The organism is Streptomyces marokkonensis, assembly GCF_039539045.1.
Lineage (GTDB): Bacteria > Actinomycetota > Actinomycetes > Streptomycetales > Streptomycetaceae > Streptomyces > Streptomyces marokkonensis.
In genome coordinates this window covers 1-54,478 of sequence record NZ_BAABCQ010000023.1, presented here as the reverse complement: position 1 = coordinate 54,478, position 54,478 = coordinate 1, and the positions used below count along the sequence as shown (strand labels likewise).

General features: G+C 71.9%; 56 protein-coding genes (1 of these 56 cut by a window edge). 20 read left to right on the top strand and 36 right to left on the bottom strand.

The window, feature by feature from the left end; all coding sequences use genetic code 11:
* Both ABEA26_RS08615 and ABEA26_RS08610 read right to left on the bottom strand, forming a co-directional pair.
* Nucleotides 1–368 carry the 5' portion of a DUF1349 domain-containing protein gene (locus ABEA26_RS08615; protein ID WP_345590708.1) on the bottom strand. The gene continues 241 nt to the left of window position 1, outside the view, so only the first 368 of its 609 coding nucleotides appear in the window; the start codon lies at nt 366–368; its stop codon lies off the left edge, out of view.
* A 4-nt stretch (nt 369–372) separates the two neighbouring features.
* The gene (locus ABEA26_RS08610) at nt 373–1,902 is read right to left on the bottom strand and encodes an aldehyde dehydrogenase (NADP(+)) (protein ID WP_345590707.1); all 1,530 of its coding nucleotides are present in this window, start codon (nt 1,900–1,902) and stop codon (nt 373–375) included.
* Between the two features lie 186 nt (nt 1,903–2,088).
* On the opposite strand from ABEA26_RS08610, the gene ABEA26_RS08605 reads away from it, so the two are divergent.
* The 9 genes from ABEA26_RS08605 to ABEA26_RS08570 all read left to right on the top strand — a co-directional run bounded on the left by ABEA26_RS08605 (nt 2,089) and on the right by ABEA26_RS08570 (nt 10,053).
* Entirely contained in the window at nt 2,089–2,862 is a 774-nt protein-coding gene (locus tag ABEA26_RS08605; protein ID WP_345590705.1) for an IclR family transcriptional regulator, read from the top strand.
* A gap of 101 nt (nt 2,863–2,963) precedes the next feature.
* Nucleotides 2,964–3,044 carry a helix-turn-helix domain-containing protein gene (locus tag ABEA26_RS36280; RefSeq protein WP_425587800.1) on the top strand — a complete coding sequence of 27 codons (81 nt, stop codon included), beginning with the start codon at nt 2,964–2,966 and terminating at the stop codon, nt 3,042–3,044.
* Nucleotides 3,045–3,165: 121 nt separating this feature from the next.
* Nucleotides 3,166–3,636, top strand: coding sequence for a GNAT family N-acetyltransferase (locus tag ABEA26_RS08600; RefSeq protein ID WP_345590704.1), 471 nt, complete (start codon nt 3,166–3,168; stop codon nt 3,634–3,636).
* Nucleotides 3,637–3,714: 78 nt separating this feature from the next.
* Nucleotides 3,715–4,725, top strand: coding sequence for a hypothetical protein (locus ABEA26_RS08595; protein ID WP_345590703.1), 1,011 nt, complete (start codon nt 3,715–3,717; stop codon nt 4,723–4,725).
* Entirely contained in the window at nt 4,722–5,990 is a 1,269-nt protein-coding gene (locus ABEA26_RS08590) for a sensor histidine kinase (RefSeq protein ID WP_345590701.1), read from the top strand. Before ABEA26_RS08595 ends, ABEA26_RS08590 begins: the two co-directional genes overlap by 4 nt.
* A 216-nt stretch (nt 5,991–6,206) precedes the next feature.
* Nucleotides 6,207–6,869, top strand: coding sequence for a response regulator transcription factor (locus ABEA26_RS08585; RefSeq protein ID WP_345590699.1), 663 nt, complete (start codon nt 6,207–6,209; stop codon nt 6,867–6,869).
* A gap of 156 nt (nt 6,870–7,025) precedes the next feature.
* Nucleotides 7,026–8,480 (top strand): peptidoglycan D,D-transpeptidase FtsI family protein, encoded by a 1,455-nt coding sequence (locus ABEA26_RS08580; protein WP_345590697.1) that lies wholly within the window; start codon nt 7,026–7,028, stop codon nt 8,478–8,480.
* Between the two features lie 140 nt (nt 8,481–8,620).
* A complete protein-coding gene (locus ABEA26_RS08575; protein WP_345590695.1) occupies nt 8,621–9,184 on the top strand; it encodes a SigE family RNA polymerase sigma factor in 564 nt (187 codons plus the stop codon).
* Entirely contained in the window at nt 9,181–10,053 is an 873-nt protein-coding gene (locus ABEA26_RS08570; protein ID WP_345590693.1) for a hypothetical protein, read from the top strand. Before ABEA26_RS08575 ends, ABEA26_RS08570 begins: the two co-directional genes overlap by 4 nt.
* Nucleotides 10,054–10,164: 111 nt before the next feature.
* Here the strand turns inward: ABEA26_RS08570 and ABEA26_RS08565 are convergent, their stop codons facing one another.
* From ABEA26_RS08565 to ABEA26_RS08500, 14 genes are all read right to left on the bottom strand, one after another.
* On the bottom strand, nt 10,165–11,277 hold the full coding sequence (locus ABEA26_RS08565; protein WP_345590691.1) for a dienelactone hydrolase family protein: 1,113 nt from the start codon (nt 11,275–11,277) through the stop codon (nt 10,165–10,167).
* Nucleotides 11,261–12,412 carry a pectinesterase family protein gene (locus tag ABEA26_RS08560; protein WP_345590690.1) on the bottom strand — a complete coding sequence of 384 codons (1,152 nt, stop codon included), beginning with the start codon at nt 12,410–12,412 and terminating at the stop codon, nt 11,261–11,263. Before ABEA26_RS08560 ends, ABEA26_RS08565 begins: the two co-directional genes overlap by 17 nt.
* A gap of 82 nt (nt 12,413–12,494) precedes the next feature.
* Entirely contained in the window at nt 12,495–13,829 is a 1,335-nt protein-coding gene (locus ABEA26_RS08555) for a pectate lyase family protein (RefSeq protein ID WP_345590689.1), read from the bottom strand.
* A gap of 37 nt (nt 13,830–13,866) precedes the next feature.
* Nucleotides 13,867–14,664, bottom strand: a complete 798-nt coding sequence (locus tag ABEA26_RS08550; protein ID WP_345590688.1) for a rhamnogalacturonan acetylesterase — start codon at nt 14,662–14,664, stop codon at nt 13,867–13,869.
* A 96-nt stretch (nt 14,665–14,760) separates the two neighbouring features.
* Nucleotides 14,761–16,125: an ABC transporter substrate-binding protein gene (locus tag ABEA26_RS08545; RefSeq protein WP_345590687.1), complete on the bottom strand. Its 1,365-nt coding sequence runs from the start codon at nt 16,123–16,125 to the stop codon at nt 14,761–14,763.
* A 110-nt stretch (nt 16,126–16,235) separates the two neighbouring features.
* Nucleotides 16,236–16,430, bottom strand: a complete 195-nt coding sequence (locus tag ABEA26_RS08540; protein WP_345590686.1) for a hypothetical protein — start codon at nt 16,428–16,430, stop codon at nt 16,236–16,238.
* Between the two features lie 32 nt (nt 16,431–16,462).
* Complete coding sequence (locus ABEA26_RS08535; RefSeq protein ID WP_345590685.1) at nt 16,463–17,980, bottom strand: glycoside hydrolase family 43 protein; 1,518 nt, start codon at nt 17,978–17,980, stop codon at nt 16,463–16,465.
* Entirely contained in the window at nt 17,977–18,879 is a 903-nt protein-coding gene (locus ABEA26_RS08530; RefSeq protein WP_345590683.1) for a DUF6807 domain-containing protein, read from the bottom strand. The genes ABEA26_RS08535 and ABEA26_RS08530 overlap by 4 nt, the downstream gene beginning before the upstream one ends.
* Nucleotides 18,876–20,033, bottom strand: a complete 1,158-nt coding sequence (locus ABEA26_RS08525) for a Gfo/Idh/MocA family protein (protein WP_345590681.1) — start codon at nt 20,031–20,033, stop codon at nt 18,876–18,878. Before ABEA26_RS08525 ends, ABEA26_RS08530 begins: the two co-directional genes overlap by 4 nt.
* Nucleotides 20,030–20,929 carry a carbohydrate ABC transporter permease gene (locus ABEA26_RS08520; RefSeq protein ID WP_425587799.1) on the bottom strand — a complete coding sequence of 300 codons (900 nt, stop codon included), beginning with the start codon at nt 20,927–20,929 and terminating at the stop codon, nt 20,030–20,032. Before ABEA26_RS08520 ends, ABEA26_RS08525 begins: the two co-directional genes overlap by 4 nt.
* On the bottom strand, nt 20,926–21,861 hold the full coding sequence (locus ABEA26_RS08515) for a carbohydrate ABC transporter permease (RefSeq protein WP_345590679.1): 936 nt from the start codon (nt 21,859–21,861) through the stop codon (nt 20,926–20,928). Before ABEA26_RS08515 ends, ABEA26_RS08520 begins: the two co-directional genes overlap by 4 nt.
* A gap of 163 nt (nt 21,862–22,024) precedes the next feature.
* Nucleotides 22,025–23,809 carry an L-arabinonate dehydratase gene (gene araD, locus ABEA26_RS08510; RefSeq protein ID WP_345590678.1) on the bottom strand — a complete coding sequence of 595 codons (1,785 nt, stop codon included), beginning with the start codon at nt 23,807–23,809 and terminating at the stop codon, nt 22,025–22,027.
* Entirely contained in the window at nt 23,806–24,714 is a 909-nt protein-coding gene (locus ABEA26_RS08505; RefSeq protein WP_345590676.1) for a dihydrodipicolinate synthase family protein, read from the bottom strand. The genes araD and ABEA26_RS08505 overlap by 4 nt, the downstream gene beginning before the upstream one ends.
* Nucleotides 24,711–25,379, bottom strand: a complete 669-nt coding sequence (locus tag ABEA26_RS08500; RefSeq protein ID WP_345590674.1) for a GntR family transcriptional regulator — start codon at nt 25,377–25,379, stop codon at nt 24,711–24,713. Before ABEA26_RS08500 ends, ABEA26_RS08505 begins: the two co-directional genes overlap by 4 nt.
* 512 nt (nt 25,380–25,891) lie before the next feature.
* On the opposite strand from ABEA26_RS08500, the gene ABEA26_RS08495 reads away from it, so the two are divergent.
* Nucleotides 25,892–26,158 (top strand): hypothetical protein, encoded by a 267-nt coding sequence (locus tag ABEA26_RS08495; RefSeq protein WP_345590672.1) that lies wholly within the window; start codon nt 25,892–25,894, stop codon nt 26,156–26,158.
* A 48-nt stretch (nt 26,159–26,206) separates the two neighbouring features.
* Here ABEA26_RS08495 and ABEA26_RS08490 read toward each other — a convergent pair whose 3' ends face one another.
* Nucleotides 26,207–27,376 (bottom strand): hypothetical protein, encoded by a 1,170-nt coding sequence (locus tag ABEA26_RS08490; RefSeq protein WP_345590670.1) that lies wholly within the window; start codon nt 27,374–27,376, stop codon nt 26,207–26,209.
* Nucleotides 27,373–28,344, bottom strand: a complete 972-nt coding sequence (locus ABEA26_RS08485; protein ID WP_345590668.1) for a 5-dehydro-4-deoxyglucarate dehydratase — start codon at nt 28,342–28,344, stop codon at nt 27,373–27,375. The genes ABEA26_RS08490 and ABEA26_RS08485 overlap by 4 nt, the downstream gene beginning before the upstream one ends.
* Nucleotides 28,345–28,548: 204 nt before the next feature.
* On the opposite strand from ABEA26_RS08485, the gene ABEA26_RS08480 reads away from it, so the two are divergent.
* From ABEA26_RS08480 to ABEA26_RS08450, 7 genes are all read left to right on the top strand, one after another.
* On the top strand, nt 28,549–29,358 hold the full coding sequence (locus ABEA26_RS08480; protein WP_345590666.1) for an NAD-dependent epimerase/dehydratase family protein: 810 nt from the start codon (nt 28,549–28,551) through the stop codon (nt 29,356–29,358).
* Between the two features lie 281 nt (nt 29,359–29,639).
* Entirely contained in the window at nt 29,640–30,410 is a 771-nt protein-coding gene (locus ABEA26_RS08475) for a DeoR/GlpR family DNA-binding transcription regulator (RefSeq protein WP_345590664.1), read from the top strand.
* A gap of 138 nt (nt 30,411–30,548) precedes the next feature.
* Entirely contained in the window at nt 30,549–31,919 is a 1,371-nt protein-coding gene (locus ABEA26_RS08470; protein ID WP_345590662.1) for an ABC transporter substrate-binding protein, read from the top strand.
* Nucleotides 31,916–32,860, top strand: a complete 945-nt coding sequence (locus tag ABEA26_RS08465) for a carbohydrate ABC transporter permease (protein ID WP_345590660.1) — start codon at nt 31,916–31,918, stop codon at nt 32,858–32,860. Before ABEA26_RS08470 ends, ABEA26_RS08465 begins: the two co-directional genes overlap by 4 nt.
* Nucleotides 32,857–33,741 carry a carbohydrate ABC transporter permease gene (locus ABEA26_RS08460; RefSeq protein ID WP_345590658.1) on the top strand — a complete coding sequence of 295 codons (885 nt, stop codon included), beginning with the start codon at nt 32,857–32,859 and terminating at the stop codon, nt 33,739–33,741. The genes ABEA26_RS08465 and ABEA26_RS08460 overlap by 4 nt, the downstream gene beginning before the upstream one ends.
* Complete coding sequence (locus ABEA26_RS08455) at nt 33,738–34,727, top strand: zinc-dependent alcohol dehydrogenase family protein (protein ID WP_345590656.1); 990 nt, start codon at nt 33,738–33,740, stop codon at nt 34,725–34,727. Before ABEA26_RS08460 ends, ABEA26_RS08455 begins: the two co-directional genes overlap by 4 nt.
* Before the next feature lie 121 nt (nt 34,728–34,848).
* Nucleotides 34,849–36,081, top strand: a complete 1,233-nt coding sequence (locus ABEA26_RS08450) for a TerD family protein (RefSeq protein ID WP_345590719.1) — start codon at nt 34,849–34,851, stop codon at nt 36,079–36,081.
* 46 nt (nt 36,082–36,127) lie between these two features.
* Here ABEA26_RS08450 and ABEA26_RS08445 read toward each other — a convergent pair whose 3' ends face one another.
* The 3 genes from ABEA26_RS08445 to ABEA26_RS08435 all read right to left on the bottom strand — a co-directional run bounded on the left by ABEA26_RS08445 (nt 36,128) and on the right by ABEA26_RS08435 (nt 39,999).
* On the bottom strand, nt 36,128–36,700 hold the full coding sequence (locus tag ABEA26_RS08445) for a TetR/AcrR family transcriptional regulator (RefSeq protein WP_345590654.1): 573 nt from the start codon (nt 36,698–36,700) through the stop codon (nt 36,128–36,130).
* A 148-nt stretch (nt 36,701–36,848) separates the two neighbouring features.
* Nucleotides 36,849–38,324, bottom strand: a complete 1,476-nt coding sequence (locus tag ABEA26_RS08440; protein WP_345590652.1) for an alkaline phosphatase PhoX — start codon at nt 38,322–38,324, stop codon at nt 36,849–36,851.
* Between the two features lie 247 nt (nt 38,325–38,571).
* The gene (locus ABEA26_RS08435) at nt 38,572–39,999 is read right to left on the bottom strand and encodes a hypothetical protein (protein WP_345590651.1); all 1,428 of its coding nucleotides are present in this window, start codon (nt 39,997–39,999) and stop codon (nt 38,572–38,574) included.
* A 322-nt stretch (nt 40,000–40,321) separates the two neighbouring features.
* Between ABEA26_RS08435 and ABEA26_RS08430 the strand changes: the two genes are divergently transcribed.
* Nucleotides 40,322–42,175 carry an endonuclease/exonuclease/phosphatase family protein gene (locus ABEA26_RS08430; RefSeq protein ID WP_345590649.1) on the top strand — a complete coding sequence of 618 codons (1,854 nt, stop codon included), beginning with the start codon at nt 40,322–40,324 and terminating at the stop codon, nt 42,173–42,175.
* A 22-nt stretch (nt 42,176–42,197) separates the two neighbouring features.
* On the opposite strand, the gene ABEA26_RS08425 is transcribed toward ABEA26_RS08430, so the two are convergent.
* The 3 genes from ABEA26_RS08425 to ABEA26_RS08415 form a co-directional block, all read right to left on the bottom strand.
* Nucleotides 42,198–42,914: an antibiotic biosynthesis monooxygenase gene (locus ABEA26_RS08425; RefSeq protein ID WP_345590648.1), complete on the bottom strand. Its 717-nt coding sequence runs from the start codon at nt 42,912–42,914 to the stop codon at nt 42,198–42,200.
* A gap of 163 nt (nt 42,915–43,077) precedes the next feature.
* A complete protein-coding gene (locus tag ABEA26_RS08420) occupies nt 43,078–43,683 on the bottom strand; it encodes a DUF3618 domain-containing protein (protein WP_345590646.1) in 606 nt (201 codons plus the stop codon).
* A complete protein-coding gene (locus ABEA26_RS08415) occupies nt 43,680–44,099 on the bottom strand; it encodes a phage holin family protein (RefSeq protein ID WP_345590644.1) in 420 nt (139 codons plus the stop codon). Before ABEA26_RS08415 ends, ABEA26_RS08420 begins: the two co-directional genes overlap by 4 nt.
* 166 nt (nt 44,100–44,265) lie before the next feature.
* On the opposite strand from ABEA26_RS08415, the gene dapA reads away from it, so the two are divergent.
* Entirely contained in the window at nt 44,266–45,192 is a 927-nt protein-coding gene (gene dapA, locus ABEA26_RS08410) for a 4-hydroxy-tetrahydrodipicolinate synthase (protein ID WP_345590642.1), read from the top strand.
* Here dapA and ABEA26_RS08405 read toward each other — a convergent pair.
* Nucleotides 45,177–45,407 (bottom strand): hypothetical protein, encoded by a 231-nt coding sequence (locus ABEA26_RS08405; RefSeq protein WP_345590640.1) that lies wholly within the window; start codon nt 45,405–45,407, stop codon nt 45,177–45,179. The two genes, dapA and ABEA26_RS08405, sit on opposite strands and share 16 nt — an antisense overlap.
* 172 nt (nt 45,408–45,579) lie before the next feature.
* Between ABEA26_RS08405 and ABEA26_RS08400 the strand changes: the two genes are divergently transcribed.
* Nucleotides 45,580–45,768 carry a hypothetical protein gene (locus tag ABEA26_RS08400; RefSeq protein ID WP_345590638.1) on the top strand — a complete coding sequence of 63 codons (189 nt, stop codon included), beginning with the start codon at nt 45,580–45,582 and terminating at the stop codon, nt 45,766–45,768.
* A 68-nt stretch (nt 45,769–45,836) separates the two neighbouring features.
* Here the strand turns inward: ABEA26_RS08400 and dapD are convergent, their stop codons facing one another.
* From dapD to ABEA26_RS08345, 11 genes are all read right to left on the bottom strand, one after another.
* Nucleotides 45,837–46,838 carry a 2,3,4,5-tetrahydropyridine-2,6-dicarboxylate N-succinyltransferase gene (gene dapD, locus ABEA26_RS08395; RefSeq protein ID WP_345590636.1) on the bottom strand — a complete coding sequence of 334 codons (1,002 nt, stop codon included), beginning with the start codon at nt 46,836–46,838 and terminating at the stop codon, nt 45,837–45,839.
* Nucleotides 46,839–46,936: 98 nt separating this feature from the next.
* The gene (locus ABEA26_RS08390; protein WP_345590634.1) at nt 46,937–47,482 is read right to left on the bottom strand and encodes a TetR/AcrR family transcriptional regulator; all 546 of its coding nucleotides are present in this window, start codon (nt 47,480–47,482) and stop codon (nt 46,937–46,939) included.
* A complete protein-coding gene (locus ABEA26_RS08385; RefSeq protein WP_345590632.1) occupies nt 47,482–47,802 on the bottom strand; it encodes a DMT family transporter in 321 nt (106 codons plus the stop codon). Before ABEA26_RS08385 ends, ABEA26_RS08390 begins: the two co-directional genes overlap by 1 nt.
* A gap of 103 nt (nt 47,803–47,905) precedes the next feature.
* Nucleotides 47,906–48,238 (bottom strand): metal-sulfur cluster assembly factor, encoded by a 333-nt coding sequence (locus ABEA26_RS08380; protein ID WP_345590630.1) that lies wholly within the window; start codon nt 48,236–48,238, stop codon nt 47,906–47,908.
* The gene (gene sufU / locus ABEA26_RS08375; protein WP_345590628.1) at nt 48,235–48,705 is read right to left on the bottom strand and encodes a Fe-S cluster assembly sulfur transfer protein SufU; all 471 of its coding nucleotides are present in this window, start codon (nt 48,703–48,705) and stop codon (nt 48,235–48,237) included. Before sufU ends, ABEA26_RS08380 begins: the two co-directional genes overlap by 4 nt.
* Before the next feature lie 17 nt (nt 48,706–48,722).
* A complete protein-coding gene (locus ABEA26_RS08370; protein WP_345590626.1) occupies nt 48,723–49,994 on the bottom strand; it encodes a cysteine desulfurase in 1,272 nt (423 codons plus the stop codon).
* Complete coding sequence (sufC, locus tag ABEA26_RS08365) at nt 49,991–50,755, bottom strand: Fe-S cluster assembly ATPase SufC (protein WP_279565805.1); 765 nt, start codon at nt 50,753–50,755, stop codon at nt 49,991–49,993. The genes ABEA26_RS08370 and sufC overlap by 4 nt, the downstream gene beginning before the upstream one ends.
* 7 nt (nt 50,756–50,762) lie before the next feature.
* Nucleotides 50,763–51,080 (bottom strand): non-heme iron oxygenase ferredoxin subunit, encoded by a 318-nt coding sequence (locus tag ABEA26_RS08360; protein WP_279565804.1) that lies wholly within the window; start codon nt 51,078–51,080, stop codon nt 50,763–50,765.
* Nucleotides 51,077–52,261: a Fe-S cluster assembly protein SufD gene (gene sufD, locus ABEA26_RS08355; RefSeq protein WP_345590621.1), complete on the bottom strand. Its 1,185-nt coding sequence runs from the start codon at nt 52,259–52,261 to the stop codon at nt 51,077–51,079. Before sufD ends, ABEA26_RS08360 begins: the two co-directional genes overlap by 4 nt.
* A gap of 61 nt (nt 52,262–52,322) precedes the next feature.
* Nucleotides 52,323–53,744, bottom strand: a complete 1,422-nt coding sequence (sufB, locus tag ABEA26_RS08350; protein ID WP_345590620.1) for a Fe-S cluster assembly protein SufB — start codon at nt 53,742–53,744, stop codon at nt 52,323–52,325.
* Nucleotides 53,741–54,478: helix-turn-helix transcriptional regulator (locus ABEA26_RS08345; protein ID WP_345590617.1), on the bottom strand; the 738-nt coding region annotated here is incomplete at its 5' end. The genes sufB and ABEA26_RS08345, both read right to left, overlap by 4 nt.

The following is a 54,478-nucleotide window of genomic DNA, read 5'->3' as shown; positions in this document are numbered from 1 at the left end:
ACGGTGAAGGAGTTGCAGTCGTCGGAGTGCCCCCGGGTGACCACCGTGCAGACGGTGGGCACGGCCGGGGAGTACTCCAGGCACAGCTTGGCCCAGGCCCGGTCGCCGACGTGGACGTAGAGGACCCCGGCGTCGAAGGCGCCGTTGAACCCGACCGTGACGCGGGCGATCAGCTGGAAGTCGCCGTCGGGAGCGCCCAGCAGCCGGGGCGCGTCGGAGGCGGGCTCCAGCTCCTCGCCGGTGGGCGGCACGAACCGGTCCTGCCGGGGTCCGGCCGTGCCCGTGAGCACTCCGTCCCCGTAGGTCCAGCCGCCGTCGGGGCCGTGGGGGCGGAGGGGGAAGGGCAGTTCGGGAATCTCGAGATCCATGGCCCTATCGCTCCAGAGCCCCGTTGAACCGGCGAGGCAGCCCCAGCGGGTTTCCGTCCCGCAGCTCCGCGGGAAGCAACGCCTCCGGCGTGTTCTGGTACGCGACCGGCCTCAGCCACCGCTCGATCGCGGTACCGCCCACCGACGTGGACGTCGAGGTCGTGGCCGGGTACGGCCCCCCGTGCTGCTGGGCCGCGGCCACGGCGACCCCCGTGGGCCAGCCGTTGACCAGCACCCGCCCCGCGAGCGGCGTCAGCTCCGCGAGGATCTCCGCCCCGCGCCCCTGGCCCGCCGTCTCCTCGGCGGAGAGCTGCACGGTCGCCGTGAGGTTGCCCGGCAGCCGGGACAGCACGCCCCGCACCTCGGACTCGTCCTCGTAGCGGGCCACCACGGTGACCGGCCCGAAGCACTCCTCCAAAAGCAGGTCGTGCTCGCCCTGGGCCGCCAGCCGCCCGGCCGGTACGGTGAGGAAGCCGGCGGCGACGGTGTGCTCGCCGCCCGAGCCCGGCGTCACCGGGGAGTCCACGTCGGGCAGCGCCGCGCGCTCGGCGACGCCGGCGACGAAGTTGTCCCGCATGCGGTGGTCGAGCAGTACGCCGGCGTCGGTGTCGCTGACCGCGTCCGTGAGGGACTTGACCAGGCCGTCACCGGCGGCGCCCGTCGGCACCAGGACCAGTCCGGGCTTCACGCAGAACTGGCCGACACCCAGGGTCATCGAACCGGCCAGCCCCGCGCCGATCGCCTCCGCCCGCTCGGTGGCCGCCGCCTCGGTGACGACGACCGGGTTCAGCGAGCCCAGCTCTCCGTGGAAGGGGATGGGGACGGCACGGGCCGCCGCGGCGTCGAACAGCGCGCGGCCACCACGTACGGACCCGGTGAAGCCGGCCGCCGCGACCAGCGGGTGCCTGATCAGTTCCACGCCCGCCTCGAAGCCGTGCACCAGGCCGAGGACGCCGTCGGGGAGGCCGTGCCGGTCGGCGGCCCGGCGCAGCACCTTGGCGACCAGCTCGGACAGGGCCGGGTGGTCGGGGTGCGCCTTGACCACTACCGGGCAGCCGGCCGCGAGGGCGCTCGCGGTGTCGCCGCCGGGGACGGAGAAGGCGAAGGGGAAGTTGGAGGCCGAGTAGACGGCGACGACACCGAGGGGCACCTTGTAGCGGCGCAGGTCCGGGATGGGCGGGGTGGCGGTGTCGTCGGGGTGGTTGACGACGACGCCGAGGAACTCGCCCTCGTCGACGATGTCGGCGGAGGCCCGCAACTGGTAGCTGGTGCGGGTGAGTTCGCCGGTGAGCCGGACCGGGCCGAGCGCGGTCTCCGCGTCGGCCACCTCGACGAGGGTGCTCTCGGCCGCCTTCAGCTCGTCGGCGGCGGTGCGCAGGAAGGCCGCGCGGACACTCCGGTCGGCGAGGGCGTCCCGGGCGGCGTGCGCGGCGCGGACCGCGGCGTCCACCTCCTGGGCCGAGGCTTCCACCGCGACCTGTTCACGCTGCTTCCCGGTACGGGGGTCGACACTCCAGACTGGTGCTGCTGCCACCGCGGGTCCCTCCACGTGCTCTGCGTCGGACGTGCTCTGCATCGGAGGCGTCCGGTACGGACTCGGTCGATCGCGACTCGTTCGTCGCGATCAACTCGTTCGATATACTGAACGCTGTCTCTGATGATGAATATGCTGTTGGAGACTATATCTTCAGCTTCCCGTCGAACGAAGGGGTCAAGGGCGATGTCTGCTGTCGAGACGGGGGGCGGAGCGCAGGTCAAGTCCGCGGTACGGACGGTCGAGCTGCTCGAGTACTTCGCCGGACGCCCCGGTATGCACTCCCTCGCGTCGGTCCAGGAGGCCGTCGGATACCCCAAGTCGAGTCTCTACATGCTGCTGCGCACGCTGGTGGAGCTGGGCTGGGTGGAGACGGACGCCACGGGCACGCGGTACGGCATCGGGGTGCGGGCGCTGCTGGTCGGCACGTCGTACATCGACGGCGACGAGGTGGTCGCGGCGGCGCGGCCGACGCTGGACCGACTCTCCGACGACACCACGGAGACCATCCACCTCGCGCGCCTGGACGGCACGAACGTCGTCTATCTGGCCACCCGTCAGTCGCAGCACTACCTGCGGCCCTTCACCCGGGTCGGCCGCCGGCTGCCCGCGCACTCGACGTCGCTGGGCAAGGCGCTGCTGAGCACGTACACCGACGAGCAGGTCCGCAAGATGCTGCCCGAGACGCTGCCCGCGCTGACCGAGCACACCATCACCGACCGGGAGCGGCTCATCGAGGAGCTGCGCCAGGTGCGGGAGCGGGGCTTCGCCGTGGACCGCGAGGAGAACACGCTGGGGCTGCGCTGCTTCGGCGTCGCGGTCCCCTACCGCACGCCCGCGCGGGACGCGATCAGCTGCTCGGTGCCGGTGGCGCGGCTGACGCCCGCGCACGAGCAGATGGTGAAGGACGCGCTGTTCGACGCGCGGGACCGGCTGACACTGGCCACGCGTAGGCTCTGATCAGGTTCTCAAGGCCGCGAACCTCGCCCTTCGGGGCGGGGACATGGCCGGAATCCAGCCGCACTTGAGCCTTGACACGATCATCCGCTATCGCGTTAGCCGTGTCCCAGATCGTGAAGCGGGCGTACAAGTACCGCTTCTACCCGACCAGCGAACAGACGGAGCTGCTGGCAGAGAGGTGAAAGGCCTGCGGAGGGCCGGTAAGACCACCCCCGGAGAACTCCGGGGAGGCGCAGCCCGATGAAACAGGAACATCATTCCCGCGAGGGAATGAAGCCCCGCCAGGGCGGGGAGAAGTCACCCATGCACATCGCTCTGCGCGAGGTACACGACAGCGACCTGCCCGTCTTCTTCCGGCAGATGAACGATCCGGAGGCCCTGAGCATGGCGGCCTTCACCCCCGAGGATCCGGCGGACCGGGACGCCTTCGAGGCCCACTGGAGGAAGATCCGGGCCTCGCTCGCCGTCGTACGGACGATCCTGGGCGACGGTGACGTCATCGGCAGCGCGGCGGTGTACGGGGAGCCGGGCGAGCGCGAGGTGACGTACTGGGTGGACCGCGCCCACTGGGGCCGGGGTGTGGCCACGGCGGCGCTGCGGGTGCTGCTGGCCGAGGTGCGCGACCGCCCGCTGTACGCGCGGGCGGCGGCGGACAACACCGGGTCGCGGCGGGTCCTGGAGAAGTGCGGCTTCGTGACGAGTGCCCGCGCCCGGGGGTTCGCCCCGGCCCGGGGCGAGGAGATCGACGAGGTCGTCCTCCACCTCGCGGGCTGACCCGCTCCGCCGCGCGGCGGAGGCGGATCGTCGGCGCGCAGGAGGTGCCGGGGGGCCTTGGCGCGGGAGCGTGGAGGCATGACGCCGACGCTCGCACCCACTTCCGCCACTTCGGCCGCCCCGTCCCCCGCGCCCACCCGGACCCGGGGGCTGCTGCGGGCGGTCGCCGTCGTCTCCTGCCTGCCGTATCTCACGCTCAAGGTCGCCTGGATCGCGGGGAGCCGGACCGGGATCCCGGACGGCAGCGTCCTGCTGGACCACCGGGTCGCCATGGCGGTGGGCAACGGGCTCACCGTCCTGCTGGACAGCTGTGTGATCGTACTGGCTCTGGTGCTGAGCCGGCCGTGGGGTCTGCGGGTGCCCGCGCGGCCGCTGGCCTTCCCGGTGTGGGTCGCCACGGGGCTGCTCGCGCCGATCATGGTTGGGTTCCCGCTGCAGCTCCTGACGCAGGCGCTCGGCGGTGGCACCGCGACGGCGTCCGGCCCGGGACACGAACCCTTCCTGCACTCATGGGTGTTCGCGGTCGTGTACACCGGGTTCATCGTGCAGGGACTCGCCCTCGGGACGCTGTTCGCGCTCTACGCGCGTGACCGCTGGGGGCATCTGTGGCGCGGACGGGTGTGGGAGCTGCCGGTCGCCGTCGTGGGGACGCGGTACAAGGCCGTCGCCGTCGCCGCGGCGGTCCTCGCCCCGTTCCCGCTCGCCGTCCGGCTGTACTGGGCGTGCGGCGGCACGGCGGGTCTCGGGGCGGCCGCGGAACGCACCGTTGACTTCCGGGTGCTGGACGGCATGCACGTCGCCCTCCTCCTGGTGGCCGTGGCCGGCACCCTGCTGCTCGCCTTCCGCCGTGCCCGGATCCTGCCGGTCACGGTGCCCCTCGCGACGAACTGGGTCTGTTCCGGCGCCGCGGCCTGCTGGGGCGGCTGGCTGCTGCTCGCCGCGCTGCTGCCGTCCGACGATCCCGCCGACCGCCCGGCACTGCTGATGACGCTCACCTACGCTGGCCAGATGACCGTCGGTCTCCTCCTCGCCTCAGTCGGCGCCCACTTCCTCGCCCGGCGGTCGGCCACTGCCCGCACGCGGCCGTGACCGCACTCGCCCGGCTCCTGTTCGGCCGGCGGGCACGTCTGCGGTGGATCCACCTGATCCTCGGCGGCGCGCTCGCCATGCCGTACGTGCTGGTCGGTTCGGTCGTCGTCGGCCCGGTCGCCGGGGACGCGGACGTCTTCCGGTCCCTCTCCCTGCAACTGGCCTCGTTCGCCTTCGGGTTGCCGCTCGCCGCCGTCACCTCGCTGTTCCCCCTGACCCGGCCCCTGGAGTCCGGCGTCGTGCGGTGGCTGTGCGGCGTGGCGGCCGACCGGCTCGCGTACGGGCCCGCCCGGACGAAGGGCGAGAAGGGGCGTACGGCGGCCTGGTTCACGCTGCACCTGGGGGTCGGCGGGATCATCGCGGGGATGTCGCTGGCGGTGCCGCCGTTCGCGGCCGCGCTGATCGCGCTGCCCTTCGTACCGGCGCTGCGGGACGAGGGGACGGGGCTGCCCGGTGTCCTCCACCATGCCTGGGCGCTCGCGCTCGCACCGGTCGCGGGGGCCGCGATGCTGGTCGCGCTCGCCGGATGCGCCGCCGGGTGCGGCGCGCTGCTGGCCCGTTGGGCGCCCGCGCTGCTCGGCCCGTCCCCCGAGGACCGGGTCGCGGCGGCCGAGGCACGCGCCGCCGACCTCGCCGTCCGCAACCGGCTCGCGCGCGAACTGCACGACTCGGTCGGCCACGCCCTGAGCGCGGTCACCCTCCAGGCGAGCGCGGCCCGCCGACTCCTCGACACCGACCCGGAGTTCGTCCGCGAGGCCCTCACCGCGATCGAGGACACCACCCGCCGTACGGTCGGCGAACTCGACGCCGTACTGGGCGTACTGCGGAACGGCGACGCGCCCGGCACCGCGCCGGCCCCGACGCTCGGCGCCGACCTCGACGGCCTGCTGCGCCGCACCCGTGCGGGCGGCCTGCGGGTGACGGCCACCGTCGCCACCGACCCGCAGGCGCTGCCGCCGCTGGTCTCCCGCGAGGCGTACCGCATCGTGCAGGAGGGGTTGAGCAACGCGCTCAGGCACGGGGGCGGGCAGGTCACGGTGGCCCTGCGCGTCGAGGTGCTGGACGATCAACTGCGGATCACCGTCGAGAACCCTCTCCGTGACGCCGGTGAGACCGGTGAGGCCCGCACCCCGCGCCCCGGCGGCGGCCATGGCCTGCGCGGCATCACCGACCGCGCCCGACTGCTGGGCGGCGCGGCCCAGGCGGGCGGCGCCGGGGGGACGTGGCGGCTCCACGTGCGACTGCCGCTGAGGGGCACGGCATGACCGGCCCGGAGAACACCGTACGATCCGCCGGGAGGTGGCCGTGCGCCCCGCCGCGAGGCGAGGGCCCAGAGCCCCGTCCTGAGGAGGCGGACTCGTGCCCGCCGCCGCGCCAAGGCCGGAAGCCCCGTCCCGAGGAGGCGGACTTGTGCCCCGCCGTAGGGAGGGGCCGTGCGACCCGCCGCGAGGAGACCGTGTGACCCGCTCACGGAGGACCCCATGACCCGACCGCCGATCCGGATCGTCCTCGCCGACGACGAGCGCATGGTGCGCACCGCCCTGCGCGCCATCCTCTCCGCCGAACCGGACCTGGAGATCGCCGGTGAGGCGGCCACGGGGACCGAGGCCGTCTCCGTCGTGCGGGAGACCCGGCCGGACGTGGTCCTGATGGACGTCCGCATGCCCGAGACCGACGGCATCCGCGCCACCGAGCAGATCCTCGCCACGCTCGCCGAGCCGCCCCGCATCGTGGTCGTGACCACCTTCGAGAACGACTCCTACGTCTACGACGCGCTACGTGCCGGGGCCGCCGGCTTCCTGCTCAAGCGCGTCGACGCCGACACCCTCGTCCAGTCCGTACGGCTGGTGGCGCACAGCGACACGCTGCTGTTCCCGTCGGCGGTACGGACGCTGGCGGCCGAGCACGCGCGCGCGAACCCCGACCCGCCCGCCTGGGTGGCGCGGCTCACGGAACGCGAGGGCGAGGTGCTGCGCCTGATGGCGACCGGGCTGGCCAACGCGGAGATCGCGGAGCGCATGCGGGTGGGGCCCGCCACGGTGAAGACCCATGTCGCGTCGGTACTGGCCAAGACCGGCACCCGGGACCGCACCCAGGCGGTCATCCGGGCCTACGAGGCGGGCTTCACGAAGCCGGTCTCGTGACTCCGGTCGTGACTCCGGTCTCGGACTCCGGTCTCGGACTCCGGTCTCGGACTCCGGTCTCGGACTCCGGTCTCGTGAGACCGGTTGTATGAACCGAAGATGAGAAAATGGGGCGATGGGAACGATTCGCTCCCGGCCGTTCGTCCTGCCAGTGGGATGAACAAGACGATCAGGCGTGCATCGGTCTTCACGCTGCTCCTGGTGTTCGCTCTGCTGGTCAGGGCGACCTGGGTGCAGTTCTACGACGGCCGGGCACTCGCGGACGACAAGGAAAACCGGCGCAACGCGATCGAGACGTACGCGGAGCCGCTGGGGAACATCATCGTGGCCGGCCGGTCGATCACCGGCTCGGCGCCCACGGAGGGGGGTGACCTCGCCCACAAGCGCACGTACGACAAGGGCAAGCTGTACGCGGCGGTGACGGGCTACGCCTCGCAGGCGTACGCGCCCACGCAGCTGGAGGGCATCTACCAGGATCTGCTCAACGGCACCGATCCCCGGTTGAAGACGGTGATGGACACGGTCACCGGCACCCGGGCCGAGCCGGGCAACGTGGTCACGACGATCGACCCGGACGTACAGAAGGCCGGGTTCGAGGCGCTGGGCGAGACCAAGGGCGCCGCGGTCGCGATCGACCCGAAGACGGGCAGGATCCTGTCGGTCGTGTCGACCCCGTCGTACGACCCGAGCTCGCTGACCGACGCCAACACCGCCGGCGAGGCGTGGGAGAGGCTCACCGGGGACCCGGACAAGCCGCTGACCAACCGGGCGCTGCGCCAGCCGCTGCCGCCGGGCTCGACGTTCAAGCTGGTCGTGGCGGCCGCCGCGCTGGAGGACGGGCTCTACGGATCGGTGGACGAGAAGACGGACAGCCCGGACCCGTACCGGCTGCCGGGCACCGTGACGGACCTGACGAACGAGAATCCGAACGCCCCCTGCGAGAACGCCACGATCCGCACCGCGCTGCAGTACTCGTGCAACAACGTCTTCGCGAAGATGGCCGTCGACCTGGGCCAGGACACGCTGCGGGCCACGGCCGAGAAGTTCGGGTTCAACGACGAGACGCAGGACGTTCCGGTGCGGGCCCACACCAGCGTGTACCCGAAGGACATGAACAAGTCGTCGACGGCCCTGACGGGCATCGGCCAGTTCGACGTGACGGCCACCCCGCTGCAGATGGCGATGGTCTCGGCGGCTCTCGCCAACGGCGGCGAGCTGGTCTCGCCGCACATGGTGTCGCAGATCACCGACAGCGGCGGTGACGTCCTGGAGGACCCCGGCGACGCCGGCTCGAAGCGGATCGTCAGCTCCTCCACCGCCGAGCAGTTGCAGTCGGCCATGGAGACCGTCGTGGACAAGGGCACGGGGTCGAACGCGCAGATCTCCGGCGCGACCGTGGGCGGCAAGACGGGAACGGCCCAGCACGGCGAGAACAACAGCAAGACCCCGTACGCCTGGTTCACCTCGTACGCCGAGTCCGACTCGTCGGACAGGGAGGTCGCCGTGGCGGTCATCATCGAGCAGTCCGACGCGGCCCGCTCCGAGGTCAGCGGCAACGGCCTGGCGGCCCCCGTGGCCAAGGCGATGATGGAGGCGGCGCTCAAGAGCTGACTCTCCCGGACGGGTTCGGTCTGTCACACGGCGTTCGACGCACCGCACGGGCGGTGTGTCGGACGCTGCTACAGTTCCGGATTCCGTCCCGGCGCACGGCTGTTCGACGCCGGGGAAGCCGCTGCGAGGAGAATCCGCCCGTGGGGACAGTCGTCGACGACGCCGCCTCGGCGGAGTTCCACGCCTTCTTCGAGCGCCACTACGCCGAACTCTCCCGGCTCGCCCACCTGCTGACCGGCGAGCCGGACGCCGCCGACGACCTCGCGGCGGACGCCCTGCTGGCCCTGTGGCACCGCTGGGACCGGGTCCGCGCGGCCGACCACCCGGCGGCGTACGCGCGCGGTGTCGTCGCCAACCTCGCCCGCACCCGTATCCGCACGGCCGTGCGCGAGCGCAGACGGATCGCCCTGTTCTGGTCGCAGCGCGAGGAGAAGACGGAGAACCCGGACGTCCCGGGTGTGGTGGACGTCCAGGAGGCGCTGCGCCGACTGCCGTTCCGCAAGCGGGCGTGCGTGGTGCTGCGGCACGCGTTCGACCTCTCCGAGAAGGACACGGCGCTCGCCCTGGGCGTCTCGGTGGGTACGGTCAAGAGCCAGACGTCGAAGGGAATGGCCGAACTGCAGCGGTTGCTCGGCACCCGGGCGGCCCCGAAGCAGATGCGCGCGGTGATCGCGCGCAGCGAGACCCCGGGAGGGAACCGATGACCGGGCAGCGGGACCGGGACGAGGAGCTGCGCGCCCGGCTGCGTGAGGCGGCCGGAGCACACGAGCCCGACCGGGCGCGCGTCCTGGCCAGGGTCGAGCGCGGTATGGCGGGCCGGGGCCAGGACCGCGCCGGGCACCACCGGGCGACCCGTCCGCCGCTGCTGGGCTGGGCCCGGGTGGCCGGTGCCACGGCCGCGGTGGCGGGAGTCCTGGCTGTCGGCGGCTACGCGGTCGCGTCCGCGGTCAAGGACGACGCTCCCCCGCAGCGCTCGGTCGCCACCTCGCCGACCCCCGCACCGTCCCCGGACGGCACCACGACCCGGGCGCCCGCCCCGCCGGCCGACCCGACGCCGAGCACCGCGCCCGAGTCGGAGAAGGCCCCGGACACCTCCGCGTCCTCCCGGCAACCGACCGCGCCCGGCACCGGGGCCGGGGCCGGCACCACCGAACCACCCGCCTGGGCCGTCGAGGACGGCCCGCTGTGGTCGGACGGCTCCGTGGACCCGCACAGCAACGACTTCTGGGCCCAGAGCAACATCACCCTCAAGACCGGCGAGCCGCTGACCGCGCTCACCGTGGAGCTCAGGGTGGCGCAGACCGGCGGGGTCGCCTCCACCGGCGCCTGGCGGTCTCTGCCGGAGGACGACTTCACGCTCACCGTCGAGGAGCGGGACGGTTTCCTCGTCCACCGGTGGAAGCTCAAGCAGGGCCGTACGGTCCCGGCGGGCGAGTGGATGTTCGCCGGCCAGTACGACCACGAGCGCGGCGGCCGGGACGCGGGCGGCGACCGCTACTCCGCGACGGCCACCGCCGGGTCCGGACGACTGACGGTGAAGGGCGACTTCGCGCCCCGCGACGGCGGTTCCTGAAAGAAGTCCGAACGCACAGGCCCCGCGACCCCGGCAAGGCCCGGACGACCTCCCCTGGCCCCCTCGGCCGGCCCGTCGAACGCCCCCGCCGGCGGGCCGGCCCGGAGTCGGTCAGGCCGGTGCCGGGGTGACCGACCCCAGCCATGCGAAGGCCTCGTCCTGCATGCGCGCCGGGAACGCGTGTCCGACGTCCGGCCAGGTCTCGGCGCGCAACCGGTCGGCGGCGCCTCGGGACCGCCAGACGGCGCGCAGCCTCGCGTGCGCGGCGCGGACGCCCTCGGCGGTGAACAGGCGGTCCCGCTCTCCGCCGAGGAACAGCATCGGCCTGGGCGCGGCGATGCTCGCCACGTCGGGGATGTCGAGGTACCGGGCGAGTCCGGGGTGCAGCATGTGGAACGCCGACTGCCCGCGCAGGGAGTTGTTGCCGGGCACCATCATCTCCTTCAGGCCGGTCATCCAGCACACGCTCACCGCGGCGGCGACGTGGTCGCTGAGGGCGGCGGTCTGCCAGGCGCGGTAGCCGCCCATGGAGAAGCCGACGGCCGCGATGCGCCGGGCGTCCACGCGGTCGAGGGAGGCGAGGAAGCCGGCGGCGCGCTCGTCCTCGCGGGCCAGCAGCCCGGCGAGGGAACTGCCGAGGTGGAAGAGGTTGCCGGCCAGGGCCTGTTGCCGGGTGTAGGTGAGCGGTTCGCGGTCGCCCCACCCCAGAGCGTCCGTACAGAACACCACGTACCCGCGCCGGGCCAGTTCGTCGCCGAGGAAGCGCCCGTCGAAGTGCCGGTCGGCCCACTCCTGGGCAGCGGCGAGCCGGGAGTCGTCGTACCAGGGCCGGACCACTTTCTCCTTGCCGATGTCGAACCGGGAGCCGTGGTCGTGCAGGAGCAGGACGGCCGGGAAGGGTCCGGACCCGTGCGGGGTGAGCAGGGCGCCGCGGACCCGCCCGTAGCGGGTGAGGGAGAGGGTGACCAGTTCGCGTGTGCAGCCGTCGCCGTCCGAGCGGGCGGTGGACCGCGGGGCGTACGGCGTGGCGTCCTGCCGGTCGACGAGCAGGTGTTCCTCGACCGTCGCGCGGGCCGTCCGCCGCCACGCCTCGAAGTCCCTGACCGGCGAGGTGCCCCAGGCCAGCGGGAAGGTCAGTTCGTCCTTGAGCGCCGGGTGGAAGCCGGGCAGGGCACGGGCCGGGCCGTCGGGCAGGTCACCGGAAACGTCACCGATGGCGGGCATACGGCCGCCAGTCGCCGAGGTATGCCTCCCGGGTGTGCGACGCGGCCTCGGCGCGGGTGAGCCGCGGCCGGTTCCCGGGGACGGTGATCGCGGCACCGGGGCCGGTGTTGCGGTACTCACGGAAGCGCTGCTCCTGCCAGGGGTGCGCGTCCCGCATGTTGGCGTAGGGCTGGACCGCGTCGATGCCCGCGCCGAGGTGGGTCTCGCGCACGGTGAGCATCGGCCGGGCGGTGGTGTCGGAGCTGGGCACCCAGGGGCGGGCGAGCTTGTAGTAGCGGTCGGGGGCCTCGCTGCTGATCCGGCCGCGGGTGACGAGGTAGCCGCGCGGGTTGGCGCCCGCCGTGGACGGGGCGAACACGAAGCCGTGGGGGGCGCCGGACAGGTCGGTGCGGACCAGGGTGCGGAAGTGGCAGCGTTCGTACACGGCCGTCGCCCGGCCGAAGACGAAGTCGACGTCGCCCTCGACGTAGCAGTGGGCGTAGTACTGGCGGGCGAAGAGGCCGAGGTCGCGGGTGTCGGCGTACAGGGTGTCCTGGTGGCCGAGGAAGCGGCAGTGGTGGAACGCCGAGCGGTCGCCCTGGACCTTGATGGCGACGGCCTGGGTGCCGGTGACCTCGGGGTGGTCAGCGCGCAGCCAGTCGTTGGCGAAGGTGATCCGGTGGGCGGTGAAGCCGTCGGCTCGCACGGTGGTGGTGGCGGAGCCGCTGGTGCCGTACGTGCCGGAGCCGTCCGGTCTGGGGGTGCCGGCCGCGTTGTCGTGGACGATGACGGTGTCGCGGGGGTCCGCGGAGGCGCCGATCCAGGTCGCCCCGGTGCGGTCGGCGTCGACGGAGACCGTCTCGCGGTAGGTGCCGGGGGCGAGGACGAGTGTCCAGCCGTTGCCCTCGGCGGCGGTCACGGCGGCCTGGACGGAGGTGAAGTCGCCGCGGCCGTGCGGGTCGACGTACAGGGTCTTCGGGGTGCGGCGGGCGTCCGGTGAGCCGTACCGGCCGAACGGACGCGGGTGGGGGCGCCGGTGCGGGTCCGGGCTCGGTCGGCTGCCGGCGACGGCGGGGCCCGCCGCGAGGCCGAGGGCGGCGCCCGCGCCGGCGGTCGTCAGGAGGAAGCCTCTGCGGGACAGGGCGGGTCGGTGCATGCCGGAGCTCCTTCACGGTGCGGGGCGAGGTGAGAGGGCCGGGGCGGTGCGGGCGCCCCGGCCCTCGGTTCGGGGGCGGGCTTCAGCGCAGGCGGCCGGCGCCCGCGCCGTGGTCGACGACGAAGGGGACCGCCCAGGCCGGGAGGACCTTGGTGCGCAGGGTGGGCGTCCAGCCCGCGCCGGAGCGCAGGGGCGTGTCCGGGTTCTCCGCGTTGTGCGCGGCGATCAGGTCGACGGAGCGGCCGTTGACGCGGTTGTGCGCGGCGGTGACCGGCGAGTCGTTCCAGCGCTTCAGCACCTTCGCGGGGCTGACACCGCGCGGCAGGGTGAAGGCGTTGTGCTCGGCGACGAGCTGGGACTCCTTGCCGACGCCGAAGCTGTAGGAGTAGCCCTCGCCCGCCACGAAGTGGTTGTTGTAGACGTCGACCTGTCCGAATCGCACCCGGGGCGCCCGCTCCACGAGGCCCTCGAACAGGTTGTGGTGGAAGGTCGCCCTCAGATGGCCGCGGTCACCGGCGGCGGTGGACTCGCTGTCGCTGTTGCCGATCAGGATCGTCTTGTCGTGCTCGGTGAAGACGTTCCAGGAGGCGGTGACGTGGTCGGCGCCCTTCACGATGTCGAGCTGGCCGTCGTGCTGCTGGTACAGCATGCCGAAGTGGGTGGGCGCCTCGCTGTCGGGGTGCTCGCCGTCGGTGAAGGTGTTGTGGTCGAGCCAGACGTGCGTCGACCCGTGGACGACGGCGCTGTCGTACTCGGAGTTCCAGTTGCCCTTGTCGCCGTCGGTGGGGTCCCACTGCGGGAAGCAGTCCACGGGGCTCTCGAGTGTCAGGTTGCGGACGATGACGTTGTCCACGCCCTTGATCTGCAGGCTGGCGCCCTTGATTCCGGCGTTCCGCCCGACGCCGATGATCGTGGTGTCGGCGGGGATGTCCGCCTTGATCGCCTGGTCCTGCCGGGCGGCGGAGGCGCGGCGCAGACCCTCGGGGCTGGCGTCGGGCTCGTCGCTCAGGTCGGTCTCCATGCCCCAGCTCTCGGGGGCGTACTTCTCCAGGTAGGCGTCGAAGTCGTAGCCGGGCGCGGCGAAGGCCTCGCAGCCCTCGGAGACGGCGTCGATCGTGCCCCTCACCTTGATGATCCGCGGGGCGTCGCCGTCGGCGTCGAGCGCGGCCCTGAACTCGGCCCAGGTGGAGACGGTGTACACGTGCTCCGCGTCGGCGGCGGACCCGCCGGTGGTGCCGGTTCCGTGGGCGGCCCAGCCGTCGTTCGCCGGCAGGGTCTGCCGGGCGGTGTCGCGGGGGTGGTGGTGGCCGGGGCGGGCCTGGGCGGTGGCGGCGGTCAGGGTCAGCACGAGGGCGGTGCAGCCGGCGAGCGCGGCAACTCTGCTCGTGGCGTGCCCATGCCATCTCTGTGTGCTCATGGTGCGGCTCTCCCTTTGGTCGGGGGTCGATGTGGTGTTACGCGGTGGCCGGTGCAGGCCAGCTGATCCAGGACTCGGGGATCTCCTCGTCCAGCCGGCGCACGTCCCGGCGCGCCAGTACCCGCGTGCGCAGCAGCTCCCGCGCGACGAGCCGGGCGACCGCGATCGCGCCGGACGGATTGAAGTGGGTGTTGTCCTGCTCGGTGGCGGTCCAGTTGAAGTACGCCTTGGTCCCCTCCACGCCGATCCGCTGCCACAGCGCGAGCGACAGCGCCTGTACGTCGAGCAGCGCCACGCCCTCCTGGCGGGCGAGCGCCCGCATGGCCGCCGGGTACTCCCCGTGGCTGGGCACCGCGTCGCCCTCGGCGTCGAACCGCCGCCGCTCGACGGGCGTGACCAGCACCGGCCGCGCCCCGCGGGCCCGCGCCCCGTCGACGTACAGCCGCAGATGGTCCTGGTACGTCGTCCAGGGCTCTGTGTAGCGGGTGGGGTCCGCTTCCTTCTCGTCGTTGTGCGCGAACTGGACGAGGAGGTGGTCCCCGGGCCGGATCGCGTCCAGGACGGCGTCGAGCCGTCCCTCGTCGACGAAGCTCTTGGAACTCCGCCCGTTCACGGCGTGGTTGGCGACGTCGAGGTCCTTGCGGAGGAAGAACGGCAGTGCCATGCCCCACCCCGTCTCGGGCGCGGCGTCGGCGTACTTCCGCGCGGCGGTGGAGTCGCCGGCGATGTAGAGGGTGCGGTGACGGCGCCCGCCGGCCCGGGCGGTGCCGGTGGCGGCGAACGCCAGGGGGGCGGCGGCGACGGCGACGGTGACCTGTCTTCGGGTGACGGACACGCCGGCACACCTTTCGTCAGAGGTGAGGGGCCGACCGGGGGCGGTCCGCGTCCCGCGGACCGCGGAGCGCCCCACGGCGGCTTCGGGAACGGACGACTAACCCATCTGCTCGGTCCACTCGGTCTGTGCCTCGTTGATCTTCTCGGCCAGGTCGTCCAGGAAGTCCTTCGCGCTCATCTCGCCGAGCAGCACCTTCTGGAACGCCGGCTCGCTCTCCGACTTGGACAGCGTGTTCCAGTCCGGCAGGTAGTACGGCAGCTGGACGATGGTCGTGGACCCGTCGTTCAGCGCCTCGGCCGCGAGCTTCGTGGGCTCGGCCTTCTGGATCCACTCGTCCTTCGCGGCCTCGGTGTTGGAGGGCACCTGTCCGGCCGACTCGTTGAACTTCGAGTTCTGCTCCTGCGCGGTGGCGAACTCGATGAACTTCCAGGCGGCCTCCTTGTTCTTCGAGCTCTTGAACACGCCGAGCCCGTCGACCGGGTTGGACACCTGCACGCGCTTGCCGGAGGAGCCGACCGGCTGCGGGATGCCGCGGAACTTCTCGACGCCGAGCGCCTTCACGTGGTCCTGGTAGGAGCCCAGGTTGTGGTTGAGCATGCCGATCGTGCCGGTGTCCCACTGGGCCGTCATCTTGGCGAAGTCGTTGTTGACGTCGGCGGCCGGCGTGACCTTCTTGTAGAGGGCCGCGTACTTCTCCAGCGCCTCGACGTTCTTCGGGTCGTTGACGGTGGTCTTCTTCTTGCCGGCGTCCCAGAAGGAGGTGATGCCGGACTGCCCGTACATCGCGTCGAGCGCCTGGGCGATGGAGCCGGAGCCGCCGCGGATGGTGTAGCCGAACTCGTTCTTGTCCTCGTTGGTGAGCTTCTCGGCGGCCTCGTAGAACTTGGCCCACGTCGTCGGCGCGTCCAGGCCGGCCTTCTCGAACAGGTCGGTGCGGTAGTAGAGGACGCCGTTGTTCGCGGAGGTCGGCACCGAGTACAGGGTGCCGTCGCCGCCGCCGGCCGCGCTCAGGGACTCGACCATGTCCTTGTTGAGCTTGCCGCTCAGGGAGGACTTGGCGAGCCGGTCGTCCAGCGGCTCCAGGGCGTTCTGCGCCGAGAACCCGGCGAGCATCGCCGCGCCGACGCCGCCGACGTCCGGCAGGCCGCCGCCCTGGATGGCGGTGTCGACCTTGGACTGGTACTCGGTGGCGGCGATCCCGACGTACTGCACGTCGATGTCCGGGTTCGCCTTCTCGAAGTCGGCGATGATCTCCTTCCAGACGGCCGTACGGATACCGCCGTTGTTGTCCCAGAAGGTGATCTTCCCCTTGCCGCTGCCCTCGGCGCCCTTGTCGCCGCCCGCCCCGCTGCCGTCGTCACCACAGGCGGTGGCGGTCAGCGCGAGCACCGCCCCCAGGGCGATGGCGGCGGAGGTCCGGCGCCCGCCTGCGCTTCTGCTGCTGCGATTGCTGATCTTCATTGGTCGGCTCTCTTCTTCTGGATCCAACGGGCGGTGGAGCGAATCGGAATAGAGTGGAACAAAGCGCTCGAACGAAGTGCTGCACGTGCCGCACACGTGGGGGCGGTGAGTCAGCGGACGCCGGGCTGCTCCTGCGGCCCGGAGCGCGGCACGACCGGCGCCGCAACGGCAGGCGCCGACGTGGTCCGGTCGGTGACGGTGGCGACCTCGCCGCCCGCGCCGCCGGTGGTGGTTGTGGCGGTACCGCCGGCCGGCGTCCCGCCGGCCCCGGATCCCGGCGGGCGCTTGCTACGGAGGTGCGTCATTGCGTCTCCAACAGGCGTACGGACAGGGTGGGTTACAGCGGTCCGATCCGGAACCGCGTGAAGATGGCCGCGCCGGCCTGTCCCTGACCGGCGGGCGCGAGCGCGAACAGGCCGAGTTGGGCGCCGATCCAGCCCCACGGGGTGGCGGCGAAGACCTGGCCGGTGGGGCGCGGGCCGTCACCGAGGTCGTAGGAGAAGCGGCAGCGTGCCCCGGGGCCGGCCTCGATCCGCAGCCGGACCCGTCCCTCGGGCGCGGGGCGGGGACGGTCGGCGTCCCGCTCGGCCTCGGCGACGGACTCGGCGAACCGGTTCACCAGCTCCACCGTCCCGTCGGCGCCACGCTCAAGACCGATCCACCGGTAGGCGTCGCCGAGCACAGCCAGCCCGGCCCGCGCGCCCGGCTCCTCGCCGTCCAGACGGAGCTCCACCTCGACGACCGCCGGATCGCCGGGCAGCCGCTGAGTGAGCACGTTCGGCTGCACGCGCAGGTCGTGCGCGTCGGCCGAGCGTACACAGGCGAGCCGCAGCCCGTCCCCGGAGTGCTGGGTGGCCCAGCCGTCGCGGGGGTTGGCCGCCCACGACCACTGGCGGCCGAATCGTCCGCCGGGGAAGTCGTCGTCGGTCGCGGGCCCGGCGGGCGGCTGCGGGGGCAGGGCGGGGCGGGTGTGCTCGGCGACCGGGGCGCCGTCGTCGCCCAGCACCGGCCAGCCGCCCGTGCCCCATGTCATCGGCTGGAGGTGGACCACCCTCCCGTACGCCCCGCGATCCTGGAAGTGCAGGAACCAGTCCTCGCCGGACGCCGTGCGCACCCAGCCCCCCTGGTGGGGGCCGTTGACGTCGGTGTCCCTCTGCTCGAGGACGACCTTCTCCTCGTACGGCCCGAAGAAGCCGCGGGAGCGGAAAGCGCCCTGCCAGCCGGTCTCCACGCTCCCGGCGGGTGCCAGGATCCAGAACCAGCCGTCGTGCCGGTAGAGCTTGGGTCCCTCCAGGGTGAACCAGCCGGGGAGGCGGTCGCCGTCGACGATCACCTTGCCCTCGTCGAGGAGTCCGGTGCCGTCGGGGCGCATGCGGTGGCCGGTGAGGCGGTTCTTGATCCCGGAGCGGGACCTGGCCCAGGCGTGCGCGAGGTAGGCCTCGCCGCTCTCCTCGTCCCACAGGGGGCAGGGGTCGATCAGGCCCTTGCCGGCCTTCACCAGGTGGGGCGCGGTCCACGGGCCCCGGATGTCGGGGGCGTTGACCTGGAAGATCCCGTGGTCGGGATCGCCCCAGAAGATCCAGAAGCGGCCCGCGTGGTGGCGCAGGGACGGGGCCCAGACGCCGCGGTCCTGGTGGGGCGCCGCGTACGCCTTGGCCGGTTCCAGCCGGGGCAGGGCGTGCCCGACCAGGCTCCAGTTGACCAGGTCGCGGGAGTGCAGGAGCGGCAGGCCCGGGGCGCGGCCGAAGCTGGAGGCGGTCAGGTAGAAGTCGTCGCCGACGCGGACGACGTCCGGGTCGGACCAGTCGGCGTTCAGGACGGGGTTGGTGTACGTCTCCGCGCTCTCGGGAGTCACGGGCTCACCGCCTTTCGTACGAGGGTGGTGGCGCCTTCGGCGTCGAGGCGGCCGTCGGCGACGACGGTGACGATCCGGCGGACGACGGTGTCGCCGGGGGCGATCGCCAGCCGCCCGTCGTGTGCCAGGGAGGAACCGACGCCCGGGTACTCCCCGGTGCGGACGAACCACGGGTCGCGCCGGGTCCGCTCCGTGGCCCCGGCGAACACCAGCGACCAGGTGTCGCCGGTCAGGGCGAGCCAGTCGGCGCGGGTGCCGTGGACCTCCCGCTCGCCCTCGCGGTCGGCGGTGAAGACCCGGGGCGCCGTGCTCTCCTTGCGGGCGCGCCAGAAGAAGCCGCCGTAGGCCGCGCCGGGGCGTCCGTTGGTGGCGGGGCTGCCGATGGTGAGCGGGTCCGGGGTGATGTTGGTGAGGGAGAAGGTGAAGTCCAGCGCCCAGGCGGCGACGGCGGGGCCCGTGGCGGAGGGCCGGGTGGCGGAGGCCTGGGTGACGGAGGGCCGGGTGGCGGTGAGTTCGGTGGCGGCGACGGTGCGGCGCTCGCGCAGCAGCTCGGTGCCGGCGGCGACCCAGCGCAGCTCCTCGACGAAGCCGTCGGGGTCGCGGAGCTGGAAGGCGATGTGCCGCTGGGCGCCGTGGTTGTCGAGCTCGGTCGGCCCCTGGTCGCGGACGTAGGTGCGCCCGCCCCAGAAGTTGTGACCCTCGACGTCGGGAACGGCGACACCGACGCCGAGGTGATGGAGGTGGTCGGCAGGGCTGAACTCGGTCACGGCCGTGCCGGCCAGGGTGGTGACGGGGTGCAGACAGGGGCGCGGGGAGAGCCGGGCCGGCAGTTCGGGCCGGGTGACGTACCGGCCGACGGGGCGGCCCGCCACGCGCAGCACCAGGTCGTCGCCGGTCATCGGGTGCTCACCTCGTTCAGCGGGTGCTCGGTGCGCGGCGCCCAGGGCGCGCCCAGTTCGGAGTAGAGGGACAGGGTGTCGGCGGCGGCGGCCACGAGGCCGTCGATGCCGGGGACCACGCGCCGCCTCTCGCCGGGGACGTGATGCCAGGCCGCGTCGGGCAGCCGGTCGGGGTCGGGGGCCAGGCGGATCGCCTCCACGACCCGCATGAAGGCGCCCGTCTCGTCCGGCGGGACCAGCAGCGCGGCGCCGGTGGTGAGGTGCGCGACCAGGTTCTCCAGCAGGTCGGTGCGGTCGTGGTGGTACTCCTCGGGTCCGTGGCCGCCGCGCTGGAGCAGGACGCGGTCCTGCTTGTACCAGAAGGTGATGCGGCCGCTGCTGCCGTGCAGCAGGACGTACGGCTCGTCGGCCCGCTCGGCGCACAGGGTCGCCGCGACGGTGACCCGGTGCCCGCGCGCGGTGGTGATCCGCACGCAGGACGTGTCGTCGGCCTCGATGTCGTTGGCGTGGCTCAGCTCGGTCTCGATGCCGACGACGTCCTCGGCGCGGGTGGAGCCGCCGAGAGCGAGGGCGGTGGCGACGGCGTGCGCGAGGGGGTTGGTCAGCGCCCCGTCGATCACGTCGGCGCCGTCCAGCCGCCGCCGGCCCGACCAGGGCGCCCGGCGGAAGTAGGCCTCGTCGCGCACCCAGGCGCCGGCCCCGCCGATGCCCGTCACCTCGCCGACCGCGCCCGAGGCGACCAGCTCTCGGATGGCGGGCACGGCATGCGAACCCATCGACTGGAACCCGACCTGGCAGGCGACGCCGGCCTCGGCGACCCCGTCGGCCATCCGGCGGAACTCGGCGTACGACGGTGCCGGAGGCTTCTCGAGGAGCAGATGGACACCCCGGCGGGCGGCGGTCAGCGCGAGGTCGGTGTGGGTGGGGATCGGCGTGCAGATCACGGCGATGCGGGCGCCGGTGGAGTCGAGCAGGGCGCCGAAGTCGGCGGACTGCGCGGGGATCTCCCCTCCGGCCTCCTGTTCGGTGAGCGGCGTCAGCTCGCAGATGCCGGCCAGCCGGACCAGTCCCGCCCGCTCCAGGCGGCGGATGTTGGCGACGTGCCAGCGGCCGTGGCCGCGGGCGCCGGCGAGGACGACGGGAATCCGGCTCATCCCTTGACCGCCCCCGCGCTGAAGCCGGTGATCAGCCACTTCTGGATGAAGGCGAAGACGATCACCACGGGCACGGCCGCGATGATGCCGCCGGCGGCGAGCGCGCCGAGGTCGACGCTGTCCGCGCTCATCAGGGTGTTGAGGCCGACCGGGATGGTCTGCATGTCCTGGTTGTTGAGGAACATCAGGGCGAACAGGAAGTGGTTCCAGGAGTGCACGAAGGCGAAGGAGCCGACGGCGATCAGGCCGGGCCGCAGCAGTGGCAGGACGACGACCAGGAAGGCCCGCATCCGTCCGCAGCCGTCGACCCAGGCTGCCTCCTCCAGGGTGTACGGCACGTTCTTGATGAAGTTGCTGATCAGGATGATCGACAGCGGCAGCTGGAAGACCGTCTCGGCGATGATGACGCTGCCGAGGGAGTTGATCAGCTGAAGCTCGGCGAAGATCTCGAAGAGCGGGACCAGCAGGAGTGCACCGGGCACGAACTGGGAACAGAGCAAGGCGAGCATGAAGACCCGCTTGATCTTGAAGTCGAACCGGGCGAGGGCGTAGCCGCCGGCCAGGGCGACGAGCGTGGTCATCACCAGGGTCGCGAGCCCGACGTACACGCTGTTCTCGAAGTAGGTGCCGAAGCTTCGGTCGGTCCACACCTTCTCGAAGTGGTCGAAGGTCATCGGCCAGGGCACGAGCGAGGTCGAGCCGGCCGGGCGCAGCGCGAAGAGCAGGATCCAGTAGAACGGGATCAGCGTGAAGACGAGGTAGATGCCGAGCGGCAGGTAGATCTGCCAGCGGGGGACCTCGTCCCAGGCGGGGCGGCGCTTCTTCGCCGGCCGCGGCGGTTCGTGGTCGGCCCGCGCGGGCACGGGGGCGGGCGCGGTGGCCTCCTTGGTGATCACTTGTTCTCGCCTCCGAACTTGCTCAGCCGCAGGTAGACGATCGAGCAGAAGAGCAGGATCACGAACGCGACCGTGGTGAGGGCCGACGCGTAACCGAAGTCGTGGGCGTCGACGCTGGTGTTGGCTATGTACAGCGGCAGTGTGGTGGTCGCTCCCGCCGGTCCGCCGCCGGTCAGGGTGTAGAGCAGGTCGACGTTGTTGAACTCCCACACCGCGCGCAGCAGCGTGGACAGGATGATGGCGTCCTTCAGGTGCGGCAGCGTGATGTGCCAGAACTGCTTGAAGCGGCTCGCCCCGTCGACCTCGGCGGCCTCGTACAGGTCCTTGGAGACGGACTGGAGGTCGGCGAGGATGAGGATCGCGAAGAAGGGCACGCCACGCCACAGGTCGGCGACGACCACCGCGGAGAACACGGTCGAGGTGTCCGACAGCCAACTGGTGCCGTAGTCGCCGATGCCCATGTCGGCGAGGTAGCGGGTGATGCCGGTCTGGGAGTTGTAGAGCAGCACCCAGATCGCGGAGGTCAGCACGCCGGAGACGGCCCACGGGGAGAAGACCAGGGCGCGCCCGATACCCCGGCCCACGAAGGTCTGGTTGACGATGAGCGCCAGTGCCAGGCCGAAGAGCAGTTGCAGTCCGACCTCGACGAAGACCCACTGGGCGCTGAAGACGAGCGTGTCCCAGAAGATGGGGTCGTCGGTGAAGATCTTGACGAAGTTGTCGAAGCCCGCGTAGCCGTTCCGCCACGGCTTGGTGGGGTTGTACTCCTGCAGGCTGTAGTAGAAGACGCTGATGACCGGGTAGGCGATGAAGCCCAGCATCAGCAGGGCGGCCGGTCCGATCAGCAGGTACGGGAGCCTGCGCGGCGTCGCGGAGGCACGGCGCCGCCGGGGTGGCGTGGGCGGTTTCGCCACGGCTGCGGCTTGGGCCATGACAGTTCTCCGTTCTGGTGCGTCGTGCATGGGTCTTGCGTGTGCTTGCTTCTGCTTGCTTCGATCTTGTGCGTCTCTTGCGACGATTGCGCGCGGGTCGTACGTGGATCTTTCGGGAAGCGCTTTCTCCACGGGCAGAGGTGTGCGCGGACCCGCCGGCGGTTCAGCCGGCGTACGGGTCGCTCACCTTGCCCGGACGGGCCAGGAACTCGAAGTCGCAGCCGGTGTCGGCCTGGGTGATCTGTTCGTTGTAGAGCGCGCCGTAGCCGCGCTCGTACCGCGCCGGCGGCGGTGTCCACCGCGCCCGGCGGCGCTCCAGCTCCTCGTCGTCCACGTTGAGCCGGAGGGAACGGGCCTCGACGTCGAGGGTGATCGAGTCGCCCGTGCGGACCAGGGCCAGCGGCCCGCCGACGTACGACTCGGGCGCCACGTGCAGCACGCACGCGCCGTAACTCGTGCCGCTCATCCGGGCGTCGGAGATCCGGACCATGTCCCGTACGCCCTGCTTGAGCAGGTGGTCGGGGATGGGCAGCATCCCGTACTCGGGCATGCCCGGCCCGCCCTTGGGTCCGGCGTTGCGCAGCACCAGCACGCTGTCGGCGGTGATGTCCAGGGCAGGGTCGTTGATGGTGCGCTGCATGGTCCGGTAGTCGTCGAAGACGACCGCGGGCCCGGTGTGCTTGAGCAGGTGCGGCTCGGCGGAGATGTGCTTGATGACGGCGCCGTCGGGGCAGAGGTTGCCGCGCAGGACGGCGACCCCGCCCTCGTTCGCGACCGGGTTGTCGCGGGGGCGGATGACGTCGTCGTGGTGGACGAGGGCGCCCTCGAGCTGTTCACGCATCGTGTCGTGCGACACCGTGGGCCGGTCCAGGTGGAGCAGGTCCGGGATGCGGGAGAGGAATCCGGGCAGGCCGCCGGCGAAGTGGAAGTCCTCCATCAGGTACGTCTGTCCGCCGGGGCGGACGTTGGCCAGCACCGGGACCGTGCGGGCGACGCGGTCGAAGTCGTCGAGGGTGAGGGTGACGCCCGCGCGCCCCGCCATGGCGATGAGGTGGATGACCGCGTTGGTGGAGCCGCCGAGGCCGAGGACCGTGGTGACGGCGTCCTCGAAGGCGTCCGCGGTGAGGATGTCGCTCAGCCTGCGGTCCTTGTGGACCAGTTCGACGATGCGCAGGCCCGCCGCCGCCGCCATCCGGTCGTGACCGGAGTCGACGGCCGGGATGCTGGAGGCGCCCGGGACCGTGACGCCGAGGGCCTCGGCGGCGGCGGTCAGCGTGGACGCCGTACCCATCGTCATGCAGTGGCCGGGCGAGCGGGCCAGGCCGCTCTCCAGCTCCTGCATCTCGCAGTCGCCGATGAGGCCGGCCCGCTTGTCGTCCCAGTACTTCCACATGTCGGTACCGGAGCCGAGGGTCTCGCCGCGCCAGTGGCCGGGGAGCATCGGCCCGGCGGGCACGAAGACGGCGGGCAGGTCGGCGCTGGCGGCGCCCATGAGCAGCGCGGGCGTGGACTTGTCGCAGCCGCCCATCAGCACGGCGCCGTCGACCGGGTAGGAGCGCAGCAGCTCCTCGGTCTCCATGGCGAGCAGGTTGCGGTAGAGCATCGGGGTCGGCTTCTGGAAGGTCTCGCTGAGCGTGGAGACCGGGAACTCCAGCGGGAAGCCACCCGCCTGCCAGACGCCCCGCTTGACCGCCTGGGCGCGGTCGCGCAGGTGAACGTGGCAGGGGTTGATGTCGGACCAGGTGTTGAGGATCGCGATGACCGGCTTGCCGAGATGCTCCTCGGGCAGGTAGCCGAGCTGGCGGGTGCGGGCGCGGTGGCTGAAGGAGCGCAGGCCGTCGGTGCCGTACCACTGGTGGCTGCGGAGTTCCTCGGGGCGCCTGTGGCCGGCCTCGCCGGGTGTGCCTGGCGTGCCTGTTGCGCCTGTTGCGCCTGTTGCGCCTGTCATATCGACCACCCCGCGGCGATGGCGGCGACCTCGGCGCGCTCGCTCTCGGGCAGCGGCTTGCTCGGCGGGCGGACCTCCCTGCGGCACAGGCCCAGCGAGGAGAGGGCCTCCTTGACCACGGTGACGTTGTTGGCCGAGCCGTTGGCGGCGCGCAGCTCCTCGAAGCGGCGGATCTGCTCCCAGACCTTCATGGCGGCCGTGTAGTCGCCGGCCCGGAGCGCCTCGATCATGTTCAGCGAGACGGCCGGGGCGACGTTCACCAGCCCCGAGGTGAAGCCGGTGGCGCCCGCGGAGAAGTACGAGGGGGCGTACGGCTCGGCCAGCCCCGCGACCCACACGAACCGGTCGAGGCCGGCGTCGCGGGCGAAGGCGGCGAACTTGGCCGCGTCCGGGACGGCGTACTTCACGCCGACGACGTTGGGGCAGGCGTCGGCGAGTTCGGCGAGGCGAGCGCCGCTGAGCTGGGGGTTGCGGATGTAGGGGACGACGCCCAGCGCGGGCACGGCCTCGGCGATGGCTCGGTGGTAGTCGACCCAGCCGCCCTGGGAGACGTAGGGGTGGACGGGCTGGTGGACCATCACCATGGAGGCGCCCAGGTCGCGGGCGTGCCGGGCGGAGGCGACCGCGGTCGGCACGTCGTGGCCGACGCCCACCAGGATGGCCGCGCGGTCGCCGGCCTCCTCGATCGTCAGCTCGGTGACGAGGCTGCGCTCGGCCGGGGTGAGGGCGTAGAACTCGCCGGTGTTGCCGTTGGGGGTGAGGGTCGTGATGCCACCGTCGAGGAGACGACGCAGCAGGGCCCGGTAGGTGGCGGGGTCGACGGAGCCGTCCTCGGCGAACGGGGTCACCGGGATCGCCACCACGTCGGCCAGGGCCGCCCGCTGGGACTCGAACGTCGCTGTCATGCCTGACCGTCCTCTTTCTGGGCCTGTGCTCCCGTTTCCGGGAAGGCCCGTTCGACGAACGACGCGATGTGCGCGTGCAGGGCGCGGGCCGCGCCGTCCGCGTCACCGGCGAGGGCGAGACGCAGGATCTCCTGGTGCTCGCCGGCCTCCCGTTCCCAGGAGGGGTCGGCGGCCCAGGCGACCGCGGAGACGAGCGCCGCCTGGTCGCGGACCTCGTCGAGCATCCGGCCGAGCAGCGGGTTGCCGCACGGCACGTACAGGGCGCGGTGGAACTCCCGGTTGGCCAGCGACCGTTCGGCCGTGTCCGTGGCCCGGTCGGCCCGGGTCAGCGCGTCCCGGGCGGCCTCCAGGGAGGCCTCGCGGCGCACCGCGCGCCTCAGCGCCTCGGGCTCCAGGAGCAGCCGCACGTCGTAGACCTCGCGCGCCATGTCCGCGTCCACCATGCGCACCGTGACGCCCTTGTACTGGCTCATCACGACCAGTCCGGTGCCGGCCAGGGTCTTGAGCGCCTCGCGCACCGGTGTCTTGGACACCCCGAACTGTGCGGCGAGGTCGGTCTCGACCAGGGCCTGGCCCGGCGTCAGCCGGCCGGTGAGGATGCGGCGTTTGATCTCCTCCAGCACGTACTGCGTGCGGGAGGGGATCGGCGTGGGCACAGAGGTCATGCGCGCCTCTCGAAATCTCGCGTCGGATGCGCGGACCCCGGACATCCGTCATCCGTCTCCGGACAGATCTCGGATATCCGATCTCGCGTATCGCGTCTCATATATGACGTACGGAGTACGACGCGTTGAAGGTAAGAGGGACGCGGGGCCACGTCAATGCTTTGGACAAAGGAAGTCCGGGCTTCTTGGCCGAGGAGGTCGGGCCTCTGCGCCGGACCCGTGGCCGGCTCCGTCGGGAGGTGTACCGATCGCGGCCGCGAAACCCGTCGGCGTCCGCGTTGACGAATAGAGCGCCTGCCCGACGCCGCCCCCGTACCTTGAGCCCACGATGACCAGGCATGACGGAAAGAACGACGGCTCCGGGGAAGGCGACGCGCCGGCCCTGACCCCTGGCCCGCGTCCTGCGCGACCGCAACGCCGGCCGGTATCCCGCCGGGGTGGTGGTGTCCGGCTTCGGTTCCTCGGCGCTGTGACCGGCGTCCGGCGCGGCGATCGGCGCGGGGCTGCCGGCGGTGCTGATCGCCTCCCTGACCACCGTCCGGCGAGCGGTGCCGGGTACGCGGCTGGGCCATGTCACGGCAACGGCCACCACCCTGGTCTTCACACCGGACGTGGCCGGACCGGCCCTGGGCGCGGCCCTGGTGGAACCGACCGACTTCCGGATACTGCTGCCCGCCCTGGGAGCCGTTCCGCCGGCGCCGGCGGTACCGCTCGCCCGACGGTCGGCGAACGCCGATGGCACCGCCTCCGGGCCGCCGCCGGCCGCCGCCCCGGCGTGAGCGGCCCGGTACGCGCGGTCACGAACCCCGGCCCGCCCCGCGGCGCGTTCACCGCCCCGCGAGTCCCGCCCGCACCGCCTCCAGATCCCCGTCCGACGCCAGCCCCGCGTGGTACAGCCGCAGTTCCGTGGCGCCCAGTTCACGCGCGCGTGCCGCGTCCTTCGCGAGGGTGTCCGGCCGGCCGCCCATGCCCGAGACCACGGTGAGGTTCGCGGCGAGGACGGCCCCGGGGCGGGCCCGCTCGGCGAACGGCGTCAGCAGGCCGGGACCTCCCGTGCAGGGCACGACCACGCCGTCCGCGACGGACAGGATGTGCGCGGGGTCGACGCCGGCGTTGGCGCCGCAGTGGTAGGACACCGGGTCGGCGTGCAGCAGGACCTGGAAGCCTTCGGGCGCGGCGGCGCGGACGGCCGCGACCGTTGCCTCCTGGAGGGTGCGGGCGGTGTCGTCCCGCCACGCGCGCGTGGCGTTCGCCGGCTCCTCGCCGAGCAGCTTCTCCACGCCCACCCAGCCGCCGTCCGACGGGGCCGACCCCCGCCACACCGGTTCCAGGGCGGCGCGTACGGCGGCGGCCAGTCGCTCGGGGTCGAGGCCCCGTCCGCCGTAGCCCGCCCGGCAGTCGGGGCAGAAGCACAGCGACATCAGGTACTGCCCGGCGTCCCCGAGGCCGACCCCGCCGGTCTTGTCGTGGGCGTGCAGGTGGGCGAGGCCGTACCAGCCGAGGGACTCCAGCTCGGTGCCGCGCGCTCCGGGCCGCACCGCGGCCTCCGCGGCCAGGTCGGTGAGGTACGCGCGCGTGGCGGGCTGTGCGACGCAGGGCGCCCAGGGGTAGCGGTCGCCGTAGGCGTTGACGACCGAGGTGTGCGGCTGTTCGGCGCCGAGGCGGGAGTTGTGGGCGAGGACGACCCAGGTGTGCACCTGAAGACCCGCGTCCGCGAGGGCTGCGGCGGCCTCGCCGTACGCGTCGCCGGGCGCCCAGTCACCGGCCTCGTACGGGCGCGGTTCACGGCCCTCCCAGCGGGTGGCGTCCGGCGGGTAGAGGACGGCGGCGTGCTCGGCGGTGACGACACGGTGGCGCGGGTGGCGGGGGGTGAGGGCGCGGGTGGAGTGGTAGGCGGCGGCGAGCGTCACCTGCTCGACGCCGAGCCCCGCGACGAACTCCGGGGCTCCCGGGTCGCCGTTGACGTCCCAGGGGTAGACGAACGCGGACGCCTTCACTCGCCGCCCTCCCCGTCGAGCAGCGCGTAGCCCCGTTCGATCAGCTGGGCGAGCTGCTTCACGTGGTCCTCGGTCGGCTCCTGCAGCGGCGGCCGCACCTCCCCCACGTCCAGCCCGCGCAACCGTACCCCCGCCTTGACCAGGGCGACGGCGTACCCCCGGCCCTGTGCGCGCAGTTCGACGAACGGCCGGTAGAAGCCGTCCAGCAGGCGGTGCACGGTGGCCCCGTCGTCCGAGCGGAGCGCCCGGTGGAAGGCGAGGGCGATCTCGGGGGCGAAGCAGAACGCTGCGGAGGAGTAGAGGGTGACCCCGAGCGCGCGGTAGGCGAGCTGGGTCTGTTCGGCGGTCGGCAGCCCGTTGAAGTAGAGGAAGCCGTCGCCTCCGGGCGCCTCACCGTCCCCGGGCACCTCGGTGCGCACGGCGCTGATGGTCCGCTGCATGAGGTCGAGGTCGCCGAGACCGTCCTTGAGGCCGATGATCCCGTCCGTGCGGGCCAGTTCGGCCACGCTGCCCGGAGTGAACACGGCGTTGTCCCGCTGGTAGACGATCACGGGCAGGGCGGTCGCGGCGGCCACCTCCCGGTAGTGCCTCAGCAGTCCCTCCTGCCCGGCGAGCACCAGGTACGGCGGCATGGCGAGCAGCCCGTCGGCCCCGGCCTCCTCGGCGAGGCGGGCGTAGCGCACGGCGAGGGCGGTGCCGTAGCCCGCGCCCGCCAGGACGGGCACCCGCCCGGCGGTCTCCTCGACGGCCGCCCGCACGCAGGCCTGGAACTCCTCGGGGGTCAGGGCGTGGAACTCGCCGGTGCCGCAGCAGGCGAACACCGCGGCGGCTCCGGCCTCGACGCCCCGGCGCACATGGGTGCGGTAGACGTCGAGGTCGACCTCGCCGCCGGGGCCGTACGGCGTGACGGGGAAGAACAGCGGACCGCTGGGTGCGGTGAGCCGGGCGGCGAGAGGGGCTGAGGTCACGGGCGCTCCCCATTCCATATGTATGATCGACGTCTATATTTCTGAACGCGACCACGCTAAGCCGCCCGGTCGGCACCGTCAAGAAGCCCGACTCTTGACGGCTGACCACCGGTTCCTTAGCGTGTCCACGCATATGAACGTCAGCCGCGCATACGTACGGTTGCCGATTCAGGAGACCCAACAGGAGACCTAGGAGTCCCGAGGATGCCCGCTCCCCGCACCGTCCTGCTCACCGGCGCCGCCGGCGGCCTCGGCACCCTGATGCGGGAGTTGCTGCCCGACCACGGCTACGAGCTGCGCCTGCTCGACCTGCGCCCGATCGAGGGCGAACCGGACGCGATCGTCGCCGACCTCGCCGACCGGGCGGCCGTGCGCGAGGCGGTCCGCGGCGTCGACGCGATCATCCACCTCGCGGGCATCTCTCTGGAAGCGTCCTTCGAGAAGATCCTGAAGGCCAACATCGAGGGGACCTACAACCTCTACGAGGCCGCCCGCGAGGAAGGCGTCCGACGCATCGTCTTCGCCTCCTCCAACCACGCCGTCGGCTACACCCCGCGCCCCCAGGGGGACGACCCCCTCATCCCGGTCGACGCCCCGCGCCGCCCGGACACCTTCTACGGCCTGTCCAAGTGCTTCGGCGAGGACCTCGCCCAGCTCTACTGGGACAAGCACGGCATGGAGACCGTGTCCGTCCGCATCGGCTCCTGCTTCCCCGAGCCGACCAGCGTGCGCATGCTCTCGGTGTGGATGAGCCCCGCCGACGGCGCCCGTCTCCTCCACGCCGCCCTGACCGCCGAGGACGTCGGGCACACCGTCGTCCACGGCTCGTCCGCCAACACCCGCCTGTGGTGGGATCTCACCTCCGCGCGGGCGCTCGGTTACGCGCCGCAGGACGACTCCGAGCCGTACGCCGACAAGCTCCTCGCCGAGCAGGGCGACCTCGACCCGGACAACCCGGCGCACGCCCGCCTGGGCGGCCACTTCGTGACCGACCCCCCGATCTGGCCGTACTGACCGGAACCGGTCGATCAAGTCGATCACGGAGGCGGGCGGGCACCGAACGGGCCCGCCCGTCTCCGCATGCGGGCATCCGCACTGCCCGTTCCCACCCTTCACACCGCTGCCTTCCTGGTCCGCGACGGACACCCGGCGACCTGAACGGGCACAAGCGGGCAGCATCGGGTCCGCGACAGGCCTGGTCAGCGCCGCACGGCCGCTGTAGAACTTCCCCCAAGGACCGAACGGGCCCGAACGGGCAAGGCACGGCGTGCAAGGCGGTGAGGCAGGTGTTCGACATGGGCACAAGGACGGCGGAGGAGCGCCGGCACGAGATCGTGCGGATCGCCCGCGCCACCGGCTCGGTCGCCGTCACCGCGCTCGCGGCCGGACTCGGCGTCGCCAAGGAGACCGTACGACGGGACCTGCGCGCCCTGGAGGACCACGGCCTGGTCCGCCGCACCCACGGGGGCGCCTACCCCGTGGAGAGCGCCGGGTTCGAGACCACGCTCGCCTTCCGCGCCACCAGCCACGTACCCGAGAAACGCCGGGTCGCCGCCGCGGCCGCCGACCTGCTCGGCGACGCCGAGACGGTCTTCGTCGACGAGGGCTTCACCCCGCAGCTCATCGCCGAGGCCCTGCCCCGGGACCGACCGCTGACCGTGGTCACCGCCTCCCTCCCGGTCGCCGGCGCGCTCGCCGAGGCCGGCGACACCTCCGTCCTGCTGCTCGGCGGCCGGGTCCGCCCGGGCACGCTGGCCACCGTCGACCACTGGACGACGAAGATGCTGGCCGGCTTCGTCATCGACCTGGCGTACATCGGCGCCAACGGCATCTCCCGCGAGCACGGTCTCACCACCCCCGACCCGGCGGTCAGCGAGGTCAAGACCCAGGCGATCCGCGCCGCCCGCCGCACCGTCTTCGCCGGCACGCACACCAAGTTCGGGGCGGTCACCTTCTGCCGGTTCGCGGAGGTCGGCGCCCTGGAGGCGATCGTCACCAGCACGCTGCTGCCCACGGCCGAGGCCCACCGCTACTCGCTGCTCGGCCCTCAGGTCATCCGCGTCTGAAGAACCCCCGTACACGTCCGGACCGCCGTCCGCGTCCGAAGAACCGTCAACCGCGCCCGACAGACCGACCCACGTCCCCAAAGGGCACCCTCACACCCTCCACTGCCCCATACCTCCCCATATGTTCAGGAGCGATCCATGCGAACCCAGAGCCGACGGAGGCCGCGAGCCACACTCGCCATGGCCGCCGCAGGGACGCTGCTCGCCCCGCTGCTCACCGGCTGCTGGGTCGGAGCGGGCGGGGCCGGATCCGGCGGCGACTCCATCAACGTCCTGATGGTCAACAACCCGCAGATGGTCCAGCTGCAGAAGCTCACCGCGGACCACTTCACCGAAGAGACCGGCATCAAGGTGAACTTCACCGTCCTGCCGGAGAACGACGTCCGCGACAAGATCAGCCAGGACTTCGCCAACCAGGCCGGCCAGTACGACGTCGCCACCCTCTCCAACTACGAGATACCGATCTACGCCCGCAACGAGTGGCTCCAGCCGATGGACACCTACGTCGCCGAGGACCCGGCGTACGACGAGAAGGACATCCTGGGGCCGATGCGCGAGTCCCTCACCGGCGACGACGGCAAGCTCTACGGCCAGCCCTTCTACGGCGAGTCGTCCTTCCTGATGTACCGCAAGGACGTGTTCGAGAAGGAGGGCCTGACGATGCCCGAGCACCCCACCTGGGCCCAGGTGGGCGAGCTCGCCGCCGAACTCGACGGGGCCGAGCCGGACATGAAGGGCATCTGCCTGCGCGGGCTGCCCGGCTGGGGCGAGCTGATGGCACCCCTGACGACGGTCGTGAACACCTTCGGCGGCACCTGGTTCGACACCGACTGGCAGGCGCGCCTCGACTCCCCCGAGTGGGAGAAGGCGACGAAGTTCTACGTCGGCCTCGTCCGCGAGCACGGGCAGTCCGGCGCCGCCCAGTCCGGCTTCGCCGAGTGCCTGAACAACATCACGCAGGGCAACGTCGCCATGTGGTACGACGCCACCTCCGCGGCCGGCTCACTGGAGTCGGCGAACTCCCCCGTCAAGGGCAGGATGGGCTACGCGCCCGCCCCCGTGGAGAAGACCGAGTCCGCCGGCTGGCTCTACACCTGGGCCTGGGGCATCCAGAAGGCCTCCCGCAACGCCGACAAGGCCTGGGAGTTCGTCTCCTGGGCGTCCAGCAAGGAGTACGAGCAGCTCGTCGGCGACCAGGTCGGCTGGTCCGACGTCCCGGCCGGCAAGCGCGCCTCGACGTACGAGAACCCGGACTACGTCGAGGAGGCCGCCGCCTTCCAGGAGATGACCCGGGAGGCCATCGAGGGCGCCAAGCCGAACGATCCCGGCGTGCAGCCGCGCCCCGCGCCCGGCATCCAGTTCGTCGGCATCCCCGAGTTCACCGACCTCGGCACCCAGGTCTCCCAGGAGATCAGCGCGGCCATCGCCGGACGCCAGTCCGTCGAGGAGGCCCTGGAGAAGTCCCAGCAGCTCGCCGAGAAGATCTCCGAGGAGTACGAGGGACGATGACCGCCACGACAACGGCCCCCTCGGCCGCACCCGACCACTCCCGCCCCACCGTCCGTCCGCCGTCCTCACGACTGCGGGCCTGGGCCACCCGGGCGCCCCTCCTCCCCGCCCTGATCTTCATGATCGTGGTCACCCAGCTGCCCTTCGTGGCGACCCTGGTGATCTCCTTCTTCGACTGGAACGCCCTCTACCCGGACGCCCGCGCCTTCACCGGCTTCGCCAACTACGGCGACGTCCTCAGCGATCCGGACATGCGCCGGTCGGTGTGGACGACGATCCTGCTGACGGTGGCCGTGGTCCTGGTCAGCCTGGTCCTCGGCCTGGCACTCGCCCTGCTGCTCGACCGCAGGTTCAAGGGCCGGGGCCTGGTCCGCACCCTGTTGATCGCCCCGTTCCTCGTCGTGCCGGTGGCGGCGGCGCTGCTCTGGAAGCACGTCCTGTACAACCCGGAGTACGGCCTGCTCAACGGCCTGCTGCACTACGTCGGCGGGCCGCAGCCGGACTGGATCTCGAACACCCCGCTGCTCGCCATCGAGGCCTCACTGGTGTGGCAGTGGACGCCCTTCATGATGCTCATCCTGCTGGCCGGCCTGCAGAGCAGGGACCAGCAGCAGATGGAGGCGGCCCGGGTGGACGGCGCGAGCGACTGGCAGATCTTCGTCCACCTCACCCTGCCCCACCTGCGCCGCTACCTGGAACTCGGCGCCCTGCTCGGCTCCATCTACATCGTCCAGAACTTCGACGCGGTCTTCACGATCACGTCCGGCGGCCTGGGCACGGCCAACCTGCCCTACACCGTCTACCAGACCTTCTACCAGGCCCACGAGAACGGCCTCGCCTCGGCCGCGGGCGTCCTGGTCGTCATCGGCTCGATCATCATCGCCACCTTCGCGCTGCGCGTGGTGTCGTCCCTGTTCCGCGAGGAGGTCGGCCGCGCATGAGCGCCACCGCCGTACGACCCGCCACCACCGGCACCACCGGTGCCGAGCCCGCGCGCGCCCGCCGCAAGGCGGGAGCCGGCCTGGGACTGGTGGCCTGGCTGGCCGGAATCGTCTTCTTCCTGCCCATCGCCTGGATGGCGCTCACCTCCTTCCACTCGGAGGAGGACGCGGCCACCAACCCGCCGTCCTTCGCGGCGTCGCTGACGCTGGACGGCTACCGCGAGTTCTTCGGCGCGGGCGGCGGCGCGAGCCCCTGGCCGTCGCTGATCAACTCGGCGGTGGCGTCGATCGCGTCGACCCTGTTCGTCCTGGTCCTGGCCCTGCCCGCCGCCTACGCGCTGTCCATCCGGCCGGTGAGGAAGTGGACGGACGTCCTGTTCTTCTTCCTCTCCACCAAGATGCTGCCGGTGGTGGCCGGCCTGCTGCCGATCTACCTGTTCGCCAAGAACACCGACATGCTGGACAACATCTGGCTGCTGGTCATCCTCTACACCTCCATGAACCTGCCGATCGCGGTCTGGATGATGCAGTCCTTCCTGGCCGAGGTCCCGGTCGCGATCATCGAGGCGGCCCGCGTGGACGGCGCGAGGCTGCCGACGATCCTGGCCCGGGTCGTCGCCCCGATCGCCCTGCCCGGCATCGCCGCGACCTCCCTCATCTGCTTCATCTTCAGCTGGAACGAACTGCTCTTCGCCCGGGTGCTGACGGGCGTGGTCGCCGAGACCGCCCCCGTCTTCCTGACCGGCTTCATCACCAGCCAGGGCCTCTTCCTGGCCAAGGTGTGCGCCGCGTCGCTCGTCATCTCCCTGCCGGTGCTCGCCGCGGGGTTCGCCGCCCAGGACAAACTGGTCCAGGGCCTGTCGCTTGGAGCCGTGAAATGAAGGCCGCCGTCATCGAGTCCGTGGGCCGCGCCGTCGTCACCGAGGTACCGGACCCGACGCCAGGACCGCGCGAGGTCGTCGTGGAGGTCGCCGCCTGCGGCCTGTGCGGCACCGACCTGCACATCCTTCAGGGCGAGTTCGCGCCCAAGCTCCCGATCGTGCCGGGCCACGAGTTCGCCGGCGAGGTGGTCGGCGTCGGCGACCGGGTCACCGAGGTGTCCGTCGGCGACCGGGTCGCGGTCGACCCGTCCCTGTACTGCTACGAGTGCCGCTACTGCCGCACCGGCCACAACAACCTCTGCGAACGCTGGGCGGCCATCGGCGTGACGACGGCCGGCGGCGCCGCGAAGTACGCGGTGGCACCCGTGGCGAACTGCGTGAAGCTCCCCGAGCACGTCCGCACCCAGGACGCGGCGCTGATCGAACCCCTGTCCTGCGCCGTCCGCGGCTACGACGTCCTCCGGTCCCGCCTCGGCTCCCACGTCCTGATCTACGGCTCCGGCACGATGGGCCTGATGATGCTGGAGCTGGCCAAGCGGACCGGCGCGGCCAGCGTGGACATGGTCGACCTCAACCCGGCCCGCCTGGAGACCGCCCGCGGCCTCGGCGTCTCCGCCTCCGCCGCGACCCCCGACGAACTGGACCGCCCCCAGGGCTGGGACCTCGTCATCGACGCGACGGGCAACGCGGCGGCCATCCAGGACGGCCTGGACCGGGTCGCCAAGGCCGGCACGTTCCTCCAGTTCGGCGTGGCCGACTACGCGACCCGCGTGCAGATCGACCCGTACCGCATCTACAACCAGGAGATCACCATCACCGGCTCGATGGCGGTCCTGCACAGCTACGAACGCGCGGCCGAACTCTTCGCGAACGGCGTCCTGGACCCGGACGTCTTCATCAGCGACCGCATCCCGCTGGACCGCTACCCCGAGGCGCTGGAGCAGTTCGCGGCGGGCGTGGGCCGGAAGATCGTGGTCGTGCCCTAGCTAGGAGCTGCCGGGCAGGGGATGGGGCGGCGGGACGGCCGCCCCACCCACCACTGACCCGATTGGCCCCCGAGTAAGGGAACGGTAAAACGGCCTCGCTCGTTCAACCGGCATGACAGCTATGACCCCCGGCTCGAACATCCCCCTCTCCGCCGCCCGCGTGACGGTGGACGTCGCCGCGCCCGTGCGGCTCGACGTATCGGGCCTGCTGCTCACCGCCGACGGCAAGGTGCGCTCCGACGACGACTTCATCTTCTACAACCAGCCCACCGGCCAGGGCGTGACCTACCGATCCGGCGGCGGTTCGGCCCCGGACGCGATCGTGGTCGACACCTCCACCGTCCCGCCGGGCATCGAGAAGATCGTCGTCACCGCCAGCCCGGACGCCGCCGGGCAGACCTTCCAGGGCATCGAACCGACAGCCACCATCCGCAACGCGGACGACAACTCCGTCCTCGCCTCCTTCACGCCCCCGCAACTCGGCGCCGAGACCGCACTGGTGATCGTGGAGGTCTACCTGCGCAACGGCGTCTGGAAGGCCCGCGCCGTCGGCCAGGGCTACTCCAACGGCCTGGCCGGCATCGCGACCGACTTCGGCGTCTCGGTGGAGGAGCCCGCCGCCCCGGCCGCCCAGCCGGCCGCCCCGCCGGCCGCCCCGCCGGCTCCGCAGCGGTCCCAGGCGGCCACCCAGCCGCCCCCGCCCGCCGCCGCGCCGACGATGCCCTCCGCTCCCCCCGCGGCGTCGGCCGCACCGGCCGCCCCGGTCCCGGGCGCCGGCAAGATCAACCTCGACAAGGGCCGGGTCAACCTCCAGAAGAACCAGACCGTCTCCCTGGTCAAGGGCGGCCGGCCGATGCTCTCCCAGGTCAAGATGGGCCTCGGCTGGGAGCCGGCGTACCGCGGCAAGGACATCGACCTGGACGCGTCGGTCATCGCCTACGGCCCGCAGCGCAACCACATCGACAGCTGCTACTTCGGCAAGCTCCAGATCGTGGGCGGCGCGATCAAGCACTCCGGTGACAACCTCACCGGCGAGGGCGGCGGCGACGACGAGGTGATCGCCGTCGACCTGGGCCGACTCCCGCAGGAGGTCAGCGGCCTGGTCTTCACGGTCAACTCGTTCACCGGCCAGAAGTTCACGGAGGTCGCCAAGGCGTACTGCCGCCTCCTGGACGCCGCGACCGGTGAGGAACTGGTCCGCTTCGACCTCACCAGCGCCGAGCCGCAGACCGGCGTGATGATGGCGAAACTGATCCGCCAGTACTCCGGCGAGTGGGAGATGACCGCCATCGGCGACTTCGTCAAGTCCCGCACGGTCAAGGGCATGGTGAAGCCGGCGGCCAAGGCCCTGTAGGCGGCCGGGCGTGAGGGCGTTCCCCGTGCCGGGAGCGCCCTCACCCTCACGCCCGCAGTCCGTGCCACACCAGCGACAGATACCGCCGGACCGACGTTCCCGGCTCCCCCCTCGTCGACTCGGCCGCCGTCACCACCCCGTGCACCAGCCGCAGCACCTCGATCGGCTCGACGTCCCGCCGCAGCGTCCCCGCGTCCTGCGCGGCCCGGACCAGCCGGGTCACCGCGCCCCGCACGCAGTCGCCGCACGACGCCCGGTCCGCCGCCGGGCCACCGTCCGTGACGGCCGTGTCCAGCAGCGCCCTGAGCCCCCGCACCCGGAGCATTCCGGCGGCGAGCTCGTCGAGCCACGCGACCAGGGCCTCGCCAGGCGCCAGCTCCCCCGCGATGACGTCCGCACGCGCCGCGATCGACTCGATCCGCTCCAGGTAGGCGGCCTCCAGCAGCGCCCGCCGTGTCGGGAAATGCCGGTACAGCGTGCCGACGCCGACCCCCGCACGCTTGGCGATGTCCTCCAGCGAGGCGCTCTCACCGTGCTCGGCGAAGGCCTGTCCCGCCACCACGAGCAACCGCTCACGATTACGCCGGGCATCCGCACGCATGCGCCTGACCTGCGCCATCCCGTCACTCCCTGCCCACCAGGCAACCTTGCGCGCACCCTACCGCGCGGGCTGCGAGACCCGGCCCGCACTCCCTGCGCGGGGGTGCGGGCCGGGCCGTCGGCTCAGGGCGCCCAGGGCCGGTCGGCGTCCCGGGCGGGACTCACGGTCAGTGACGCTTCTGCCGCTTCCAGGGCCCGGTGATCGCGAGCATGATGCCGGGGTCCTGGATGTTGGCGTAGAGGGTCTTCCCGTCGGGCGAGAAGGTGACGCCGGTGAACTCGCTGTACTCGGGGTCGCCCTCGCTGCCGACGTTCAGTTCGTTGCGGGCGATGGGGTAGGTACGTCCGCTGTCGGTGGCGCCGAACAGGTGCTGGACGCCGTCGCCGTCCTCGGCGATGACCAGGCCGCCGTACGGGGAGACGGTGATGTTGTCGGGGCCGTCGAAGGCGCCGTCGGCGTTCGGGTCGGGGTTGACGCCGAGGAGGACCTTCAGGGTGAGGGTGCGCCGCTTGGGGTCGTAGAACCAGACCTGGCCGTCGTGCGGCCGGCCGGGGCTCTCGTCACGGGCGAAGGAGGAGACGATGTACGCGCCGCCGTCGGCCCACCACATGCCCTCCAGCTTGCGGGCGCGAGTGACCTGTCCGTCGGTGAACTGCTTGCGTACGGAGGTGGTCCGCGCGTCGCGGTCGGGGACGTCGATCCAGTCGACGCCGTAGACGGTGCCGGTCCTCGTCGCGCGGGAGAGGTCGTCGACGAACTTGCCGCCGGAGTCGAAGCACTTGGCGGCCTGGAGGGTCCCGGCGTCGTCGGCGAGGGTGCGCAGCCGACCGCGTCCGTGCCGGAAGCCCTCCGGCGGGGCCCAGCGGTAGAGGAGGCCGTTGGGGCCGGAGGCGTCCTCGGTGAGGTAGGCGTGGCCGCGCCTGGGGTCGATGACGACGGCCTCGTGGGCGTAGCGGCCCAGTGCCTTGATCGGCTTGGGGTCGCGGTTGGCGCGCCGGTCCGCGGGGTCGACCTCGAAGACGTAGCCGTGGTCCTTGGTCATCCCCTCCTCGCCGGCCTTGTCCTCGGTCTCCTCGCAGGTCAGCCAGGTGCCCCACGAGGTGCTGCCGCCCGCGCAGTTGGTGGCGGTGCCGGCGATGCCGACCCACTCGGCGACGTGCCCGCCGCGGCGTACCTCGACGACGGTGCAGCCGCCGGCGGCGGCCGGGTCGTAGACGAGGCCCTCGGTGAGCGGGACGGGGTGGGGCCAGTCGTCGCGGTGGCCGCCGAGTTCGTGGTTGTTGACCAGGAGGGTGGTGCCGCGCGGGCCGTCGAAGGTGGCGGTGCCGTCGTGGTTGGACGGGGTGTACTCGCCCGACTCCAGCCTGGTCCGGCCGCAGTAGGTGATGATCTCGTACCGGAAGCCGGCGGGCAGAGCGAGGATGCCGTCCGGGTCGGGGAGCAGAGGTCCGTAACCGACCCCGCCGTGGTCGTGGCCGTGCCCGTGTCCATGGCCACGGCCGTGCTCCTCTCCCGCGCTCTCGGTGTCCGTGGACGCGAGGGCGTGGGGAGCGGTGGCGAGGGCGCCGACACTGCCCGCCAGTACGACTCCGGCACCGGTGAGCGCAGATCGACTGGCGAAGTCCCTGCGGGTGAGCGACATGGTGTCTCCTGTGACGGTGGGCGTGCCGTGGAAGGTGGCGGACCTCGGTCCGGCGCCACGGTTGCGCCCGTGCCTGAACGGCGGTTGAACTGGGCGCGACCTCTCGCTGCCCGCTTGAGTGAATCCGCGCACCGCGCCGGGGCCGGGCCGCGCGCCCGCTCCCGGCCGACGGACCGGGGCCGGGCCGCGCCCACCCCGGCCGACGAACCGGGGCCGGGCCACGCCCACCCCGGCCGACGAACCGGCGTCAGCCGCTCTGCTGCGACCGCGCCTTGAAGGCCGCCTTGCGCGCCTCCTTGGCGATCTTCTTGTCGGGGTGCAGCCGCCCCATCGCCTCCAGGACGTCCGGCGTCGCCGGGTGGTCGACCCGCCACACGGTGTCGAAGAACCCGCTGTGCTGCCGGGCCAGGCCCTCCACCAGGGCGCGCAGTTCCTCGGAGTTGCCCTCGGCCGCGAGCTGTGCGGCCACCGTGTCGATGGTCAGCCAGAAGACCATCTCCTGCGGCGGGGCCGGCACGTCCCGGGCGCCGTGCTCGGTCAGCCAGACCCGGGCCAGGCCGCCCAGCTCGCCGTCGTCGAGGACCTCCCGCAGCGCGGGCTCCGCCTCGGTGCCGACCAGGGACAGCGCCTGCTGGCAGCGCAGCCGGCGCAGGGGCGCGCCGGTGTCCGAGCCGCGCGCCGCCGCCAGCAGCTCACGGGCCGCGGCGAGGGGGCTCCGGCCGGCCAGCCACAGCTCGGTCTCGGCGTGGGCCGCGGCCGGCGGGAAGGGGGCGGTGCCGTCGAGCAGGACGTCGGCGCCCTTGTCGGCGAGGTCGCCGACGGCGGGGGCCTCGAAACCGGCCTCCAGCAGCCGGGCGCGCAGGCCGTACAGGCCGAGCGGGGTGAGCCGCACCATGCCGTAGCGGGCGACGTCGGCCTCGTCGACGGGCGCGGCGGGCTCCTCGTCCGCGTCGGCCATCAGGGCCTCGTCGACCGGCTGGTACTCGACGAGGCCGATGGGCTCCAGCAGCCGGAACTGGTCGTCCAGCCGCATCATCGCGTCGGACACCTGTTCCAGCACGTCGTTGGTGGGCTCGCCCATGTCGCTGGGCACGATCACGGACGCGGCGAGCGCGGGCAGCGGCACCGAGGCGTCACCGGGGTGGTCCTCGCCGACGGTGAGCAGGTAGAGGTTGCCGAGCACGCCGTCGAGGAACTCCGCCTCGGCCTCCGGGTCCCAGTCGAGGGACGACAGGTCGACCTCGCCGCCCTCGGCCATGGCGTCGACCAGGTCGTCGAGGTCGGGCACGCTCGCGTCGGCGAGCACCGCCTCCAGGGCGGTGAGCCACAGTCCGAGCACGTCCTGCGGGGAGCCGCCGGTGAGCGTGGCGAGGTCCTCGCCCGTCTCGACGGTGCCCGCCTCCTCGTCGGTGATCTCGACGAGCCCGATGTCCACGGCGATCCGCCACGCCTCGCTCGCGTACGCCGCGGCGTCGTCCCCGCTCAGCCCGAGCTCCTCGGCCGCCGCCGGCAACTGCTCCTCGACGAGCCCGCCCCCGGCGTCGACGCGGGTGTCCGGGCCGGCCCAGCGGGCCAGCCGGGCGGCCCGGGAGAGCACCGGCGCCGACAGCGCGTCGCGGGCCAGTTCCGCTTCGGGGCGCAGTCGTGCGGGCGGCAGGGTGGAGCTGTCTGACATCGGCTGTTCTCTCCTCGCGCGCCGTGACCGCCGTACGGCCATTTGGACGCCGTACGGCTCAGCAGCTCAGCCTAGACGGGTTTCCACCCATGCCGCCCGGTTCATCTCCCCGACGGGTGGAGTACATGGCCGAAACCTTGACAACTGATGTGACCAGGCAGGAGATTGACGCGCGTAGAAAGCGGGGGGGGGACAGGTGTTCACCCAGGCCCGACGGCGGCCCGCGGCCCCTCGCGTTCCGCCCTCGTCCCGTCGCGCCCACCCCCGCGCCACCTGCTTCACCCTCGTCCCGGCGCTCTGTCACGTCCCCGGAGGGATCACGTTGGCCAGCAAGTCCTCCGCGCGCCTCGCCGCGCTCACCGTCGCCGCCGTCTGCTCGGCGGCGTCCACGGTCGTCCTCACCTCGCCCGCGCACGCCGACCCGGCGCGCGCCGGCTCCGTGTACGCCGGTGCCGTGCGCGTCCACGACATCCAGGGCAGCACCCGGCTGTCACCGTACGCCGGCAAGCAGGTCACGGACGTGGCCGGAATCGTCACCGGCGTCCGCGGCTACGGCGCCAAGGGCTTCTGGATACAGGACCCGCGGCCGGACGCCGACCCGGCCACCAGCGAGGGCGTCTTCGTCTTCACCAGCTCCGCCCCGAAGGTCGCCGTCGGTGACGCGGTCACCGTCTCCGGCACGGTCTCGGAGTACGTCCCGGGCGGCACGTCCTCCGGCAACCAGTCGCTGACCGAGATCACCCGCCCGACGGTCACCGTCGTCTCCGGCGGCAACGCGCTCCCGGCCGCCACGGCCGTCTCCGCCCGCTCCGTGCCCCGCGCGTACGCCCCCGAGGGCGACGAGGCGGCGAACGGCTCCGTCAACGGCCTGACACTCCGGCCGGACAAGTACGCCCTGGACCACTACGAGTCCCTGGAGGGCATGAACGTACGCGTCGCCGACGCCCGCGTGGTCGGCGCCTCCGACCGGTACACGCAGCTGTGGGTCACGGTGAAGCCCTGGGAGAACGCCAACCGCAGCGGCGGCACGGTGTACGGCTCCTACGACTCCCAGAACACCGGCCGGCTGCAGATCCAGTCCCTGGGCAAGCCGGCCGACTTCCCCGACGCCAACGTGGGCGACACCCTCGCCGGGACCACCGCGGGCCCGCTGGACTACAACCAGTACGGCGGCTACACGCTGGTCGCGAGCGAGCTCGGCACCCTGGAGAGCGGGGGCCTGGAGCGCGAGTCGACCCGCCGGCAGGGCAGCCGCGAGCTGGCGGTGGCGACGTACAACGTCGAGAACCTCGACCCGTCCGACGACACCTTCGCCGCGCACGCCGAAACGATCGTGCACAACCTCAGGGCGCCCGACATCGTGTCCCTGGAGGAGATCCAGGACAACAACGGCGCCACGGACGACGGCACGGTGGCCGCCGACGCGACGGTCGGCAGGCTGATCGACGCGATCGAAGCGGCCGGCGGCCCCCGCTACGACTGGCGCGGCATCGACCCGGCCGACGGCGAGGACGGCGGCCAGCCCGGCGGCAACATCCGCCAGGCGTTCCTCTTCAACCCGGAGCGGGTCTCCTTCACCGACCGCGGGGCCGGCGACGCGACCACCGCGACCGGGGTGACGAAGGTGCGCGGCAGGGCCGCCCTCACCCACTCCCCCGGCCGCGTGGACCCGGCGAACCCCGCGTGGGAGGACAGCCGCAAGCCGCTGGCCGGCGAGTTCGTCTTCCGCGGCCGCACCGTCCTCGTCATCGCCAACCACTTCAACTCCAAGGGCGGCGACCAGAGCCTGACGGCCCGGTACCAGCCGCCGTCGCGCGGCTCGGAGACGCAGCGCCATCTCCAGGCGAAGTCCGTGAACACCTTCGTCAAGGACGTCCTGGCCACCCAGAAGAACGCGGACGTCGTCACCCTCGGCGACATCAACGACTTCGAGTTCTCGAGGACCACCCGCATCCTGGAGGACGACGGCGCCCTGTGGTCGGCGGTCAGGTCGCTGCCGCGGAGCGAGCGTTACTCGTACGTCTACCAGGGCAACAGCCAGGTCCTCGACCAGATCCTGGTCAGCCCGTCGATCCGGTGGGGCGGGCGCCTGTCGTACGACAGCGTGCACGTCAACGCCGAGTTCCACGACCAGATCAGCGACCACGACCCGCAGGTGCTGCGGTTCCGTCCGTAACCGGCCGTCCGCGGGAGCGGGTTCAGCGGGGGACGAGGCCGAGGACGTGGTCGTAGCGGTTGACCCCGCCGCCGGTCATGCCCGGCCAGTTCTGCACCCGCTCCCACAGGGCCGATCCCGAACCGATGCCGTCGCCCGGTGCGGCCAGGACGTCGATGTGGGCCTGCGCGCTCTCCCACTCCGCGTAGTTGAGGACGCGGGTGCCGTCGGTGCTGAGGTGGAAGTGGGCGGAGATACCGCCGGGGTGCGGCTCCGGCTCACTCTCCAGTGCCTCGAGGACGGCGTCGACCCAGGCGCGCTGCCGCTCGGGGTCGGGCCCCTCGAACTCGACGTCGACGACCACGACGCACCCCGGGACGGGCGCCGTCCCGCCGGTCTCGCGAGTGCGGCTGCGGTAGCGCCGGTACCTGTCGAGCCGCACCCGCTCGATGCCCGGCACGGCGGTGTCGATCTCGTCGACGCGCTCCTGCCGGTGCGCCTTCACGAAGGACTCGTACGCCGGCTCGCTCGCCCACTGGGAGTGGTGCAGCAGTGTGCTGCCGTCGTGGCCGGTGTAGACGTGGTAGCCCAGCAGGTCGTCGGCCGGCCAGGGACGGCGCTCCCAGGTACGGGCGATGGCGTCGACGGTCTGCCGCTGCCGCTCGGGGGTGCCCACTCGCCAGGTGCTGAAGAAGGGGGCCTGGACGTCGGGGCGGACGAGTTCGGGGTGCGCGTCGGTACGGCGGGTGCGGCGGGTCATGCCGGCCTCCAGTGATCGGTGGTCGTCAGGTGCACGCACCACTCTCCGACCTCGACCAAGGTTGAGGTCAAGTGCCCGCCGGAAGGTGTTCCGGTACCGCTACGGCGTGCGTGACGAGGGGCCCCGCTCGGGGCCCCTCGTCACGCACGCCGCGTCCTCCGCTTCAGCAGTACCCGTGAGGGTGGCGGCGGCGCAGCACACCCGCCGCGACCACGGCGCCCGCCGCCGCTCCGGCGATCAGCACCGCGCGCGGGTGCCCGAGCGCCCCCCGGACCGCCCCGCGTGCCCGTCCCGGCACGCCCCGCTCCGTGGCGGGCCCGGCCTCGCCTCCCGCCCCGTCGTGCCTGGCGTGGCCGGCCCTGCTCGCCTTGTCCTGCACGGTGCGACCGGCCCTGCCCGCCTTGTCCTGCACGGCGTGACCGGCCCTGCCCGCCTTGTCCTGCACGGTGTGACCGGCCCCGCCCGCCTTGTCCTGCACGGTGCGACCGGCCCTGCCCGCCTTGTCCTGCACGGTGTGACCGGCCTGTGCGGCGGAACTGCGCAACTGGACGGTCATGGCGCCGGCCTTGTCCCGGAGATCGGCGGCGCGGGCCTTGGCACGGCCCTTGACGTCCGCCTTCCCGGCCAGCTCCTCCACGGTGTCGCCGAGCTGGCCGCGGGTCTGTTCGATCTGCTGCCGCAGCTCGTCGGGCCCCTTGGCCCCGCCGGCCGGCTGTGCGGTGGAGCCGGTCCCGGCCCTCGTGCCGTCCCCGCTCGTCACGTCGGTCATCGATGCGCCCTTTCCCTGATCTGGTCCACGTCGGCCCTGACACTGCCGAGGGTCTCCTCGGGTTTCGGGGGCACGGCGCGACGGAGCTGGGCGCGGCCCATCATGGCCAGTACACCCGCGATCACGAAGAGCGCCGCCGTCACGATGAGCGCCGCGGCCCAGACGGGCAGCACCAGTGAAAGCGCGGCGGTGGCCGTGCCGGCCAGGGCGAACAGACCGACGTAAGCGATGGCGCCCGCGGCGCCGAGCATCCCGCCGCCGCGCCCGGCACGCCTGCCCTTCTCCGCCAGCTCCATCTTGGCGAGGGTCACTTCCTGGCGCACGAGCCGGGAGAGCTGTTCGGTGGCCTGACCGACCAGTTCACCCACGGAGTGCTGCTCGTCGTGCACCGGCCTGGTGTGCATGGTCCCGGTCACGTTCCGCCTCCTCTCGGTTCGGAGCGCTCCGGGTACCCCCGGCGGACCGGCGCTATCCCTGCCCTCGTCCGACGCTCACCCGCCCCCCGATCCGTAAGCATCTCTTACTGATACTTCGTAGAAGAATTAAGTGGAGCTACGCGACCGGTCTGCCGACACTACTCCCATGACGACAGACGGCCATCGCCCCTCCCCTCCGCCCTTCGGCCGCGCACTGTGCGCCATGGTCACGCCGTTCACCGAGGCCGGTGCGCTCGACCTCGACGGGGCCCAGCAGCTCGCCGGCCGGCTGGTGGCGGGAGGCTGCGACGGCCTGGTGCTGTCCGGCACCACGGGCGAGTCGCCGACCACCACGGACGCCGAGAAGGCGGCGCTGGTCACGGCGGTGCGGGAGGCGGTCGGGGAGCGGGTCTCACTCGTCGCCGGGGTGGGCACCGCCGACACCCGGCACACGGTGGAACTGGCACTGGCCGCGGAGAAGGCCGGCGCGGACGGGCTGCTGGTGGTCGCGCCGTACTACAGCAGGCCCCCGCAGGACGCCCTGGAGGCCCACTTCCTGGAGGTCGCGGACGCCTGCGGGCTGCCACTGACCCTCTACGACATCCCGGGCCGCACCGGCACCCGCATCGAGCCGGACACGTTGGTCCGTCTCGCCGAGCACCCGCGGATCATCGCCGTCAAGGACTGCGCCAACGACCTCCTCGGCACCCAGAAGGTGCTGTCCCGCACCGGCCTGGCGTACTACGCGGGCTGCGACGAGCAGGTCCTCGCCCTGTACGCGATCGGCGCGGCGGGGTACGTCAGTACCGTCGCCAACGCCGTACCGGACCTGTTCCGGGCCGTCCTCGACGCCTTCGACGCGGGTGACACCCGGCGGGCCGCCCTGCTCCAGCGCAGGGCGCTCCCGCTCATCGAGCCGATGATGGCGGCGGGCCTGCCCGGCACGGTCACCGCGAAGGCGCTCCTGGGCGCGCTCGGCCTGCCCGCCGGGCCGGTCCGCGCACCGCTGCGGGGCGCGGACCGGGCGACGACCGAGGCGTTGCTGGGGGCGTACGAGCGGCTGGTCGCCGACGCGGGTCAGTCCCAGGCGTAGCCGTCGCCGAACAGCAGGGTGTGCTCCAGTACGTCCTCCGCCGGGTCGTCGATCTGCCCCACGTGGAGGTTGAGGAGACCGACCCGGGGACCGTTGTGCGACTCGGTGGTGGTCTCGTCGGCGTGCGCGGTCCCCGCCGGGGCCCAGCACACCAGCGCCGCGGCGCCCGCCCCGGCCAGCCAACGCGCCACGGTCCTCGCCCGCTCGTTCGTCATACCAGGCTCCTCGTTTCGTCGGATCGGCGTCTGATCGGACTCTGCGTCCACCCGTTCATCCGCCAAGACCACCGGCAGGTCACGGGGCGTCATCCGTACGTGCGGGGGGCGCGCGAGGCATGCACCTCTATTGCGTTGGCGCGGCACGCCCCCTGCGCATACGGTCACGGCGATGAGCAGAAGACGCTACGTGGCCAGGGGCGTGCCCGGCGGCTACCGGATCTGGGACAACCGGGGGCGCCGCTGGTGGGGCGACCTCTACGAGCTGTGCCCCGACGACCTCCTGACCGAGCTCAACGGCCCGGCCGACCTGGCGCGGATCACGGCCCTGCTGAAGCGGTACCGGGCCCTGAAACGGTGAGCGCCCTCCGCGGGCGGCCGGTGTGCGCGGTGGCCGGGGCGAAGAGGGCGCTCAGCGGGCGGGGGTGGTCAGTTGTGGCTGTGCAGGACCTCGTTCAGGCCGCCCCACACCGCGTTGTTCGGGCGGGCCTCGACCGTGCCCGTGACCGAGTTGCGGCGGAAGAGGATGTTGGAGGCGCCGGAGAGTTCGCGGGCCTTGACGATCTGGCCGTCGGGCATCGTCACGCGGGTGCCGGCGGTGACGTAGAGGCCGGCCTCTACCACGCACTCGTCGCCGAGCGCGATGCCCACGCCCGCCTCGGCGCCGACCAGGCAGCGCTCGCCGATGGTGATGCGCACGTTGCCGCCGCCGGAGAGGGTGCCCATGGTGGAGGCGCCGCCGCCGATGTCGGAGCCGTCGCCGACGACGACGCCCGCGGAGACGCGGCCCTCGACCATCGAGGTGCCGAGCGTGCCGGCGTTGAAGTTGACGAAGCCCTCGTGCATGACGGTGGTGCCCTCGGCCAGGTGCGCGCCCAGCCGGACGCGGTCGGCGTCGGCGAGGCGGACGCCCTTGGGGGCGACGTAGTCCGTCATGCGCGGGAACTTGTCGATCGAGGTCACCTGGAGGTGCAGGCCCTCGGCGCGGGCGTTGAGGCGGACCTTCTCGACGTCGTCGACGGCGACCGGGCCGAGCGAGGTCCAGGCGACGTTGGCGAGGTGGGCGAAGATGCCGTCGAGGTTCTGGCCGTGCGGCTTGACCAGGCGGTGGGAGAGCAGGTGCAGGCGCAGGTAGACGTCGTACGTGTCGACCGGCTTCTCGTCCAGCGAGGCGATGACCGTGCGGACCGCGACCACCTCGACGCCGCGCCGGGCGTCCGGACCGACCGCCGCGGTCGCGCCGCCGCCGAGGAGTTCGGCGGCCTGTTCGGCGGTGAGGCGCTCGGTGCCGGAGGGGCCAGGACCCTCGGCACCCGCAGCGGAGAGTTCGGGGGCCGGGAACCAGGTGTCGAGGACGGTGCCGTCGGCGGCGATCGTGGCAAGCCCGGCGGCCACGGCGCCGGTGGTGCGGGGAGCAGTCGTGTCGGTCATGAGGGCAACCTAACCGGCCGTCGCCCGCGGAAGCGAGCCGGCCCCGCGGCCGTCTCGCGTGCCGGGCGGTACGGGGGACGCGCCGCCGCCCGGCGCGGTCACGGACTTGGGGGGACCACCCTCGCCAGCGCCTTTCGCGCGTACTCCTCGTCGTACGGCGTGTCCGTCAGCAGGACCTGGAGGCAGATCCCGTCCATCAGCGCCACCAGCGCCCGCACCGTCATCGGGTCCGTGCGGTCGGCGAGGACGGCGCCGACGCCCTCGGCCCATTCCGCGGCGACCGGGCGCAGGGCGGGGCGGCGCAGGGCGGCCAGGTACAGCTCGTACTCCAACTCGACGCCGGTGCGGTCGCCGCCCAGCCACTCGCCGAGGACACGGGCGAGTTCGGCGGGCAGGTCGGTACGGGGGTCCGAGAGGGCGGGGTGGGCGGCGAGCACCTTCGCGAAGCCCTCGTTGGCCTGGCGCAGGGCGGCGACCAGGAGTTCGTCGAGGGACGCGAAGTGGTACGTCGTCGAGCCGAGGGGCACGTCCGCCTCGGCGGCGACGGTGCGGTGACTGAGGCCGGCGATCCCCTTCTGCCCGACGACCCGGATCGCCGCGTCGATGATGCGCCGGCGTCGTTCCGGGTCGTGGCGCCGGGCCATCAGTGCGCGCCGCCCAGGTTCAGCACGACCACGCCGATGATGATCAGCGCGATACCGGCGGCCTTGGTCACGGTCATCCCCTCCCCCATGAACGCCACCCCGATCGCGGCGATGGCGGCGGTGCCCACGCCGGCCCAGATGGCGTACGCGGTACCGACGGCGAGGGTCTTGAGGGTCTGGGCGAGCAGCGTGAAGGAGAGCACGTAGGCGGCGGCCGTCAGCAGCGAGGGCACCAGCCTGCTGAAGCCCTCGCTGTACTTCATGGCGGTGGTCCCGGCGACCTCGGCGGCGATGGCTCCGACCAGGAGCAGATATCCCATGTGTACGAGCGTACATAACGCAGGCGGGCGCGCACACGGAAACGGCGACGCCCGGTGGGCGTCGCCGTTTCATGAAGCGGTGCGGGTGCGTCTCAGACGCGTCTCAGACGTTGAACCCGAGCGCGCGCAGCTGCTCGCGGCCGTCGTCCGTGATCTTGTCCGGGCCCCACGGCGGCATCCAGACCCAGTTGATGCGCAGCTCGTTGACGATGCCGTCCGTGGCGGACTTGGCCTGGTCCTCGATCACGTCCGTCAGTGGACAGGCCGCCGACGTCAGGGTCATGTCGATGGTCGCGATGTTCGCGTCGTCGACGTGGACGCCGTAGATCAGTCCCAGGTTGACGACGTCGATGCCCAGCTCGGGGTCCACGACGTCCAGCAGGGCCTCGCGCACCTCCTCCTCCGAGGCGGGCTTCATTTCCACGGTCTCGCTCATGCCGTCGTCTCCTTCTCGGCGTCGGCGCCGTCCAGTGCCTGGGCCGTCGCGTCCTTCCAGGCCATCCAGCTCAGCAGGGCGCACTTGACCCGGGCCGGGTACTTCGAGACCCCGGCGAACGCGACCGCGTCCTCCAGGACCTCCTCCATCGCGTCGTCCGGCTCGATCCTGCCCTTGGACTGCATCAGCTCCAGGAAGGTCTCCTGGATCCGCCGCGCCTGGGCGAGGTCCTTGCCGACCAGCAGGTCGTTCAGCACGGAGGCGCTGGCCTGGCTGATCGAGCAGCCCTGGCCGTCGTAACTGACGTCGCTGATCGTCGTGCCGTCGTACTTCACGCGCATCGTGATCTCGTCGCCGCACGTCGGGTTGACGTGGTGCACCTCGGCGTCGCCGTCCCTCAGACCACGCCCGTGCGGGTTCTTGTAGTGGTCCAGGATGACTTCCTGGTACATGGAGTCCAGCTTCATGCTTTTCGCTCGTCCCGTCAGCCGAAGAAGTTCCGTACGTGCTCCAGGCCGTCGACCAGTGTGTCGATCTCGGCCGGCGTGGAGTACAGATAGAACGACGCTCGCGTGGTCGCAGGAATTCCGTAGCGGAGGCAGACGGGGCGGGCGCAGTGGTGGCCGACCCGGACCGCGATGCCCTGCTCGTCGAGGACCTGGCCCACGTCGTGCGGGTGGATGTCGCCGAGCGCGAAGCTGATCGCCGCGCCACGGTCCTCGGCCGTCGCCGGACCGATGATGCGCAGGTCCGGGACGTCCAGCAGCCGCTTCACCGCGTACTCGGTCAGCGCCTGCTCATGGGCGTGGATCTTGTCCATGCCGATCGAGTTGAGGTAGTCGATCGCCGCGCCCAGGCCCACCGCCTGCGCGATCGGGGGCGTACCCGCCTCGAACTTGTGGGGAGCCGGGGCGTACGTGGAGGAGTGCATCGAGACCGTCTCGATCATCTCGCCGCCGCCGAGGAAGGGCGGGAGGTCCTCCAGCAGTTCCTGGCGGCCCCACAGGACGCCGATGCCCGTCGGGCCGCACATCTTGTGGCCGGTGAAGGCCACGAAGTCGGCCTGGAGGGCCTGTACGTCCATCGGCATGTGCGGCGCGGCCTGGGAGGCGTCGATGCACACGAGTGCGCCGACCTCCTGGGCGCGGCGCACTATCGCCTCGACCGGGTTCTGGGTGCCCAGGATGTTGGAGACCAGCACGAAGGAGACGATCTTCGTCTTCTCCGTGATGACCTCGTCGATGTTGGACAGGTCCAGGCGGCCGTCGTCGGTGAGGCCGAACCAGCGGAGCTTCGCGCCGGTGCGCTGCGCCAGCAGCTGCCACGGCACGATGTTGGAGTGGTGCTCCATCTCCGTGATGACGATCTCGGTCTCGTGGTCCACGCGGTAGGGCTCGTCGGCCCAGCCCAGCATGTTGGCCACGAGGTTGAGCGACTCCGAGGCGTTCTTGGTGAAGATCACCTCGTCGCGGGAGGGCGCGTTGATGAACTCCGCGACCTTGTCCCGCGCGCCCTCGTACAGCTCCGTGGCCTCCTCGGCGAGGACGTGCACGCCACGGTGGACGTTGGCGTTGTGCTGCTCGTAGTACTCGGTGAGCACGTCGATGACCTGGCGGGGGGTCTGCGAGGTCGCGGCGTTGTCGAGGTAGACGAGCTTCTGTCCGTCATGGACCTCGCGGTCCAGGATGGGGAAGTCCTTGCGGATCGCCTCACCCAGAAGACTGGGCGCGGTGAGGAGGCCCGGCAGCTGTGTCACTCGGATGCGCCGCCCTTCGTGTATGCCTCGTAGCCCTCGGCCTCCAGCTTGTCGGCCAGCTCGGCGCCGCCCGACTCGGCGATGCGGCCGTTCGCGAAGACGTGGACGTGGTCGGGCTTGATGTAGCGCAGGATGCGCGTGTAGTGGGTGATCAGCAGGGTGCCGACCTCGCCCGACTCGTGCACGCGGTTGACGCCCTCGGAGACGACACGCAGGGCGTCGACGTCGAGGCCGGAGTCGGTCTCGTCGAGGATCGCGATCTTCGGCTTGAGCAGCTCCAGCTGGAGGATCTCGTGGCGCTTCTTCTCACCGCCGGAGAAGCCCTCGTTGACGTTGCGCTCGGCGAAGGCGGGGTCCATGTTGAGGCGCTGCATGGCCTCCTTGACCTCCTTCACCCAGGTGCGCAGCTTGGGGGCCTCGCCGCGGACGGCGGTGGCGGAGGTGCGCAGGAAGTTGGAGACCGAGACGCCGGGGACCTCGACCGGGTACTGCATGGCGAGGAAGAGGCCGGCGCGGGCGCGCTCGTCGACGGACATCTCCAGGACGTCCTCGCCGTCGAGGGTGACGGTGCCGCCGGTGATCGTGTACTTGGGGTGACCCGCGAGGGAGTAGGCGAGGGTCGACTTGCCGGAGCCGTTCGGGCCCATGATGGCGTGCGTCTCGCCCTGCTTCACGGTGAGGTCGACGCCCTTGAGGATCTCCTTCGTGGCGTTGTCGGCCTCGACGGTGACGTGCAGGTCTCGGATTTCAAGCGTTGCCATGGGTGCCTCAGGACTCCTGGGTGAGGGAGACGAGTACGTCGTCCCCTTCGATCTTTACGGGATATACGGGGACGGGGCGTGTCGCCGGAAGACTGTCGGGCTTGCCCGAGCGGAGGTCGAAGCGCGAGCCGTGCAGCCAGCACTCGATGTGGCAGTCGTCGACCTCGCCCTCGGCGAGGGAGACGTTCGCGTGCGAGCAGATGTCGTGGATCGCGAACAGCTCGCCCTCGGTGCGCACGACGGAGATCGGCGTGCCGTCGAGTTCCACCCGCTTGGGGGTGTCCTCCTCCAGCTCGCCTGCTCCACAGACGCGTACGAAGGTCATGCGACCGACGCCTCCAGCTCCTCGTCGATCTTGGCGAGCAGACGCTCCTCGATGTCCGGGACACCGATCTGCTGGACGAGTTCGGCGAAGAAGCCGCGGACCACCAGACGGCGGGCGTCGATCTCGGGGATACCGCGCGCCATCAGGTAGAAGAGCTGCTCGTCGTCGAAGCGGCCGGTGGCCGAGGCGTGACCGGCACCGACGATCTCGCCGGTCTCGATCTCGAGGTTCGGCACCGAGTCGACCCGCGCGCCGTCCGTGAGGACGAGGTTGCGGTTCATCTCGTAGGTGTCGGTGCCCTCGGCCGCGGCCTCGATGAGCACGTCGCCGATCCAGACGGCGTGCGCGTCCTCGCCCTGCAGCGCGCCCTTGTAGACGACGTTGGACTTGCAGTGCGGGACGTTGTGGTCGACCAGGAGGCGGTGCTCCTGGTGCTGGCCGGCGTCGGTGAAGTACAGGCCGAACAGCTCGGCCTCGCCGCCGGGGCCGGCGTAGGCGACACGCGGGTGCAGCCGGACCAGGTCGCCGCCGAAGGTGACCACGAACGACTTGAAGGTGGCGTCCCGGCCGATCAGAGCGTTGTGCTGGCCGACGTGCACCGCCTTGTCGTCCCAGTCCTGGACGGAGACGACGGTCAGCTTCGCGCCGTCGCCCAGCACGTAGTCGACGTTCGCGGCGAGCACCGCGTCACCGGTGTGGTCGATGACGACCACGGCCTCGGCGAAGGCGCCCAGCTCGACGACCTGGTGGGCGTAGGCGGTGCCGCCCTCGCCGTGGACGGCGATGCGGATCGGCTCGGTGAGGACCGTCTCCTTGGAGACGGTGATCACGCCGGCCTTCTCGAACGACGAGTAGGCCTGGGCGGCGACCCGGTCCACGGGGGTGCCCGCCCTACCGATGCGCGCGTCACCGCGGTCGACGGTCTCGACGACGACGCCCTCGGGCGCGTCGATGTCGACCTTCACACCGTCGCCGGTGGCGGCCGCGGTGCCGTCGTGCAGCCCGCGCAGCCGCTCCAGCGGGGTGAACCGCCACTCCTCCTCTCGGCCGTGGGGGACCGCGAAGTCCGCCACGTCGAAGGACGCGGGTGCGCTCATGCGCGTGGCGACGGTCGACTCGGCGGCCACCGCGATCTGACCGGCGGTGGTGGAGCCCACCGGGATGTTCTGAGCCTCAGCCATGGCTGTCGGTCTGCTCTCTTCCTGCGTCAAGAAATCTGGGACTGCTGCGAAGGGGCGGGCGTCAGCCGACCGCGCCTTCCATCTGCAGCTCGATCAGCCGGTTGAGCTCGAGGGCGTACTCCATGGGCAGCTCCTTCGCGATGGGCTCGACGAAGCCGCGCACGATCATCGCCATCGCCTCGAACTCGCTCAGACCGCGGCTCATCAGGTAGAAGAGCTGGTCCTCGGAGACCTTGGAGACGGTCGCCTCGTGACCCATGGACACGTCGTCCTCGCGGACGTCCACGTAGGGGTACGTGTCGGAGCGGGAGATGGTGTCGACGAGCAGCGCGTCGCACAGCACGTTCGACTTGGAGCCGGGGGCGCCCTCACCGATCTCGACGAGACCGCGGTAGGACGTACGGCCACCGCCGCGCGCCACGGACTTCGAGACGATGTTGGAGGACGTGTTCGGCGCCATGTGGACCATCTTGGAGCCGGCGTCCTGGTGCTGGCCCTCGCCCGCGAAGGCGATGGACAGGGTCTCGCCCTTGGCGTGCTCGCCCATCAGGTAGACGGCCGGGTACTTCATCGTCACCTTGGAGCCGATGTTGCCGTCGATCCACTCCATGGTCGCGCCCTCGTACGCCACGGCGCGCTTGGTGACCAGGTTGTAGACGTTGTTCGACCAGTTCTGGATGGTCGTGTAGCGGCAGCGGGCGTTCTTCTTGACGATGATCTCGACCACGGCGGAGTGCAGCGAGTCCGACTTGTAGATCGGAGCCGTGCAGCCCTCGACGTAGTGCACGTAGGCGCCCTCGTCGACGATGATCAGGGTCCGCTCGAACTGGCCCATGTTCTCCGTGTTGATACGGAAGTAGGCCTGGAGCGGGATCTCGACGTGCACGCCCTTCGGCACGTAGATGAAGGAGCCGCCGGACCACACCGCGCTGTTCAGCGAGGCGAACTTGTTGTCGCCGACGGGGATGACGGTCCCGAAGTACTCCTTGAAGAGCTCCGGGTGCTCCTTCAGGGCCGTGTCGGTGTCCAGGAAGATGACGCCCTGCTCCTCCAGGTCCTCACGGATCTGGTGGTAGACGACCTCGGACTCGTACTGGGCCGCGACACCGGCGACGAGGCGCTGCTTCTCCGCCTCGGGGATGCCGAGCTTGTCGTACGTGTTCTTGATGTCCTCGGGCAGGTCCTCCCAGGACTCCGCCTGCTTCTCCGTGGAGCGCACGAAGTACTTGATGTTGTCGAAGTCGATGCCCGACAGGTCCGAGCCCCAGTTCGGCATGGGCTTCTTCTCGAAGAGGCGCAGGCCCTTGAGGCGGAGCTTGGTCATCCACTCCGGCTCGTTCTTCTTCGAGGAGATGTCGCGGACGACGTCCTCGTTGATGCCGCGCTTGGCAGAGGCGCCGGCCGTGTCGGAGTCGGCCCAGCCGTATTCGTACTTGCCCAGGCCCTCGAGCTCGGGGTGAGCAGTCTCCGTGGGGAGCGTCATGCGGGGTTCCTCCCGGCCGTGCTTGCAGATGCGTTAGCGGTGTTCTTGGGCGCCCGCGCCGTGGGCGGCGCGTGCGAAGTCTTCGGAATGAACGTGGTGCAGACCCCGTCGCCGTGCGCGATGGTCGCGAGCCGCTGTACATGAGTACCGAGCAGCTCGGCGAAAAATTCCGTCTCCGCCTCGCACAGCTGCGGAAACTGCTCCGCGACGTGGGCGACCGGGCAGTGGTGCTGGCACAGCTGCTCACCCTGCTGGGGGTGGGGTGCGCTCCGCGCGGTAGCAGCGTACCCGTCCGCGCTGAGGGCCTTGGCCAGGGCTTCCGTGCGCTTCTCGGCCGGGACGGACTCGACCGCCTTGCGGTACGCGCCCGCCTGGGCGGCGATCCGGGCACGGGCGAAGGCGGCGATCGCCTGCTCCCCGCCCTCCTGGCGGCCGATCCAGCGCAGGGCGTCCGCGGCCAGCTTGTCGTACGACTGGTCGAAGGCGTCCCGGCCGCAGTCGGTGAGCGCGAAGACCTTCGCGGGCCGTCCCCGCGTGCGCGTGCCGTAGACCCGCTGCTCGCGGGCTTCGACCACGTCGTCGGCGACCAGCGCGTCGAGGTGGCGCCGGACGGCGGCCTGAGTGAGGCCCAGACGCCCGGCGAGCTCGGCGACGGTCGACGGCCCATGGTCCAGGACGGAACGCGCGACACGGTTGCGGGTGGACCGCTCACCGGTCGCGAGTTCCTCCTGTGG

What these genes read in the sequence shown, in the direction of transcription:
- ABEA26_RS08585 (WP_345590699.1), top strand. Translation starts at nt 6,207, where the DNA reads ATGACCCGACCGCCGATCCGGATCGTCCTCGCCGACGACGAGCGCATG.
- ABEA26_RS08445 (WP_345590654.1), bottom strand. Translation starts at nt 36,700, where the DNA reads ATGGCGCAGGTCAGGCGCATGCGTGCGGATGCCCGGCGTAATCGTGAG.
- sufD (WP_345590621.1), bottom strand. Translation starts at nt 52,261, where the DNA reads ATGGCTGAGGCTCAGAACATCCCGGTGGGCTCCACCACCGCCGGTCAG.
- ABEA26_RS08540 (WP_345590686.1), bottom strand. Translation starts at nt 16,430, where the DNA reads ATGACGCACCTCCGTAGCAAGCGCCCGCCGGGATCCGGGGCCGGCGGG.
- ABEA26_RS08390 (WP_345590634.1), bottom strand. Translation starts at nt 47,482, where the DNA reads ATGGCCCGGCGCCACGACCCGGAACGACGCCGGCGCATCATCGACGCG.
- araD (WP_345590678.1), bottom strand. Translation starts at nt 23,809, where the DNA reads ATGACAGGCGCAACAGGCGCAACAGGCGCAACAGGCACGCCAGGCACA.
- ABEA26_RS08600 (WP_345590704.1), top strand. Translation starts at nt 3,166, where the DNA reads ATGCACATCGCTCTGCGCGAGGTACACGACAGCGACCTGCCCGTCTTC.
- ABEA26_RS08465 (WP_345590660.1), top strand. Translation starts at nt 31,916, where the DNA reads ATGACCGCCACGACAACGGCCCCCTCGGCCGCACCCGACCACTCCCGC.
- ABEA26_RS08460 (WP_345590658.1), top strand. Translation starts at nt 32,857, where the DNA reads ATGAGCGCCACCGCCGTACGACCCGCCACCACCGGCACCACCGGTGCC.
- ABEA26_RS08570 (WP_345590693.1), top strand. Translation starts at nt 9,181, where the DNA reads ATGACCGGGCAGCGGGACCGGGACGAGGAGCTGCGCGCCCGGCTGCGT.
- ABEA26_RS08605 (WP_345590705.1), top strand. Translation starts at nt 2,089, where the DNA reads ATGTCTGCTGTCGAGACGGGGGGCGGAGCGCAGGTCAAGTCCGCGGTA.
- ABEA26_RS08480 (WP_345590666.1), top strand. Translation starts at nt 28,549, where the DNA reads ATGCCCGCTCCCCGCACCGTCCTGCTCACCGGCGCCGCCGGCGGCCTC.
- sufU (WP_345590628.1), bottom strand. Translation starts at nt 48,705, where the DNA reads ATGAAGCTGGACTCCATGTACCAGGAAGTCATCCTGGACCACTACAAG.
- ABEA26_RS08440 (WP_345590652.1), bottom strand. Translation starts at nt 38,324, where the DNA reads ATGTCGCTCACCCGCAGGGACTTCGCCAGTCGATCTGCGCTCACCGGT.
- ABEA26_RS08405 (WP_345590640.1), bottom strand. Translation starts at nt 45,407, where the DNA reads ATGACGAACGAGCGGGCGAGGACCGTGGCGCGTTGGCTGGCCGGGGCG.
- ABEA26_RS08515 (WP_345590679.1), bottom strand. Translation starts at nt 21,861, where the DNA reads ATGGCCCAAGCCGCAGCCGTGGCGAAACCGCCCACGCCACCCCGGCGG.
- ABEA26_RS08595 (WP_345590703.1), top strand. Translation starts at nt 3,715, where the DNA reads ATGACGCCGACGCTCGCACCCACTTCCGCCACTTCGGCCGCCCCGTCC.
- ABEA26_RS08500 (WP_345590674.1), bottom strand. Translation starts at nt 25,379, where the DNA reads ATGACCTCTGTGCCCACGCCGATCCCCTCCCGCACGCAGTACGTGCTG.
- ABEA26_RS08385 (WP_345590632.1), bottom strand. Translation starts at nt 47,802, where the DNA reads ATGGGATATCTGCTCCTGGTCGGAGCCATCGCCGCCGAGGTCGCCGGG.
- ABEA26_RS08525 (WP_345590681.1), bottom strand. Translation starts at nt 20,033, where the DNA reads ATGAGCCGGATTCCCGTCGTCCTCGCCGGCGCCCGCGGCCACGGCCGC.
- ABEA26_RS08560 (WP_345590690.1), bottom strand. Translation starts at nt 12,412, where the DNA reads ATGCACCGACCCGCCCTGTCCCGCAGAGGCTTCCTCCTGACGACCGCC.
- ABEA26_RS08435 (WP_345590651.1), bottom strand. Translation starts at nt 39,999, where the DNA reads ATGTCAGACAGCTCCACCCTGCCGCCCGCACGACTGCGCCCCGAAGCG.
- ABEA26_RS08580 (WP_345590697.1), top strand. Translation starts at nt 7,026, where the DNA reads ATGAACAAGACGATCAGGCGTGCATCGGTCTTCACGCTGCTCCTGGTG.
- ABEA26_RS08360 (WP_279565804.1), bottom strand. Translation starts at nt 51,080, where the DNA reads ATGACCTTCGTACGCGTCTGTGGAGCAGGCGAGCTGGAGGAGGACACC.
- ABEA26_RS08450 (WP_345590719.1), top strand. Translation starts at nt 34,849, where the DNA reads ATGACCCCCGGCTCGAACATCCCCCTCTCCGCCGCCCGCGTGACGGTG.
- dapD (WP_345590636.1), bottom strand. Translation starts at nt 46,838, where the DNA reads ATGACCGACACGACTGCTCCCCGCACCACCGGCGCCGTGGCCGCCGGG.
- dapA (WP_345590642.1), top strand. Translation starts at nt 44,266, where the DNA reads ATGACGACAGACGGCCATCGCCCCTCCCCTCCGCCCTTCGGCCGCGCA.
- ABEA26_RS08455 (WP_345590656.1), top strand. Translation starts at nt 33,738, where the DNA reads ATGAAGGCCGCCGTCATCGAGTCCGTGGGCCGCGCCGTCGTCACCGAG.
- ABEA26_RS08555 (WP_345590689.1), bottom strand. Translation starts at nt 13,829, where the DNA reads ATGAGCACACAGAGATGGCATGGGCACGCCACGAGCAGAGTTGCCGCG.
- ABEA26_RS08470 (WP_345590662.1), top strand. Translation starts at nt 30,549, where the DNA reads ATGCGAACCCAGAGCCGACGGAGGCCGCGAGCCACACTCGCCATGGCC.
- ABEA26_RS08425 (WP_345590648.1), bottom strand. Translation starts at nt 42,914, where the DNA reads ATGACCCGCCGCACCCGCCGTACCGACGCGCACCCCGAACTCGTCCGC.
- ABEA26_RS08380 (WP_345590630.1), bottom strand. Translation starts at nt 48,238, where the DNA reads ATGAGCGAGACCGTGGAAATGAAGCCCGCCTCGGAGGAGGAGGTGCGC.
- ABEA26_RS08565 (WP_345590691.1), bottom strand. Translation starts at nt 11,277, where the DNA reads ATGCCCGCCATCGGTGACGTTTCCGGTGACCTGCCCGACGGCCCGGCC.
- sufC (WP_279565805.1), bottom strand. Translation starts at nt 50,755, where the DNA reads ATGGCAACGCTTGAAATCCGAGACCTGCACGTCACCGTCGAGGCCGAC.
- ABEA26_RS08545 (WP_345590687.1), bottom strand. Translation starts at nt 16,125, where the DNA reads ATGAAGATCAGCAATCGCAGCAGCAGAAGCGCAGGCGGGCGCCGGACC.
- ABEA26_RS08530 (WP_345590683.1), bottom strand. Translation starts at nt 18,879, where the DNA reads ATGACCGGCGACGACCTGGTGCTGCGCGTGGCGGGCCGCCCCGTCGGC.
- ABEA26_RS08420 (WP_345590646.1), bottom strand. Translation starts at nt 43,683, where the DNA reads ATGACCGACGTGACGAGCGGGGACGGCACGAGGGCCGGGACCGGCTCC.
- sufB (WP_345590620.1), bottom strand. Translation starts at nt 53,744, where the DNA reads ATGACGCTCCCCACGGAGACTGCTCACCCCGAGCTCGAGGGCCTGGGC.
- ABEA26_RS08400 (WP_345590638.1), top strand. Translation starts at nt 45,580, where the DNA reads ATGAGCAGAAGACGCTACGTGGCCAGGGGCGTGCCCGGCGGCTACCGG.
- ABEA26_RS08505 (WP_345590676.1), bottom strand. Translation starts at nt 24,714, where the DNA reads ATGACAGCGACGTTCGAGTCCCAGCGGGCGGCCCTGGCCGACGTGGTG.
- ABEA26_RS08475 (WP_345590664.1), top strand. Translation starts at nt 29,640, where the DNA reads ATGGGCACAAGGACGGCGGAGGAGCGCCGGCACGAGATCGTGCGGATC.